We start from the raw sequence: 49,222 nt of genomic DNA, 5'->3' as shown, positions 1-49,222 counted from the left end.
TCTCATTTTTGAAAAGGCGAAATTACTTCGGGATAAGGTAGTCATTGACCGGGACAATGGAGAGAAGGGGTATATCGAATTCATCAACCAGGAGCAGTGGTGCAAGAATGAATACCAGGTTACGCATCAGATCACCATGGAAGGGACCTATAAAAACAGGTATGATGTTACCCTTTTGATTAATGGCCTGCCCCTGGTACAAATTGAGCTTAAAAGAAGAGGGCTGGAGCTCAAAGAGGCATTTAACCAGACCAACCGCTATCAGCGCCATTCCTTTGGAGCCTCCAACGGGCTCTTTCAATACTTGCAGTTGTTTGTAATTTCCAATGGCGTAAACACGAAATATTACGCCAATAATCCGGTGATCAAGCAAGACTTCAAGCAAACCTTTTTCTGGGCCGATAAAGACAATAAAAATATCACCCGTCTGGATGCTTTTGCTGATGCTTTTCTGGAGCCCTGTCAGTTATCAAAAATCATCACCCAGTACATCGTACTCAGTGAGGCCAAAATCCTGATGGTCCTGCGACCTTATCAGTATTTTGCCACGGAGGCGATTGTAAATCGGGTAAAAAAAGGAACGAAAAACGGTTATATCTGGCATACGACCGGCTCCGGTAAAACCCTGACGTCTTTCAAAGCCAGTCAGATATTGTGTAAGCTTCCGGAAGTGGCTAAGGTCCTTTTTGTCGTGGACCGCAAGGACCTGGACTTTCAAACCATACGGGAATTTAACCAATTCAAAAAGGATTCGGTAAACGGCACCAGTGACACCAAATCCTTGGTGGAGCAACTGGAAGGACAGGACAAACTGGTCGTTACCACCTTGCAGAAATTAAATAATGCCATCAGTAAAAATTACTGGGCCAAAAAACTTGCGCATCTACAGGATCAAAAGGTGGTCTTCATTTTTGATGAGTGCCACCGCTCTCAATTTGGAGACACTCACCAGCGAATAGTGGAGTTCTTCCCAAAGAACCAGATGTTCGGATTCACCGGAACGCCAATATTCGCAGAAAATGCCAGCAGACAGCGGGTAGCCGCCTCCAACCTGGGGGATCAAAAGCACTTGGGATCTGTACAGCGAACGACCAAGGACCTATTTAAAGAATGCCTGCACAAATATGTCATCACCGATGCGATCAAGGATGATAATGTGCTCCGTTTTGCGGTGGAATATGTGGGACGCTATCGCCGTAAAGAAAGCGCTTCTGAAATCGATATTGAAGTGGAAGATATCGATACCCAGGAGTTGATGAATGCTCCGAAGCGCCTGGAAAAAATTGTGGACTATATCATCGCGCATCACCCGAAGAAGACGCACCACGGCTTCTATACCGGCATGTTTTGCGTGAGCTCTATTCCGCAGCTGGTTCAATATTATGAGCTTTTCAAACAGCGAAAGGCGGAGGGAAAACATAAATTCAAAATCGCCACGATCTTCAGCTATGGGGCGAATGAAGATGATCAGGATGTGGCCGATGGTTATGAAAACCCCAAATTCGAAAGCGGCTATAATATGGAAGAGCAGCCGGTAGCCATGGCCGCTGAGCCAGTAGCGACCTACAAAACTTCCCATAGCAGGGACAAGCTGGAGGAATACATTCAGGACTATAATGCGGAGTTCAAGACTTCCTTCAGCACCAAAGACAGCCAGTCTTATTATAATTACTATAATGATATTTCGAAGCGTGTAAAAAATAAGCAGGTGGATATTTTACTGGTGGTCAATATGTTTCTGACCGGATTTGACAGTAAAACATTAAATACGCTCTATGTCGATAAAAACCTAAAATACCACGGTCTGATTCAGGCCTATTCCCGCACGAACCGCATCCTGAGCGAGAAGAAATCTCAGGGGAATATTGTCTGCTTCCGGAATTTGAAAAAGGCAACGGATGAAGCCATTGCCCTATTCTCCAATAAGGATGCCCAGGAGATCATCTTCGTGGAGCCTTACGAAAACTATGTGGCCGATTTCCAAAAGGCGCTGGACAAATTAAAAAGCATCGCTCCTACGGTCGAAAGTGTGGATGACCTCAGTACTGAAGAGCAAAAACTGGAATTTGTACTTGCCTTCAGGGACCTGATTCGCCTGAAAAATATCCTGACCACCTTCGCTGATTTTGACCATGATGAGATTGGCATGGATGAGCAGACTTTTGTGGACTATCAAAGCAAGTACCTGGATATTAAGGACAGTACCGCGGTAAAGGGGGAAAAGGAAAAAGAATCTATCCTACATGATGTGGATTTTGAGCTGGAGCTCATCACCACGGATATCATCAATGTGTCCTATATCATGAACCTGCTGATGGCGCTTCATGGGGATACGCCGGAAAAAAGAGAGGCCGAGCGCAAACGAATCGTGGATATGATGGCCGGAGATGTTACCCTGCGTTCGAAGAAAGAGCTGATTGATAAATTCATTCAGGAAAATCTTCCTTTGGTGGAAGACGCTCAGGATATCCCGGAAGTCTTCGAACAGTTTTGGGACAAGGAGAAAGTTGCTGCTTTCACCACCATCGCCTCTGAGGAAAAATTAGCGCCTGAAAAACTCGATGGCATGATCCAGCATTACCTCTATTCGGATAAAAAACCGCTTCGGGAGGATATCGTCGATGCCCTTTCTTTCAAACCCAAAATTCTAGAGCGTAAGAAGATCGTGGAACGGGTAACGAACAAGATGATGGGCTTGGTGGATACCTTTTTTAAGGGGATGAATTGATTGAGTCTCCGGGCTTTTAATCCGAATGATTCAAAGCCCGGAGGTTCTTCTCTGTATTTCCAATCTGTTAAACTGCTCTGATCAGTTCCAATAGACGGAACATTTCCGTTTTAGCCTGTGCCATCTCCTCAATATTGAATTCCCCTAATCCGCTCGCCCTTTCAATGGCAGCTACCTGCTCCGTTACTAATTTTTGGTATAAATTCTGTCGGCCCTGCTTATAGTATCGTTCACTTTTTTCGTAATCTTCCAAAGGGGTTCCTCTGAACTCCCGGATAAGGCTATTGTAATCTGAAAAATACCGGCTTGTATTTTTGTAATGCAACAAATACCAGAACTCCAGACAAGGCGTATTCACCAGCAAATGCACCCGGTCCATAGAACTAATTCGTTGAAAATAGCCCCTGAACTCTTCCACTGGTGAGGGTGAGCTTCGTCCTGACTTTCGTTCCCATTCCGCCTGCTCTTTCAATACCACATCCAGGTCTACCAGCCAAATGACTTTATCGTAAATCCGATCATTTTCAAGCACCAACTCAAACTGATCCGCCATTTTCTTTTTCTTAGGCAACTCGGGTTTGATATCAATATGGCGAAGCCCCTCATGCTGCTTCATCAGCTGCAAATACCAAATTTCTGTTTCACCATCCACAATAACAGAAAACTTGGGTTTCGCGGCCCTTCTATTGCGATTCGCTCTTCCTCTACTCATGCTCAAAATCTAAAAAGTAGTCATTCAGTTGAGGGGTTGCTCCAAGCTTCCCGATCTTATAGGCGTTGTAGACGGAGCTAGTATTCCGGATAGTCTCAGAGCCGAAATCATCCAGCGCATATAAATCCACCACCCCTGTATCTTCCGCCTTCTCGGTAAACCAAATGGTGTCATTGCGGAGCAAATCTTTCTCCAAAAACAGCTCCCGGTTATGCGTGGTCGCAATAAGCTGGGCGTCCTTACTATTGGTTAAAAAGGTGAGCAAAAAGAATTTCAATAAATCCGGATGCAGTGAGGAGGCTATTTCATCAATAGAAAAAATCGAGGAGGTCCGGATCATCATTTCCAAAACTCCGCTAAACTGATAGTAGCGCTGAGTTCCCCGTGACTCCTGTGCATACTCCAACGGAAAACTTTGTCCATTCACCTCATGCTCAAAAATCAGCCGGGTATTATTGATCTTCTGTTTTTGTTTCAGGTTTTCAAATTGCTGCTTAGTTGCCCTTTGCTCCAAAAAGTTGAGCAGATCATCTGTAACCTCAATTTCCTGCTTCTCAAAACGAATATTGGAAATATTGAAATCTGCCTTTTTAAGGATGGTCGTTAAACGGTCTTTCTGAATAATTCCTGCCTCAATTTTTTCAGAGATGTAAGTATATAAATCCGTGGACGGCAATACTATCGGCTTCAACGCATTTCTAAACCAGTCATGAACACTTTGTAATTCGGAAGAATCAAAATTAGTCTTCAAATAACCGCCCAAAACGGTATTATTCCAGAGCGTATTCGCCACCAGGCTGGTTTTATATTCCTTACTGACTTTGATTTTCGAACCAAAGCTTATTTCCGCCAATTGCTTTTCCGCATCCGTTGTTCTGGAGAAAACCTTCGCCTTATTGGGCGAAAAGAAGTGGAGTGACTCGCTCATCACCGCCTGAGGGCTTACTTCCAGCTCATACAGATAACGTACCTCTTCATAGACAAACTCCAGACTAAAGAAAGAGACGCCATTTCTGCTCTCCTCATCCAGCATAAAAGGGGTCAGCTGAATACGCTCATCCCGGGTGCTCAAAGGATATAGCACCAGATTTCGCACAAAATCCAATGCCTCCAAAACCGTGGTTTTACCGGAAGCATTCGCCCCGAAGATCAGGCCCATTTTAAGGATTCGCTTTCCGGCTTTTTCACTCACATAATAGTTCTCCAGTTCGTCGGATTTCCCCGCTTCAAAGGATAAACACACTTCATCCCGAACAGCCTTAAAGTTTGAAAACTTAAAATTTACGATCATTTTACCTTAATTTTTGTAAGTCGTTTACAAAATTAACGTAAAAAATGGTTTTAGGTAATTATCATTTAAATAAATAGACCGACTTCATGTTAAAAACCTATAGCTGATCTTGAAGCCTAACGGTCGTTTTGCTTCCGATATTGAGCATACACCTGCTCCATATTGCGCTGGTCGAGTTCCTCATTGGTGAATGTTTCCTGACTGTCCTCGCAATAATAATATTGATAGACCACCTCAAAAGACTTGTTACGATAACTCAAAAGGGTAAGCGACTGCTTCAATTGCATTGGCTTGCCGGTAAATGGACTGTTCATCATACTAAAGTTAATCGCTGTTCGGGCCTTAAACCGAAGTGAAACCCATAAAACAAAAAACCTCCCAAAGTGTGCTAGTCCGAAAACTAAGCCTGGGAGGTATATTCTTCTATCAAAAACCAGCGCCTGGCTGATTTTTGGGCTACTGCCAGATAAAATTTTATAGTGCAGCGTACAAGCTTAAGAAGCACGGGGCACTGTGTCACAAAAGTAGCAACATTATTTATAATTTGCTACGTCTTTTGGCTCGTATCTCTTTTAGTCGAACCACGGCCTGCTCCTTCAATTGCCCACGGTTGGCTTGCCGTTCTTTGACTTCCTGCTTCCATCGTTCGCCATCCGGATTCACGAGGCATTTAAATTTTTCTAAGTTATTCATTGAGATGCGTAATTTCCTCCCTCTTTTTCTTCCGAAAACTGAGCGACACCATGCATTATCGTAACTCCTGAGCCTGACTTACCTTCTTGATCGCAATATCAATATACCTATCATTGGCAAACATATTGCTCTTACGGGAACTCCATTCGTTTAGATGTCCTTTGATTTTTTCCTTGTCAAAGGTTTGATGTTCATTACACAAATAATCTACAGAGGACAAAAGCTCCAAAGAGAAATCCGAATAAAATCCTGCCAGATAATCGGTTGTTTTATGGGCTATTTTGGATAAATCCGGATCTGAAGAGATATATTGATTCACTTCAGGCAGAGCATCTGCGACCAAAGATAAGGCCTCAAAAGGTTTCTTGCTCATATCCGAATAGCCTGTGATATAACTTCCGTTAAGCGCATGCAGTATCCTTTTTATTTTCCCTGAATAGGGTCCGTAGAAATAAGGCTGAAAATCTAATTTGAAGTATTTTCCAGCACCAAATCGGCTTAGAAAATAACATACTTTCTCTGCGGAAAACTCCGAAACCATTCCCTCATTCCGAACTAAATCATACAAGCCATGCAACATCAAGGCCCGTGCTGGTGTAAGCTTTACTCGCTCTTTCTTCATCACTTCCCTTATCGCTGTATTAGGCTCAAATATGGTTACATCCAGGTCTGTTCCCTGCAACTTATTTTCAATAATCTCTTTCAACTGATGTAAATTTAATCCCCAGCGCCCCATTACCGCATTGCTATTATCAAAAATGGGATTCAGAAGGGATTATTTCTATCATAACCCCATGAATACAAGGCTGGAAAAACTTTTTTAATACATTTCAGTTCTAAAATAAGCAAAAGTAAACGTTTTTACTTACTTTTGCCCTTGAGTTCATCCTTCCAATCGGAGGAAAGAAATCGGAAAACGCCACGCCTTGAAGCATGGCGTTTTTTGCGTTTAATGGAGTTGGTTCAGCTTACGCTTCATCTTTTTTCTAATTTTATCTCTTTGAGCATCCTTCCCCTTAAGGTGATAGGCAGTCAGTAAATAATAAGCTGAACCATTTCTTTTAGGCTCTAAAATAATAACATAACGCTCATCGTGGTCATAAAGATAAGTTCTGATCCCTTCTGGCTCTTTAACCGAAAAAGAGTCTATTTTTGCTGGAATAGTCAACTCGATATGATGTTTTACCCAATGTAGTCTTTTGGATCTGTCTGGATCATAACGTCTATGTCTACTGCCCTTTTCCATTACCGTCGTCAGATGAGCAAATAGCGTATCCATTGTATCTTCTCCATCCTTTGGCGTTGGTTCTATAACCTTACTATTGAAGAGCAACTGTACATTCGCAAAATCCCTATCAAACACACCTCTCAACGAACGAACCCTCTCCCCTGCAGAAAAGGCATCTAAATCCAGCAGGTCGTTATATGTCTTAAGTAAATTTAATGGCATAGCTTATTTCAAGTCAATAAAAAATAAATTGACCTTCTCCTCTCCATAAGGTGAACTCCCATTAAGGTCATGATCACAATGTTTTTGAACCAGCTTTATCAAATCAGTTTTAGCCTTCACTTTCTTATCTGCATCATTATGATGGTAGGAAAGCAGTCCAGAGATAACATCAGCCAATTGAAGTAAGATACTTTCATGAGAACGGATATTTTGAACATTTCTAAAAACCCCGTACTTCGTATTCAAGATCTCTTTTAATTTATTGACCTTATAGGCACTGAGCGTATCTTTTATGTCAAGGTACACATTGTAAAAATAAGTCGAATTAATCTTATGATTCAGAAGCTGATAATACATCTTATAATAAAAATCATCATAAGACTGCCCGTAATCCTCATTCCGTATTTGATGTTTATTGACCATAACAGCCCTAAACTTCAAGTCGGTGTCAAAAAAATACTCTAATAGCTCTTTGTAAAATTCATATTGAGAGGAAGATACATTAGACCATTTTATCTCTGCATAAAAACGATGCTTCTTTTTTAGCTCCTTAATCCGCTCATGATGACGTTTCACCTGATTATAGGCAGAACTAACTGAACCCAATACCATAAACTGTTTATGGTCATTTTCGAGATGAGAACTTTCGTCACAGTAAATATTAAAAGTTTTTGACATTTTCTTATACTCTGATTTTACACAAACATCCCCTGCAAAAGCCCCTTCTTAAACGCCCTGCTCTGCGCCAACTGCTCTCCTACACCCGCAATCTTATCATCAATAGCCGATAGGAAGGATGCGATTTTTTGTTGTTCGGGGAGTGTAGGGAAAGGAAGTTTAATATTCTCAAAATCGGTTTTATTAATTAATGGCACTGCCTGTTCTCCCGCTAACTTCTTTATTTTAAGTGCATTTTTCTCCAGTAGAAAGAATAAATAATGCGGTGAACTATCAACATGAGAAATGACTGAGTTTATCTGTTGATTAGTAATACAATCTCTTGATGCCTGACCAACCTTACCTATCGTCGATCCAATACAAACAAACAGTACACTATCTTTGGGTATTATTCGCCCTTTGCTAAATCCTTGCTTAGTTAATGTAGTTTTAGTCTTGAGGATAAACCTTTTAGAACCAATATCAAAAGGAGATACAAAAAAATAATCACCGTTGTAATATTCTTGATTCTTGGTCGAAGGAGTATTTCCTGTAACAACCTTACCAACATCCTTTATTTTCTTCTCCTCCCAAGCCGGAAAATCATTTCCATCCTCATCCTTGAAGCGGATTTGCTGAGAGAAAAGCTGTTGCATGACGCCTTTTTTGTACTGCTCCAGCAAGCGCTTCTTTTCCTCCAGTGCGGAGATTTTCTCATCTACCTTTCCGAGGAAAGTGGCTATTTTTTGTTGTTCGGGGAGGGAGGGTATTTGAATTTTAATTCCATGAATATTGTTCCTATTTAACGTTGGTACAGATGTGGATGCATCATATTTTTTTAAGTCAAACCTCAAAAGAAATTGATAGACATATTTTAAAGAATTCGAATAATAATCTTTAACCCATAAAGTCGTATCATGAGGCCAAAAATCTCCTTCTGTATAAAAAACTTTACCAACGATTCCTTTTCTGCCCGTAACAATTCCTGGTCCTTCTACTTTGGCGATGTTATGCCAATATGCTATACCTGAAGAAGAAATAACGGGAACCTCCCCTTCCTTTCGATTTTTCTCAGTAAGATCAAATCCACGTTGAAAGAAACAAAAATCTTTAAATTTTATTGTTTCCCATTCATTCCCAAACTCCGGAAACCTCAACTTCGGTACCATCACTTTCTCCATCTTAAAAAGGGGTTTTGATGTTCAAATTCATTTTTTGCCGAATCACTGCCTTTTAAAAGCAGTCCTCCAAGTATTTTCATTCGGTTATTTTCTTCGATGGTTGTATTCATCATGATGGTTTGTTTTCAGGTTCAAAGGTAGGAACGGTTCGGCCGGCGGCGATGATCTCTCGTTCACAGAAAAGGGTCAATCCCCAAAACATTACACTAATGGTATTCCTGGTCTGCTGCTCCAGCTTTAGGTCTTTCAGCCGAAAATAGATAAAACTATTGAACAGCAATGGAAATTTATCATGCTTGAATCTGTCAATAAACTCAAACACCAACTCATCTGAAAAAATGGTCTCCCCAAAAGGAACGTTAAAAAACTCACGCACCTCAAAGAGTGTTCCCATCAACCTACTGGCAGGCAAATCGAGCCCTTTAAGTTCCTTTTTCAACAAATTCACATAGGCCGTCATTGCGGATGCACACTCTAATACAGCCGAAGGCTCATCGTTGAGCTCCTCCATGATGGATTTTGAGAAACTAACCAGGGCCTCCGATCGCAAAGTCAGCCATTGGCGGAGCAACAACCTTAAGCCCAAAAACTGATAGTTTTGATTCATTTTTTTTAATAAAGGCGCTAAGTAGGTCAAGTCCTCCTCATTTAATCCTCTTTCGTCCATAGCTAAAATGGGGTCTTTATCCCTAGTTCCTTACAGAAATCCGCAATATCGCTATCCAGTGTTGCCATCTTTTGATCGACCGCCTGCAACTGCTGACTTACCGCTTCCAGATCCACCGGTTCCTCTTCCTCAAAAGTATCCACATAGCGGGGAATATTCAGGTTATAGTCGTTCTCTCGAATCTCTTCCAGGCTCGCATGATAAGCGTATTTATCTACTGTCGTTCTTTGCTCATAAGTGCTGATGATGCGCTCAATGTCTTCCTCCCGTAGTTGGTTCTGGTTCTTCCCTTTTTCAAAATGCTGGCTGGCATCAATGAACAAAACGCTGTCATCAGCCTTACGACATTTTTTAAAGACCAAAATACAGGTCGGAATAGAGGTGCCATAGAAGATATTGGCCGGCAAGCCAATCACGGCATCCAGATAATTACAATCTTCAATCAAATACTGTCGGATATGTCCTTCCGCCGCTCCACGGAACAATACCCCATGCGGTAAGACCACGGCCATGGTCCCGTTCTCCGCCAGTTGGGAGATCATATGCTGTACAAAGGCATAATCCGCCTTGGTTTTAGGGGCCAGCTTGCCATAAGCCGAAAAGCGATCATCGGAAAGGTGAACGGCATTCGCAGACCAGTTGGCAGAAAATGGCGGATTGGCTACCACTGCTTCAAATTCCATCCCCCGGTGCTCCGGATGCTCCAGCGTATCTTCCTGCTTAATGTCAAAATCACGGAAATGAACATCATGCAGCGTCATGTTCATACGTGCAAGGTTGTAAGTGGTACGGTTCATCTCCTGCCCGTAGAAATGGTCCACCCGCGCCCCGTTTTTCTTCATCTCTCTGGCTACCCGCAACAGCAGGGAACCGGAACCACAGGTCGGATCATACACCGACTTCAACTGCGACTTACCGGAAGTGACCAAACGCGCCAAAATAGTGGATACTTGCTGTGGCGTATAGAACTCCCCGGCCTTCTTTCCGGCACCACTGGCAAACTGCCCGATCAGGTATTCATAGGCATCGCCCAGTACATCAATCTCGGTATCTTCCAGCTGGAAATCAATCTCCGCCAAATGCACCAACACCTGCACAATCAAATCATTCTTTTGCGCTTCGGTACGGCCCAGCTTACTGGAGGTCAAATCCAGATCCTCAAACAGTCCACCGAAATCATCCTCCGACTCCGTGCCCATGGTGCTCTGCTCAATGGCACGCAACACCTTGCCCAGATCTTCCAGTATGAATCCGCCTTCCGTCTGCTTGCCTCTGGCCACCATGGCCGCAAACAGCTCCTGTGGTTTCAGAAAATAACCCAATTGCGCCAGTGCCTCTTCCTTCACCGCTTCCAGATACTCCTTCCCCTCTTCGCTGTTTTCGTCCAGACTCGCATACTGAATACCGTCCTCCGCCAAAATCTGATTGGCGTACAGGTCCATCTTCTCCGAAAGGTATTTGTAAAAGATAAAACCCAATATATAATCACGGAATTCATCCGCATCCATCTTACCGCGTAAAGTATCGGCAATCTTCCAAAGCTGTGCTTCCAGCTGTTGTTTATGTGCTGCGCCCATCGGCTGTATTTCCTTTATCGTTATCAAAAAATCAGGGGATGAAGATAGGGAAAAAGGCAGGGAAAGGAAATGGTTATTGGAGCGATTGGTGGGGAATGGGAATAAAAAAGGCATCATGAGCGCATGATACCTTATTGGTGGGTTGATCTGATAAAGGGCTGGAACTATTTCCTTCTCGCTTCACGGATCTCCTGCTCAGAATAAGAGAGTAAACTCAAACACATGGCCAGGCAGTCCTCCATCTGTTTCTCTGACAAATACAAACGCTGTAATCGGGGCATAGTCATAGACACCAGAAATGTCAGTAAACCTTTGTTATGAATCTTATTGATCATTTTATCCATCTTCCGTCGGGATTTTTTATCATCTCCGGCACTTTCTGCTACTTTTATTTTAGTGGCATCCACCAAGTCAGAAAACGCCAAAGGATTGAATTTATCCTCCGGGAAATCTTCTTTCAAAAACAGATAGGTCAAATGAGCAAATTGCAATACGGCACTAAAGGCTTCCAGATTACTTTGCTCAAAGTTCAATTGGGCAAATTGACCCACAAATGTAAAGGCTCCGCGTGCGTTGCACATCTCATTGAGACTTTCCATATACTCCTTTTCAGGCATTCGGTCTATCGCTTCCTGAAGTTCTACTAAAGGCGTTACCATCGCCTTGTCCGTTGCTGTAATGTTAATCATGATGTTTTATCCTAATTTAGGGAAAGTCCTGCCAGCCTCCTGAATCCTTTTTTCACAAAATAACTGCAGAGCAATAAATAAATAGCCGATTTCAACCCTGACCTCTTCCGGCACCCCCATGCTTTCCAATTCAAAATCAATTAAGCCTACTAATGCAACAGGAAATTGTCGGTCATTAAAATTAGCCCAAAAATCATCCACCTTCCTCTGGCCTGATTTTTTATTTTTCGGTTGATTTTTCAGAACCTTCTCAGTTTCTAAAAATACCTGGTCATAGTCGGCTACTGGCAAGGAAATCCCCTTCAATTCCTTTTTAATTAAAGCATAATAAGTGGTCAGATGCTCCATGCAAGATACATATGCGTGCGGATTTCCCTTCAAATAGCCCTGCATCAACAACTCCAGCACAAATTTAAAAGCATCTCTTCGTCTCAATATTTGATAATGGATCCACGTCATTTTGGCTCTTGCAAGGCGACTATTTCGTCTCCTGAGGTTTAAAAAAGGGATTAATCGTTGTATCTCCTCGGCGGTAAAATTTTCCATTCCATAAATATAGTACAAGAAGGGGGGAATCCTGCAAAATTTTGGTAGTACCGCTAAACCAATACCGATAAACTGACTCCCTCAATGGAATAATTGATCCCATAAATTTTTACGAAATAAGGTGATGAAATCACCCTTAGTACAATTAGGCAACAAGCTGTTGCACAATTATAGATTTTCATAACTCCCTAAACCACAATTCCCCACTATAATCCACTCTTCCGTCCACCTCCCCCACTTCATCCCGTAAGATTCACCAAACCAAAACCCCAATCTTATGGTAAGGATGTCAGAACTTGCACGGGAGGTACTCTCCTGGGACGAAAAGAAAAAGCCACTGCGTAGCTCAGACCTGTTGGTCACTGAAATATTTGAGCTCAAAAACTTCATTTCCCCCTTGACGGAAGAAGAGCAAAACAACCTCTTCGAAAGTATCCAAAAAAATGGGATCAAGGATCCTTTGATCTTGTGGAAACGAGAAGATGATCACGTTATCATTGATGGCCACCACCGTTATGAAGCCTATCTCAAACTCAACTTAAAAGGCTTCCCTTTTATTGAAAAGCACTTCAATTCTCTGGAAGAAGCCAAAGACTGGATGATCTTAAATCAATTCAGCCGGCGGAACCTGAACGGAAAACAGCTGAAGTATTACAGGGGATTACTCTACAACCGAACCAAGGGAGATGTCTCAAAAAACCTCCTGAGAGGTCCTCAGCCCAAAGGGAAAAATTTTCCCCTCGGGAAAAGTACTGCAGAAATGATTGCCGAAGAGCAAGGGGTAAGCGGAAGGACGATTAAGAATGACGGCCTCTTCCAAATCGGATTAGACCTGCTCGATTCCCAAGAGCCAGGAACCAAACAAGCCGTCCTGAACGGTACGAAAAAAATATCGGACAGGCGGATTCAGGAATTGGCTTTAGGGAAAATAGAACTTTCCCTGACAGAGAGAAAGGTTCGTATTACTCCGAAAAAGCTAGAAGGGGCGATCGCACTGATTTTACAAGCGAAGGAGGAAGGCTTACTCAACGATGAGCAAAATCAACAGATGATGGGAATTTTGGGGATGGAATGATGTTCCCAGTCCCCTACTTATCGAGTGGTCAAAATGACCACTCCCTAAAATCCTGAAAAATTAAACTTATTATTCGATTCCTGCTCCTGTTGATGTTCTTTCAATTTCATCTCCATCCAGGGTTTAGGATTTGGAGAAAGGAAATATTGTTTTTCATAAGCGGTCCCTTGTTTTTGGATCATGAAAGTGCCAAACTTTATCCAGGCAGAGGAAGAAAGATTTCCATTATCTATTTGCTCCAGTATGCTTCTTTTATCTGTGGTGGATCCATGTTGAGCATACCAATCCCTAAACTCCATAATCAGCCCGGGACTTTCACCTGCCATTTTACAATAAGGAACCCGAACGTTTTTATACTCCTCTCCATAACGAACCTCCATTTGACGAATTAGCTCTTCCTGTAATTTAAGTCGGTTTTCCTGCTCTGCCTCCTGCTGCGCCCGGATATTTTCTTCCTGCTTTTGCTGATACTCCTTCTCCAGCGCCTCACTATTCATAAGCGTATTCTTATAAGCAGATGGATTTTTGATTTTATCCTTTTTCTGTTCCATCAACGCATCCACATACTTTTCCTTCCCGGAAACCTCTTCATAGGAAATATCTTTCGTTACTGAATCCGATCCTTCCTGAACCTCCTCCGCAAGTTCCGTTAAAGTCTCATCACCGGCAGAAGCATTCTTGCTGATCAGGAATTTGATCGCCACCACGGAAGTTCCTTTTTTGACCTTTTCATACTCAATGTGAATATCACTATGCTCATTGATTTCCTGCTGTGCTATCTCCAGTATACGCTTATTGAAATTATTGAAAAGCGCATACTTTGTTTTAATTCTTCCGCGGCTCAATAAGCTTTCCAGCTCCTCTTCGGTCTGCCCCTTATCTTCAAAATTCACTAACAAGCCCAATCGCTGACGCAGAAAAATAACCGAACAGGTCCGTGATCCCACCTTGAGGTATTGCTTGCACAACTCATAAATCTTGAAAGAGTAGGAGCTTTCAAACTTGGAAATCGAACGCACCAGGTATTTGGTAAAATTCCCTTTCAGGTTAAGCAAAAGGTCCCGTGCATCTTCTACGAATTTAATCTCAATGATCTTGGTCTTATCATCGCCCCGTGCTTGCAAAAAAGGAATGGAATGCCACTTGCCGTTTTCCAGCTGAATGAAAATGGACAAACTCCCCATATTCGCAATGGCAGACTTCACCAGCTTATACTGGCTTCCACCAATTTTGGAGCCCTCAGGAAACAGGTCAGCATAGCCAAAATTCATCCATTGAAATGCCTCCTGGTCTTTGGGAATTTTCGCCAAAGCCAAAGACATAATCCGTTGCTGGATTAGGGAAAAATGATTTTTACTCTCGATGAGTTTATTTGACTTAACGATCATCAGATCGAGATAATCCTCTTTCATAAAAATGAGATCAATGCATATACCTACATATTTGCCGGGGACAAAAATCAAATCAATACGAATTTGCCGACAAAAGCTTCCATTGCATACATATTTGCCGAGATTGAAGGTGCAAACAGGTACTAAAACAACAAAACCACAACTATATTAGGCAAATTTGTATGCATATCCTAGTAATGCATACACGTTTCGGCAAATTTGTATGCATATCTCGGCAAATATGTATGCACTGTTAGGCAAATTTGTATGCATTAGCTGGCAAATTTGTATGCATATCTCGGCAAATATGTATGCATTGTTAGGCAAATTTGTATGCATTTGGCCTTGTAAACTATTGTCTTTTAGAGGGTTTGGAGGGCCGAAAACATTAAAACAATTAAAACATTAAAAACAACAAAACAGGGGAGGAGGGTTGTCTTATAATTTTTATTAAAAAAAATAGCAAAAAAAGGAGTGGACAAAATGACCACTCCCTAAAAATGTTTATTCCGCCGGTTGAGCTAATTTGTCCAATTCCGATGAAGCCCATTGATGAAGCGCTTTTAGAAAAGCAAGTCGATCTTCTTGTTGATTCAATTTTTCGCCAAATTTGGCATAGCGTTTTTGAATAGCTTCGACTTCTTTTGAAATCAATTTTTCCGGATTGTTTGAACTCGAACGAGTCGGCGGTTTCAATTGCGCTGCAGCTTTGGCTATATCTTCAATGGAAGTGAGAGAGGTTGCGCTCAAATCCAATTTGGCCAAAGATTGCACATCTGCTTTGGATGGTTTTATTGCGCCCTTGAGAATGGCGTTTTTTAATTCCGGATTTTGCTTTCCGATATTTTCCAATCCTTCCGCATATTTCGCATCACGGCGAATGGTTTTTTCCCCTACACCGGTTTGCTCTGCAATTTTATCGGCCGTTTTTTGAGTCGAGTGGTCATTTTGACCACTCCCTTCCGAACTTGTTCCCGGCATTTGTCCACCATGGTTTTGCTTATAGCGATTATAAAGCAAACCGCGAAGGTATGAAGCTTGCTGAGCGGAAAGATTTCGGCGCCCCAACTGGTTATTGATCATCCAATCCTTCACTGCCTCCAGGTCCTTGAAATCTTTGACAGTGATCGGGAAGTCGATGCCCAGTTCACCGGAAATTCGGTAGCGGTTGTGCCCGTCAATGATAATATACTGGTCCTCCTTTTGCTTCCATAGCTGAATCGGTTCGCGAATACCTTCTTGCGCAATATTTTCTTTGAGTTGCTGGAATTCATCTTCCATCAGAGCCGGAATCAGGTCTTTCAGCTCCTCAATAATTGAAATATGCTGTTTAATACTCGCCTCCAATGCTTTTCCGGATGCGGTTGCTTTTGGAGCTTTATTTTTGAAAAGGTCTTTCTTAGCCATTAGTCAATAATTCTTCTGCCAAAGCCATATAATCTTGTGCGGCCTTATTTTTGGCAGAATGAGTAAAAATATCCGTTTCCATTGTGCCGGCTTCTGCCACGGCAATGGATTCATGAACGATGGTCTCAAAAATGTGAACATGATCATAATCCTCCCGAATTTCTTCTACATAGTGAGAATGCAGCGCCGTGCGATCTTTTACCCGGGTAAAGACAATACCTTCAACTTTGAGATTTTCATTCATGATGGCATTGTCTTCCATTAAGCGGAAAACACCGGCCAAACCTTTCACTGCACCTTTCTCCGGAACCACAGGAATCAAAACTGAATCCGCAGCCACCATTGCGTTGGAAACGATCATTCCACGTACCGATGGAGGGCAATCCAAAATGATGAAATCGTATTTTTCCCGAAGAGGGGAGAGGGCCTTGGAAAGCTGGCGGTAGCCAGGCAATCCCTGTGCTCGAAGCTTCTCGTCGGCATAGTCAAGATCCAGGTCAGAAGGCACCAGATCAAGATTTTCATCTATCGGGATCAGGGGCATTTCATTGCCTTCAAATACACTGTGCAAGGTCGCTTCAGGTTCATTTTGTCCCATGTTCTGGGATAAGTTGCCCTGTGCATCCATATCGATGAGTAGCACCTTTTGCTTTTTCATCGCCAGCGCTTTGCCTAAATTATGAGCCGTAGCGGTCTTTGCCACACCGCCTTTGTGATTGGCGATTGCAATTATTTTTCCTGGTTGTTGAGCCATAAAAATTAAGCCTTTGCTTTTTGCTCCAGCGTATCTAAATGTTCTAAAATTATTCGTTCCATGTAATTATTCCGGCTGCGCCCTTCCTTATCCGCAAGCTGAGAAAGCTTTTCCCAGATTTGCTCATGGAGGGCAATGCCTTTGGTAACACGAACCGTTTTCTCATTTTTCATACTGCAAGTTAAAATCTTATCAGGAATTGACAAGGATTGATAAGATTTAAGTCTCCTATCGAGAAGGAATAAAGGGAATATAGTGGTGAAAATCTGGGGAAAAATAATTAAAATACTAGTAATCAGCTATTTATAATTTTAAGATTTAACGTCATGAATTTGTTCCACTAATTCCTTATAAAGTCACGGAATTTCAGAAAACTATCCTAACCAATCATTTAACTGTGTAAATCAAAATCAAAAAAAGGCTCAGAGAGCCCATAAAGACCGATTTTGAGCCGTTTTTTTCGCTGAAAACAATTATAAATACTATAACACTTAACAAACAACAGGCTGTTGTTTCTTCTAGAATTTTTTGGTGGAGTCGAAAGTTGGAGCGATGAAGATTTTTAGAAGAAATTAGTTCAGTGGATTAGGGAAATAATCTACCACAAATGCATTATGTTAAATAATATAATTAAAATTATCCACTGTACGATGCGGAAGATTAAAAAAATAAATATGAGGAAAGGGAGAAGTTATTAACGCTCCATGAACAACTGGTAGTAGGCGCTGTTTTTCATCTCTGTAGCAAAGAATTTTTGATCATAATCCCCTCGCTCGCCATAGGTTTTAACTAACCAGCCTTTATAAGCGATTTTAGACTGCTCCGGGAGCGCATCAAACATCAACTGGCACTTCATCCACTCTTGGTAGTATCGGCGATTGTGGGGTAAATTACGGCCTTTCTGGAGGTGGCGGAGATAAACCTCTACCGTTTGACGATTATGATGCTGTTCAAAAAATTGCTGACGACAAGCATTGTTACGTTCACTGAACAGCTGATAGACGTGCGACTCCCATTCGGCTTCCTTTGCTGCAGCCTTTTGCAGGTCGATGGCATGCTGTTTTTTTGCTAATTCTGATACATGAGCCTTAAACTCTTTTTGGAAGTCTTCTCTGGGAAGCAGGCTGCGAAAATATCCCATCGGATTTTCAACATTATCCTTCTGCTCCACCACCTGAACGGCATACATCAAATAATCCTCCGGATACTCCTGTCTCAGCTTTTCCAGTGTTCTCGCATTCATCCAAGGCGGAAGACCAGGAATCGTATTGCATGCAGGCATGGGTGGTTTCGCGGAAGTAGGAGGGACGACCGCTTTCTTTACTTTTTTAACCGCACCCTTGATTTTAACCACCAACTTATCAATCTGCCGACCCAAAAATCTGATTTCCTGCTCCACATCCAATAGACCAAACTTCTTAATGTCCGAATAAGCCGGCTGTAAAACACGTCTGTCGAAATCTTTGAATCGGGGATAAGCCTTCGGTAAATAGCCCAGCATGGCTTTGATTTTCTTAAAATCAAAATGACGGTTCTTCAGCGTCAGATGTTGTCGAAGAAACAGATAGATCCGAATCCTCACGCCAGAACCCATCTTTTGAACATCCTCAAAGTCTACAGGCGTAAAATTTTGTTTGAGCCCCAAAAAAAACGGTTGCAGTGCTTTTGCAAATCGCAATCGAATATACCCCTTATACTTGGGGCATTCCACAAACTCCAGTACCTGATAAGTGCGCTTGCCAATTCGAAGCCGAAGCCCTTTCATAAACTTACAGGCTTCTCGACAATCTTCATACAAATTCCCAATGGCCTGCCCTTTTTTCAAGCCCACAAATTCCGACAAAGTAAAAGACTCCGTACGAAAATCTGTATCCTCTTGCCTGATACGTTCAGCAAGCCTGAAAATAATCATAAACTGCATTTTGGAAAGGCGGTATGTTCCATTTATAAAATCATTGGACAATACAATCATTCGGCTCAGGCTTAATAGGGTTATTGATTCAGTAAATATAATTATTATACTAATTAATTTAGTTCATCTACTAAATTTTTTCCGAATTTAACACCAAATACACGTCGTCTTTAACGACAAACTAAAATAATATACATCCATTTTTATACCTAATACATTCCTATAGCTTGGAATATCCGCTTCACTTCTCTTACTGATAACCGCCGGTGCTTAATTTCTATTCCATGCATTTTCATATAGGCCCGTAGCGTGTTAGGATGAATATTCATCATTTGGGCCACTTCCAGTCGTGTATACATTCCACTTAAGTTCTCAGTATCCATCTAAATTAATGTTGGTTTACTTTATTAAACCCAGATTGAGGAAAGTTATCTAAATTATAACCTACAAAAACGCACAATTTCCCACACTTATAGTAGTTTATCTATATAATTCACCAATAACTTACTATTCACTTTAGCAAAATAAGTTAGAGTGAATATGATTCAAGCTGGATTACTCATATCGGCAATTATTGGTGCAGGGATGATTTATAATCAGTTCACCGTCATTCAGGATCAGGTGAAACTGGATTTAAAAGCCGTTCGACTACATGCATTTGACTTAACCAAAGTCACCTTTAAGGTTGATCTTCAGGTTATTAATGTCTCCAATTTTGATGCGCGCGTGCAGGATGTTTTTGTAAAGCTTTTTCATCAAACGGCCCCTGGTGTTTTAAATCCGCTGGTAGAAGGTTATTCCATTCATCAGCAATTTAACATCAAGGCCGGAAGCACACAGCGCATCAATAACATTACGCTGGAGGTTCCTTATACCACCCTGCGTACCGTCCTGACTAATTTCAGTTTGAGTGGAGCCACCATCGTGGCCAAAGTCACCGGCAAGCTAAATGGCCAAATGTTATCTCACACCAAAACTTTTCAACTATGAGGGTGAGGTATCTCGATGGCTATGATCAGCTTGGCCTGGTGGCGGGTGGTAAACGAAGAATTCGTTCGGGACGGGAATATAATCAGTATTTCCCCAAGCCAGAACGAACCAATCCCTTGTTGACCCATTCTGGCGATAGTTTTGACACCCTAAAATTCATGGCGCAAATTATCAGTCAGACTTTGGGGGATACCAGGCAGATTGCCAGGGTTTTAAAAGGCAAAAATGATTACGAAACTGCCAAAAACATATGGAATTTCATTTATCACCACATCCAATACACCCCTGACGCCCGGCACGAAGAACAATTGCGCCGACCTGCGAGGTCATGGGCAGACCGGGCCGAAGGCGTAGATTGTGATTGTTATGCCATCATGGCCAGTTCCATCCTGCACAATTTGGGCATCGCCCATAAGCTCCGCAAAACCGCCTATAGTGGTCGGGAAGCTTACCAGCATGTATATGTGATTGTGCCTAATAAGGATGGCTCCATGCCCAAGCCACATGCCACCATTGATCCGGTGCTCAACCAATTCGATCAGGAAAAGCCATTCAGCAAAAACTACGACAAAAACATGTTACCCATTCGCTATCTCAACGGACTCAACGGTACGGAGCCACTTCCTTTTGAAGCAACAGCCGATCCGGTGCAGCTCTATTTCTCCGAAGAAATCCAGGGCATTTATGGGCCCGAGGATGAAATGCTTTTCTTCGATGGCACCACCTATTATGAAATGCAGCCACGGCAAATGTTAGGCCTGGAAGGACTTGGGCAATTAGGGCTATTATCCTTTTTGGCACCAGTGGCGAGCCTGGTGGGCAAGGGAGTCAAAGCCATTGGAAAAGGCATCAAAAAGATCCGGGAGAAGCGCAAGGCCAAAAAGTTGGCAAAGATCAATCCCCCAAAACCAGTGAGTGTTGCTCCTCTTCAACCAAAGGGTCTTTCGATCATGAATACTGCTCCGGCACTCCCGGGAATAGCACCCAAATCCTTGGTTCCTGCATCGGGTAGTAACTTTTTGAAAGACACCCTGGATACGGTAATGAACATTATCAAACCACAGCAAGGCAACGGAATGTCCGTGCATGAAAGTGCTTCCATTGCCAAAGCACAGGGGGAGGCGGCCGCCAATGCCGCAGCTTTTGAGATCATGAAAACACAACAAAACAATCAAATGAACCCGCAAACCATGATGATGATGGGAATGGGGGCTTTGGCGTTGATCGCCATTATGAAAAAATAATTTCCATGAAACAGTACTCAACTCAATTAAAAGAAATCGCCGGTGTAGCGGGAGGCATCACCATCGCATCCGTCATTGGCAATCGGCTCAACAATCCACTGGTAGAAGTGGGGATGTTGGTGGCCGGCACTGCAATCGCTTTGAAAGCCCCCAGGTTTTCTAGTGTAGGCGTCGGGATGGCCGTGAAAGGAGCTATTGGAGTCGCCGGCAAGGTGGCTGAAAAAGTCTCCATGTTGAAACCTTATGTTCCGACCGTTGGCGTTGGCATCAATGGTATGGGGGAGTTGATCCAGGATGAGGATGGCAACATCTACCAAATCAACGGATTGGGAAACCCATCATTAGTGCAGGATGAATACGGCAACACCTATATGCTCAATGGGGGCGAAGGTAGTGAGCTGGAAGATACCGTGGGAGCCTTGGATTACGATGACGAGCTCATTGGATTAGAAGACACAGTGGGGTAATGGCGGTCTGACGCCTAAAAAAAGAATATCAAATACTATCAAACCATGACACAACAATTCTCCCGTGCAATCCAGTTTTTGCACAAAAGAAAGGGTAAACTCCCTCGCCAGACGCAGGATGAGTTTGCCAAAAAATCCATTCGCATTACAGATGCCGATGTCGTTCACGCTTCGGATATCAGCAATGCCGGCTCCGTTCACCCCTTGTTGAGATCTACCAATCAAAAGGTGGTTGGTATCTCGGACTTCAATGAAAACACGCTCGATGTGGGGCAAAATGTAGCGGTGGACAAGATCAAATTAGGCTATGTTTTGAAGCCAACCGATTATTCCGGATCACCGGCCTCAGTGAAGTATTCCTCAGATTATGCCAATTTTCCGGCGGAATTGCTGAATGCCAAATTCCTGATCAAGCAGGATGGGAAAACCTTATTATCCCTTCCGGTGGAGCGCTTCACGCATTCCGCCAAATCCACCAAAGTACAAGGAGAGGAAGACACCTATCACCTGGATACGCCGGTGCTTTTGATTGAAAAGAAAATCATTGAAATGATCATCGAATTCAATCCGGATCAAGCCATGGATGAATCTGCTGGTAAGCACTTCTTCCAGGTACGGTTGATGGGGGCTCAGACCATGCCAAAGTAATGGCTCAATGTAGGTTAATGTTCGAGGGAAGGGACCATTCCTTCCCCATTTTTAAACCTAACTACCAATGAAAAAAGAAACCTTTCTACAAACCAAAACCATTGAAATTCCCGGCGCTACTGCCGCTACTGTAATCCGTTCTGAGGTGAAGTTGAACTCTTCTTACGAACGATGCACGGGCGTGGCCATTTACCCCATCAAGCAAGGGGGAGTAGATGCCTTCCGAGTGGGACTGGATGATAACGGAGGAGCGCTTTTACAAGTGACCCATCAGGATGCTCTGACTGCTGATAAGTCCCTTCCGTTCTCGGATCGCTTTCAGGAAATCAATGTGCCTGCCAATGGTCATACGGTGAAAATCAACACCCAATTTGACCAGCAGACGACCGAGGCATTGAAATACGATTTTGTCTTCCGATTGGAAAGAACCACCAAACTGTAAACCATGGGACTGTACTTAATGAAGTTGACCTCTGACAGCCTGCTGCAGGATGGTGATACCTTCTCTCTGGACGCCTGTGCCGGTTTCACCATCATAAATGCCGGTGATACCGATGCCAAGATAGGCTATGTAGGCGAGGCCTTGGACATTGACATTCCGGCGGGTGAACAATATTCTTTTCCGGCCAGCTCGGGCTATGCTTTCGAAGGACAAATGGAGGTCCGATTCTCCATCACCGGAAGAGGACTGATCAAGGTATTCAAGTACGTCGCCAAGCTTAACGAACAAATCTTATGATGCTCAAAATTTTATTGCTCTTACAAATGTTCTCATTTGGACCCTATCAATCACTCAACAACAAAGTCAACCAAAAGGCGGAAGCTCCTCAGGTGGTGACCATCAGCGATGGCTCCCTGGATTATCCGGCAGGCATGGCAGAATATGGAAATAAAATTCCCGAAAACACCTTGCTACTGGATTGTAAAAACCTGGAGTACAGCGAATTTGAGGTAGTGGCCGATGAAGATTTTTTAATACAAATCCACCGGGCCAATCATGGCGGCCGGTATAAATTATTTGTTCATCGCACGCAGGATAATGAAATCAAAGCCAGCTGGTTAGACCCCACCGTGGGACGAACCTATACCATCGTTGGAAAGCCGGAACATGTGGAGATCATCGAGGTAGAATTTATCCGGGAAAGAGCACGCGTAGAACAAAAAGTCCGGACCTACGGGCAGTTCACTGATGCGGAATACTGGAAAATTCTGGAGCTGATCAATCCTTTTAATCCTCCGGTTGCCCCGATCATCAAACTGTCCGCCGACAGTCCCCTGGAGGTAGAGGTTGGAACTACTTTAGACACCACCTTCTATATCGAATACCATCAAAATGACGGAGGGATTTGGCTACCCGGCACAGCTAATATATTCTTGAATAACCAGGTCTTACACAGCGGCAATTTAAACTATCAGCACCAATGGGTCATCCCTTTGGGCAAAAGTAGATTCACGGCTGAACTGGGGTATGATAAAGGACCGGAATGGTATGATCTTGAAGGCAATCTACATCAAATTCCATCCGGGATCGCATTTACCAGCCTAAGCTATAATGCCTATCTTAAAGTATTTTATGGCTTAGGGCTTCCGATAAATGAACTGGAAATACGAAGTGCCACGCATGCACTTTTAAATGGAGACTTCAATGGCGTCTTAAACATTCCCAAAGGGGAAAAACAATTCTTCATCGCCATTCCGGAAGGGAAATCACTGAAGGTTTTGTTTCGGGAGTCTTCGAATGCCGATGTCACCAACAGCTTTTCCAAACAAAATATGATGGTCCCTGATGCCGGTGGCAATCCTTGGCCTTACGAGCTGTTCACATCCACTCTGGCCGGTGCCGGCTATTCTCAGGATGCGCATTATGATTTTCAAATAGCATAAACATGTCAAAATTTAACCTGCCCTTTGGGCTTAATATTGCGGCGGCGGATCCTACCGACAGCCGTCAACAAGTGGCTGATGCCGCTGACCGTCAAGCATTAATCACGGATGGACTGGCCTTCGATGGGATGGTCGTTTTCCAAAATGATACCCGTGAGATTTACGCTTTGCGCAACAAAACCACCAATGACTGGGTACTTTTGGCCGGTTCGGATGGAGGATCCGGTGGATCTATTATTGTGGATTCTTTAAGTGAACGAAATCAGCTTTTGGATGACGGAAAAGTCAGCGAGGGGGCCACGGTCTATGTAAAAGATGTGGATCAGTATTTCGGTTTGAAAGGTGCCACCAATGCTGACTGGGTAGAAATTGGTCCGGTGGATCAACAGGAATATCTGGACATTCTGGCCCGACTGGATGAGATTGAAAATCCGACCGTGGGCGCTTCTTATGAAGCACCGACACTTTCCTTATCCGTGATTCCATCTTCCAATGTGGAACAGGGCACAACGATCACACCGGCTTTGAGTCTGGCTTTTAATCAAAGAGATGGCGGGGCGGATGATCTGGCCTCAGCAGAGATCAAACGTAATGGAGCGGTGATTGCGTCGGGGACAATGACGCATAATGATTCCTTCAAAATTGGGATTGAGACCGTTACCTATTCCGGTAATATTGACTATGCTCAGGGCCCCATCAAACAGAATAATAAAGGCGAAGACGATCCGGCCGGACAAATTGCTGCAGGTACCGCAACGGCCTCGAATAAAACAGTAAATGGCTATGCCGCTGTTTTTGCCGGAGTCGGAACAGTGACTGACGGGGATTCCGTTCGGACGCTACAAAGCAAATTGAAAATCGGATCTACGGCGATGAGTATCACCATTCCGGCGGGTGAAAAGAATCTGGCTTTTGCCGTACCCACAGGTGCGAATGTGGTAGTGCTTTTCCGGGAATCCTCGAATGCAGATGTGACCGGCTCTTTTGTAAAATCCGGAGCCATCACCCAGATACCCGATGCCGGAGGCGATCTGCAGGATTATGATGTATACGAATCCACCCTTGCAGGAAGTGGCTATGGGACTACGGCACATTATGACTTAACCATCAACTAAAGACATCATGGCTAAATTCAATTTACCTTTTGGTATTCATATCGCCGGATCAGACCCTATTGATGACCGCGTCATTGTTGCTGATCAGGCAGCACGGGAGGCATTGGTCACCGATGGACTGGCCCATGAGGGCATGGTGGTCTATCAGGCAGACAGCAAACAGTATTTCGCCCTTAAAGGCAGCACAAATGCCGATTGGGGGCAATTGATTCCGGACAATATCGTGGCAGATATTGAGGAATTGAAAAACCCCACTATTGGAGCTACTTATCAGGAACCGGAGTTATTTATCTCCCTGACCAATAGTGCCTCCGTAGAGAAAGGAAGTAGAATCACGGAGACTTTAATTCTTGCTTTCATCCAAAATGATGCAGGAGTAGAAGAGGTGAGTTCGGCGGAAATATTTCGCAATGGTCAATCGATTTCAACCGGAAGCATGACCGCTGTTGAAGGCTATATCATCGGGGATGAAGTCGTAGAATATACGGCACAAATCAATCATGCCCAGGGCCCCATCAAACAGAATTCAAAGGGAGAGGAAGAGCCGGAAGGACAAATTCAGGCGGGCACTATCAGTTCTTCTTTTCCTACTTATATCAGTGGGTATCAACGGCTATTTTACGGCACAGGAAAGCCACAGTCAGGTCCTCAGGTTCGATCATTTTCTGATGCAAATCCAGTGCAACTCTTAGCAGGAAATGAATCCGTTTTTCAATTCAATCTACCCAAAGGAGAAAAGCAATTATACATTGCCGTGCCTACGGGAAGGTCAGTCAAGATGGCCTTTGCCGAAGTCTCTGATCTGGATGTATCCGCTTCCTTTTCATTGATCGGGCAAATTGATGTACCGGATGCCAATGACGATAGGGATTTCTATGACTTGTACCAATCAGAGTTGGCAGGACAAGGCTATACCACTGATATGATTTATCAATTTGAAGTGCAGTAAAGATGAGCAGATTAAGATTACCATTCGGACTATATATCGGCTCCGGCTCTTCCACCGACAGCCGTCAGATTGTAGCCAACCTTCGCGAGCGATTAGCGCTGGTGGACAATAATCGTGCGTTCAAAGGCATGATCGTCTATCAGGAGGATACCGACAAACACTATACTTTGAAAGGCACCACCAATGATAGGTGGGTGGAGATTCCATTAAAGTATGATAGCTCTGGGCGGATCAATTCGGCTACAGATTCAGAAGTGGATGCCGGTAACATTGACTATAAATACCTCTCACCAAAAGGGCTGAAATCCTGGTGGGAAAAGGTGAAAAGCTCCCTTGGCGGTAACAGTCAGATTCCTTTTGAGCTCGCCCTGCTAAATCTTCGTGTGGATCGATGGGTAAGTGGTGGCACCAATGATAGTTTCCAGGTACGCTTATGCCGGCCTTATTACAATGATATTTGGGATCAAATTCCTGATGCCCTGGTCTTTCGGGTGCTCCGGTATTCGGACCGGATAGAATGCGCGGGTTACAGTTTTCAGACGGATACCGATACGGCTTTGTACAAAACACCGACCAATACTGGTCAGGCATCAGCGGCTTCATTTGTGATCTATGATAAGGTGAATCAAGTCGCTTATCTGAATCCCCACTCTTATCAAAGTATGGATGATCTGCACTTTGATGGTCTGGCGCAAAATTTCAAAATCATCAAAGATGAAGCGAGTCGATTAGTGGTGATGGATGCTGATTATAACGGGGAATTTATCAGTTATAAGGCCGCTATTAATTCCTGGCTTGCTTCTTACGCTTTACCGACCATTCCATAAAATGTCCAAACTCAACCTTCCATATGGCCTTAATATCGCAAGCTCCGACCCTTTCGACAGCCGGCTGATTTGTGCAAATGAAGCCAGTCGATTCGCTTTGGTTGACAGCGGTTTGGCCTATATGGGAATGGTGGTGTTTCAACTGGACAGCAAGCAGTTTTTCAAACTGACCGGCAACAGTAATCAGGATTGGCAGCATTTCGAAATTACGCTTTCCGATAGTGTGGCGACTGATTCAAGTACTGTAGCGGCCTCGGCTAAAGCGGTGAAAAAATCATTTGATGAAGCCCTGAAAAAGGAGCCCAAAATCTCCAAGAATTCAGGATTCAACCTGCCAAAGTCCAGTGATGAAAAAATCTATGATACCGGCAAGCTGGCCACCATTGCGGCTGTAAACAAGGTCCATCAGTACCTGAAACAGCTGGAGTCCAGAATAAACGCACTGGAGCAAAGTCTATGAAAAGGTTTATACATAATTTTCTCGATAAAAGCGGTTTCGCTGCCTTAAGCCTGACCGCCTATAATCGCTGTCTGGATTTCTTCGGAATAGTGGAATGGCACCATATCAACAAAACCTTTTTCCTGGTGAATTCCTCTCTGGGCACCATTTGGTTGATCTTCAAAATCCATAGCGAATACCGTGATTATAAGAATTCAAAAAAAATAAAATGATGGAACGATCCCTTTCTCAACAATTTGCTGCCGGAGTCGCCAATGCTTTTGGTGTGGATGTGGACCGTCCAGCAGCTAAGGTCATTCCTTCCAGTACGCTCAAAAAGCTACCCAACAGTTCAACCGTGGTGCCCTCTATCAAACGGATTCCGACGGTTAAAACCGGGCAGAATACCAATCCTGTGGCGAAGCAAATGCAAGCCCAAAAGCAGGCTAAACTTCGCCGAAGTCGGGAAGAAAGAAAACGACAATTCGCAGTCCAAAAAAGGAAGGACCGAGCGCAAAGAAGAAAGCGCCTGGAAGCGCAAAAACAACAGGAACTCCTTCAGCAAAACAGCCGATTGAAAAAGGAATTGGCGGTATGCAGTCAGTCAAAATCGGTACTTCAAAAACCAGCTTACTTTGGTAGAAAGAGCAGCATTGCACCAGTGAAGTCCAGGCCTTCAGTATTGACCAAAAGGCGAAGCTCCTCCCGTTCAGGGGTCAGAAGTCTGATGGCTAAGGTGCGCGCATTGAAAAAAAAAGGCTCCCCTGGCAGATCATCTATGAGCATTAAGCGGAGGCCTCCTTCGATGAGATCGCAATCAAGACGATCTGTCTCGGCCCCGAAAAAACCGGTAGTGAAACAGACCAGAAAGAAACGATCCCTCTTCAAAAAAGTGATCCGTCATCATCCGGTGGCTATCGCCGGAAGAGGACTCAAACGATTATTCCGAAGACGTAAACGCAAGCGATAAAACCCAACCCACATGAATAAATTATTAAGCATTGCCAAGCACGTGTCCCGCTTTGAGGCCGTAGATATCAGTTATTTCAAAGACGATGAGGAGCATCTGATTTATGAAAATCAAAGCACTTCGGATCAGCAGGAACTGGTGAATATCCTGGAAGAAATCAAATACACTTATGCTCCGGATAAAATCATCCTCACCACTAAAAAGAAACAAGGGGATGACTTTGTTGCCGGCGCGAAGCAGACGGTAGATACTGTTGAGCCGGCCAATCCCTCTTCTTTGGAAGGAATGCCGCAAGATCAGTTGAATGACGTCAAAGCCTATATGATCAAGCAGCTCGAAAAAGACCTGCAGAAGATGGAGAAGAAATCCGAATGGCTGGAATCACAGAATGAAAGGCTGAAGGAAGAAAATTTTAAACTCCAGAAAGAGAATCAGCTCAAGGATGAAGTCCATGCGATTGAGGATCGAAAGAAGGAGATCGAGCAAAGCAATGGATTAGCAGGAGTAATGGAAAAGGTCGGCGAGAATCCGGTGCTGGCCAACCTGGCCGCTGTGGCCGTAAGCCGATTGATGGGCGTGGATATGTCTGCCGGTCAATTGCCATCGGCCAATGCGAATGTTTCCTTCGACGGATCGGATAATGAGGTGATTGCTGAAACCGAAAAATGGTTGCTGTCCAAGGATGATCAGTACCAAAAGGAATTCTTTATCCTGGTGCAATTACTCGCTCAAAATGAGGAGCTTTTAGGGCAGTTGTTGAGCAATTTCCGCAAGCCAACAGATCAGGAGGTGGACTATGAGTAAAGCGAATCTGACAATTTCTGTGAATGTAAAATCTGCTGCGGAAGGAAGGAAAATGGCCCGTTGCATCCAGACGATTGTCAATCAACTGACGGTGGAAAGTCTGGAGATTCTGGCGAAAAAAAGTAAGAAGCCCGGCATCAATATGCTGATTAAGAACTATCAAAATATCCTTTAAAATGAATCCGGCAATAACAACAGCAACCAAAGCGATTACCAGCGATACCGGCCTGAAGGTGATGAAATACGTCCTTTTAGCCGGTGTCGGCATTGCGGTTTATTATGTGGTGGACCGGCAGTTCAAAAAGTCTAAAGCGGTGCAGGCCGCCAATCAGTTCGGGGTGCAATCCGATAAGGGAATGAGCACGTCTTATGCCAGCAGGTTGTTTGCGGCCATGTACCCATCTTCCTTCACCTGGTTTTGGGATGGAACGGATGAAGCGGAAATCTTCCGGGTAATGCATGATATGAAAAAGAACAACATCTCAATGGCCTCGGTGAACAACGCTTACCGGGCGCTCTACCAAAGAAATGTGGTGCAGGACCTGACCGAAGAACTCAGCGGTGCCGACCTGATGAAACTCAATCAAATTCTGGCAGCATGAATACCGAAGATCTCTATATCATGATTGGCCTTGGAGCCGCAGTGATCGGAACACAATATTTGCAACCGAAAATAGCGGACCTTGCTCCGGCAAATACTGCAGAGTCACAGAGTCAGCAGCCAATGCAAAGCCCGCTTTATGCCTTGGTAGCCATGGATAAAACCGGTATTTATACTTCCACCAAATCCAATCCTTCCTTTCCCGACGGCAATGGATCCGGCCTGATTACGACATTGTATGAGGATAATATGGCCGGTAAACTAACGGGCAAAAAGGAAAACGGAATGCTGGAAATCTCCACGCAAATCGGCGGGCAGCACTACAAGTATTTCATTCATGAAAATGCTGTTCGTCTGTTGACGCTGGATGAATATCAGGACTATCCGGTGCTCGCCAAAACGGACCTTCAATTAATCGCCATCAGAAATAAAGCCCTATGACATTCAATAAAATACTCGATCAAAGCCTGAAACATGAAGGTTTTTATGCCCATGTGCCCGGCGACAGTGGCGGGGAGACTTATCAAGGCATTGCCCGTAATCATCACCCCAACTGGGTAGGGTGGTATCATGTGGATATGGCCAAAGGACAGGCCGGAGGGAGACTGCCATGGAATCACCGGATTGAATCTACAGAACTCGATCATCTGGTCCGGGAATTTTACTTTGAAAAATTCTGGAAAAGAGCCCGGCTGGATTATATCCAGGATACTGCCTTGCAGGCGCAAATCTTTGACTTCTATATCAATGCAGGAGGTAATGCCATCAAGGTCCTTCAACGGGTATTGAATCAACATTTCGGTATGAAATTGCAGGTGGACGGAGCTATTGGTCCTGCCACCATCAGCGGAGTAAACTCGGTCGATGCACAAGCCCTCTTTAACCGCTTCAAGCTTGCCAGAGTGGAATATTATGAAGCATTGGCCGATAGCAACGCGGGTTTGAGGAAGTTTCTGAAAGGCTGGAAAAAACGGGCAACGGACTTTGTGTATGCCGAATGGCAACCCTTTGGCTTGGGCGTTATAGCATTGGTGCTTATTGGGGGATATTTATTCTATCACTATGGGAAATTTTCTATCTAGAATCATCAATAGTAGTGCCTCTAAGGTGATTGCCAGTTCTGCCAAAATAGTGGATCAGGTCGTTACCTCAGACAGTGAGCGACTACGGCTCAAAAATCAATTAGGGGAAATCCTAATGAAGGAACTCACCGAAATGGCAGAGGTCCAGAGCCGTGTGATCCTAGCGGAAGCACAAGGAGGAATCCTGCAACGAAACTGGCGACCAGTGGTCATGCTCAGCTTTGCTGTTATTGTGATCATCTCCGCCTTTTATCCGGTAGAGCTGCACCGCATTCCGGAACCTTTCTGGAACCTGCTCACCGTAGGTATTGGTGGTTATGTGGCAGGACGAACGATTGAAAAAGTCGCCGGACAATTCTCGGCCAATGTGGATTTGTCCATGATCAGGAAGAAACACCGACATGAAAATATCAACAAATAAAGCAGTAGAAAAAACGATTTATATGGGCGCTTGTGGGTTGGTGGCCTATTGGATTGCCAGGCGTCTTAAATCCAAAGACGCCTCGGCTTTCCTGTTTGTGGGCGGGTTACTGGGCGAAATTTTAGCAGAATAAACAATACCATCATGATACTTTCAACCATGGCCGCCGCCTCTTTAGCCTGGTGGCTATTTTCCGATGATCAATCGAAGAGCTCCGCCGGACTCTATGGCATTCCTACCTATTCCGAAGCCGAAATCATGGCCCTGAACGGGGACCTTGGCGAAGCTTTGGAGGGCGAAGGGCTGGAGGGAAAATCGGTCAATCAGATCATTACCGATATGGTGCTGGAGCGGATGAAGGAGGAAGATCTGCCCTGGCGAAAATCATGGAAAAAGGTGAAAATCAAAACCAAAGACGGTGTAACGGTGCCGGTAACTCCAACCAATTTCGCCACTAAAAATGCCTATCGGGGAACCAATAATTTCCTGTTAGGTATGGTCGCGTTAAAGGAAGAATTGATTCCCTATTTCATGACTTATAAGCAAGCCACAGAGAAAGGTGGTAAAATTGAAAAGGGAACAGCGCAGTATCCGGTGATCTATTACCTGGAAAACTACTACGATGAGGCCGGCAACAAACTCACCAAACAGGAAGCGATAGCGAATCAGAATGCAGGTCGTGAGGTGGAAGTGAAAATAGGCCTTCGATACTATAAGGTGTTCAACCTGGTGGATATACAAGGACTGAAAGGTGTGGAAATCATGAAGTTCAATGAGGCAGATTTGATACATTTCGAAATGATTCCGCAGGCACAAGAGATCATTGAAAAAATGCCCAACCGACCAGATAATTTCTGGAATCGCAACAGTGCGTTTTACAGTCCATCAGATGATATCATCCAGTTGCCATATGTTGATCTGTTTATTAGTAGCGAGCGGTTTTATTCCACTTGCTTTCATGAACTTTCCCATTCGACCATGCACAAAAGCCGGATGGATAATGAGCAGGACCGCATGGGACGAAAATTCGGGGATAATAAATATGCCGAGGAAGAGCTGGTAGCTGAACTTTCGGCCATGTATTTATGTGGTCAGGCTGGGATTTTCCATCATGTTATTGATCGCGGTGCTTCTTACATGAAGGGGTGGCAATCGGCCATAAGTGCAGCGATGAAGGAAGATGATAATTGGATTATTCGTACCACAGCGCTGTCACAAAAAGTAGCGGATTATATTTTATCCGGGGAGAAAAGTATCCCATTTGAACTGAAATTTCTAAAGGATCTTAATAAGTCCACCTCCGAAAAGAAGGAGTCTAAACAGCCTGAGAAGACCGAAGCCAAACCAGAGCCGAAACCCAAAGCTCCGTCAAAACCAAAGACTCCGAAGGCTCCAAAGAAAACCACCAAGACCGTAAGTCAACCAAAAAGCAATATTGAAGTGGAGTTGGTCCGCAATGTAAAGGTTAAACGCTTGCAGTTGAAATTCACCCGCAAACCAAGTGAAGTGGATCGTGCGATTTTGAAGGATAATGGTTTCTCCTGGGCACCGAGGCAGAAGGTGTGGCAAATCCCCATTTCTTCTGAAAATGGGGAAAAAGCAAAGCAGGCAGTTGATCAAATAAGCTGCATTCTAAAAAAAAAATCTGAGGGGAAGTCCAGCGGAAAGGTAAGGGGTAATACGCCAAAGACACCCAAAAGGGCCACAAAAAAGCCAACTGGTTCTAAAAAGGCCAACGTCCAAATGATGAATTTATCCATCATTACCACAGACGAAAAGCGATTCCAGAACCGACAAAATGCCTTTTCAGAAGAGTCAGCCAACCGGATTGTCAAAGCTTATGAGGAAGGAAAATTCAACTGGGCGGCCTTCGATCCGATTGTGGTTTGGCGGGAAAAATCAACGCATCATTATAAGGTGTTGTCCGGCCACAGTCGTTTTGCTGCTTTCAAAAAGCTCAGTAAAAAGGATGTTCAGTTCCAGCAGATTCCAGTCAAGATCTTTTCTGGGACAGAAGCTGAGGCCATTGATTTTGCCCTGAATTCCAACACCCTTTCCACCAAGGAAACGGACCTGGAACGTGCAGCCTACTATCAAAATAAGCGCATCAATTGTGGTTTGTCCGGTTCATCCTGCGCAAAACAGATTGAAGAAGAAATTCGGGAGAAAGAAGGGAAAAACGCCTCGACCATTCATAATCTGTCTTATCTCAATCCGAAGGGCTGGATTGCACAGCAAATATTACAATTTGACGGCAAGGATAAGACCAGCTCGAATAATTTAAACACCATTGCCACATGGACAGGAGAGGCCCGCCGAAAGTTCCCCAAGCTAACAGATCAGCATGAAAATCAGATCGCAAAGTGGTTATTTGAAAAGGGCTATGGAAATAAGTCGGGGCAGTTCAGCGCCAAATCAAAGTTCTTCCAGTACCTCGACCGATTCTCTGATATGGGAAAATTTAATACAGTGATTAATCTGGATCGACAGGTGAGTAAGAGTCCCGCCGAGCAAGAATGGGAAGAACAAAAAAGGGAGATGGAAAAGATCCTCAAAGCGGCAGAAAAGGAATATCAGGAGAAATCTACCCGCTTCTATGCTGCGGTAAACAGCGATGATCCCACACGAAAAATCTCCAAAGCTAAGGCCGATGAACTCTCCAGACCCTATTTCGACAAGGTGGGGACAATCAAACAAAAACTGGCGAAGCACCAAATGAAAAAAGCGGAAGCCAAACAAGCGGGAAGAAAGCAAACCGCCCTGTTCGGCACCAAAAAGAAAGCCTCATGAGTATTCCCAAAAAGTATATCAAAGCCCTGCAAAACGCCAAAGACGAAACGGAGCGAATGATCATTATCGCATCCATGGAAGAACATCTGGTAACATCACAGATAGAAGGTATTCCGGAGCACTCTGTCGCCTGTGAAAATACCACAGGACCAAAATGCGAATGTCAGTGTGGTGGGAAATTTCATGGCTCCGAACTGGGCGATGCGGTGAGTTGTATCTGTGGTTGCGAATGCGAAAAGCATCAGGGGCATTCGATCAAGCCGGAGCAGTACCGACAACTCACGGGAGCCACAACACCAAAGACGCAAACCGGCTTTGCTGGCTTCGGAAGTCTGGAAAGGGCAGAAGATCCTACACCCAAAATCAAATTGCCCGGGGAGATTGGAGAATGGCTGGGGGAATTTGCCCCTCATGAATCGGCCATTGTCATCCGCGGAGACAAAGGAGCCGGCAAAACCCGATTGGCTTTCCAATTGATGAACGGACTGGCCAGCCTTGGAAAGTCAGTCGGATTTTTTACCCTGGAGATGGACCCGGCGCATCCGGTGATTCGGAACTATACCAACAGCTATATTGATCCGGAAAACCGCCCGAAAATTCAGTCCGCAGCAGAGGCCTCCAAAGGCGTTACTTCCCTACATGAAGCCGCCCGGCACTTTGATGTGATCGTGGTAGATTCCTGGAACAAAATCCCAAACGCCAAACAGCAGGACCTGAATGACCTCCGCAAACAGCACAAGAAAACCATCTTCATCATGATCTTTCAGTCCACCACCGGACGCCAAACCCGGGGCGGAAATATGGTGGAATTCGACTCGGATATGGTCATCCATGTCCATGAAGGTGGCAGGGCAATGTTTGAGAAGAACCGGTATTCGAATACCCATCAGGTGTTTAATGTCTTTGAGGAGGGGATTGAGGGGGAGGATGTTGAGGTGGTGGTGAGGTAAGCAAGTCGCCGTTTTGCCTAGTTAAAATTTCAAGCCTAGCTTCTAATTTTAGGTGCGAGTTTTTTGGTATAAAAAACCATTAAGCCCTGATAATTTTCAAACCTGTCAGTTTACCAAGTTTCTTAGCAATTGATTTCGACTTGCGATTTAATTCTGCTACGGATTTATCACTATTTGCTTGTGCTGAAGGCATAGGCAGGATAGATATCTCTTTACCATTCCTCATTAAAAATAAAATCTCACCGGTTTTATAATCAGGCCCCTGGATGAATTTGCTTACAGTTGAACCTCTCAATGTGGTTGAATCAATAATGATCCCTTTAACCTCTGAAGCGGGAATGTTTTTTTGGGAATAAACCTTATCCAGCACAAAGACATTTTCTGATTTTACAATGATCAGGGTCCTATAGTTTACTAACCAGAACTGAACCATGAATAAAACAAGTCCCACTCCTAATACTCCAAATAAAAAAGAAAAAATTTTCGTCTGAATGTCCGTTTCGGAAGTGATACCTAAAACACTCAGGTACACGCATGCTATACCTATGAAGACCAAAAAATAATCAGTAGAGTTAAACTTATAATTGAACTTCACCTCGGTCCTACCTGCTGTACTTTTTATAAGTAAATCTTTCAAAAAAAATAGTCATTTGACTCCAGTAAAATAATTAGCAAGAGTCAGTGTATCAAAAAAACAAATCCTTAGTTCTCCTCTAAAAGCACTAATTCTTAACAAAGATAAAAAATATTCCTGGACCTTCAGATTGTTCCTAACAGATTAAAAAACTGGACTGGTTTTGCAGCATAAAACCGGATTGAAAACCTGGGGGAAGAAATATGGTGGAATTTGACTCTGATATGGTGATCCATGTGCATGAGGGAGGAAGAGCGGTCTTTGAGAAAAACTGGTATTCGAATACGAATCAGATGTTTAATGTTTTTGAGGGGGGATTGAGGGTGAAGATGTTGAGGTGGTGGTGAGGTGAGTAATTCTAAAGGGGACAACAATTATTGTAACGATCATATAAATATACCACATAAATCATAAATCAACATGATCCTACCCACTATCGAATTGAAAAGCCTTTCTCACTTGGGGATTTTGTGTTTATACGCCTATTTTTATTCACTTGAATTATTCGCACACTTACAATTACCCTATTGACATTATGATTAAGAAACTGTTTATAGTAGTTTTTCTAACAATAACTTCATTAACCGCTACTGCACAAGACATTACATTTGAGGATTTAACTAAAATTAATTGGAATGAATACCCATTCTCTGCAGGTGAATTATTAACTGAAAAGGGGTACCTATATAATGATAAAGCATTGCTACAAAGCGCACTAACTCCCAACGAAGGACCTAGAGACTCTTTTTATCAATTGATATATACAAAACTTAGCGAGGTCGACGAAATGGCAGCCTATCTTGTTGTTGACGAAATAGCAAAAGGCAATTTACCATTACAAATGCCTGTGATTAAACTTGTTTATATGAATAAAAATAAGGACAAATTTATTAAGCTTAGTAATGAGATAAAAGAAGCTTGTGGAGATCCAGAATTGGAGTTTTACTTCGGACCCAATTCGTTGGCTTTTGTTATCGAAAAACAGTTGATGGAAGGTACCCCTATTTATTCAGTTTTAGCTTATAGAATGTCCAAAAAGGATTTTGATAATATGCAGAATCAATTACAAGAAGCTTTTAAGAAGTTTTCAGAAGAGTAGTAATACTGATTAGGTTCCAATTTGCATCTGAGTATCGAACCACAAACTAAAATCTTTAATATAATTTGTTTCATTAAATAATTACTTCAGTCGAATAAAATTCATTTAAAACAGTTTGCTCCCGTTTCAAGAACTACGCAACATATATTTAACTGTAATTTAAGTGCTTCATGTATGTTTGACACAATATTAATTCAAACGTCCATTTTAAAAAAACATTTCGATATATTGCAACTGATAATGGGAAAGGTGCTAAAATTTGGCAAAAAAAAGCTTACTTATGGTAATTAAACCAGTTGTAATGGGCTATTTTTAACTCGAACCTCTTGGATTTATTAAACAAAATCCTCTTTTAGAAATATGGTCATATTAGGAATTTCAGCGTTGTATCATGATTCTGCTGCTGCAATAATTATTGATGGAAAGGTCAAAGTTGCAATGCATGAAGAGCGTTTTTCTAGAGTTAAACACGATAAGTCATTCCCATTGAATGCGATAAGGGCTTGCTTAGAAGATTGTTCGTTGACGATCGCGAATGTTGATATAGTAACCTACTATGAAAAGCCATTATTAAAATTTGAGCGCTTACTCGACACTTTTCACCAACATGCTCCAAAAGGGTTAAATACGTTCTTAAAATCAATGCCTAAATGGGGTAAGGAGAGCCTTTTTATTAAAAAAATAATACGGAAAGAACTTGGAAAGTTGGGGATAATTAAGGAGAAAACGAAAATATTATTCTCAGAGCACCATTTATCTCATGCATCTCAATCGTATTTTGGTTCAGGTTATAATAATGCGGCAATATTAGTTATTGATGGTGTAGGAGAATGGGTAACATCTACAATCGGATATGGGCATGGGAATAAGATAAAAATTTTAGAGGAGCAACATTACCCACATTCCTTGGGTTTATTGTACTCTTCATTTACTTACTTTCTCGGTTTTAAGGTTAATTCAGGAGAGTATAAATTAATGGGGCTAGCACCATTTGGAGATGATAATTCAAATGAATATCAAAAATACAAACGACTAATATTAGATAATTTACTTACCGTAAAAAAAAATGGATCAATTACAATAAATCAATCATTTTTTGATTATTCTATTGGATCTAAAATGATAAAAACAAATAAATGGGAGAAACTATTTGGGATTAAAAAAAGAGAGCCCGAATCTAAATTAAATCTATCCCATTGCAACTTAGCCTTGGCTATTCAGCACCTCGTAGAGGATATCTCCTTAAGGATAGTCAAATATGTGAAGAAATTAACAAACTCGAATAACCTTTGCCTTTCAGGGGGGTTCTTCTTAAATGGTGCTGTAAATGGGAAGATTGTTGAATCAAATATATTTGAAAATGTACATGTTCCATTTGCACCAGGGGATGCCGGAGGAGCTATAGGAGCATGTTTAGCTATTTGGAATATTTATCTTGAAAAAAAGACCCATAATAATACCATAAACAACGTGTATTTAGGTCGAAAATATGAAGATAAACTAATAAAAAATGAATTATTAAAGAAGAATGCATTTTTCGTAAAGTATTCTAAATTCGATGCTTTAATTAGTGATGTTACTACTCTTTTGTCTGAGGGAAAAATTATAGGATGGTATCAAGGTCGTTCTGAATTTGGACCCAGAGCGTTAGGAAACAGAAGTATTTTAGCAGATCCAAGACTGGTAAATGCTCAGAATGTAATAAACAATGACGTAAAGTTTCGAGAATCATTTAGACCATTTGCTCCAGCCATACTTCAGTCACATGCTAATCAATATTTCAATATTGTAAGCTCACCACATATGCAATTTGTGAAAGAGATTAGACAGGAATACCAATTCATAATAAAAGATAAACATTCACGAACAATAGTTGAGCAACTACAGCTACCCCGATCTCCCTTTCCGAGTATAACCCATGTTGATTTCACTTCCAGAGTACAAACGGTTAATAGGAAGGATAATGAACGATTTTGGCAATTACTAACCCATTTTCATAATTCAACAGGATGTCCTATGCTATTAAACACAAGCTTTAACATTAGGGGAGAACCGATTGTTGAAACTCCCTACGATGCATTAAACTGTTTTTACTCATCCGGAATTGACTATTTAGTGATTAATAATTTTTTACTAAAAAAGAGAATATGGAATCGTTAATTGATTTATTTAAATTTATAATTGAAAGAAAAAAATACTATTTAATACCTATTGTGATCTTTGTGGTCATTGTAGGCATTTTGGCCGTGGCTACTGAAAACCCATACCTATCACCTTTTATTTATTCTCTTTTTTAATAATGAAATATAGAGCGACAGTTGGAATCAGTGTATGGTGCATGATTTTGTTCCTACACACACCCATTTCCATATTGATTTTTTTATTTCCAATAATAATATTCACCGTATCCTTAGTTTTTAGTCGGGTACGCAAAAGAGTTAATTATATTTGGGATCGTATTTCTAATTTTGTGAGATCAATTTTGACTTCAATATTATTGGCAATAGCCTACTTTATTTTAGTCACTCCAATTGGGTTTATAAGACGACATTTGACCTCAAAATCATATAATGGTTTTTCTCAACGTAATTATACTTATTCAAAAAATGATTTTCACAAACCTTGGTAACTAATTTCCCACTTTATCATACCATTTAAATATTAGCTAATAACAAACTATCAAAATGATGCATCATCTATCGATATATTATATAGTTTTCACCAAACTAAGTGCAAATAAGCCATGATATTTAATCTTTTAAAATCATATCATATTTTTCATTTTTAATACCAACTTTTAGATCATTTAATTAAAATTCATTTTCACAAATGAAAAGCAGACTGAGCAAATTAGTAAAAAACACTATTATGGGCGCTCTGACCTATCTTACGACATCTGGAAATGTTAATGGAGTAACGTCCAATGAAAATCTAGAGGAAGATAAACTATTTGATAGTGAAGGGGAGATTTTATCTTTAACCCCAAATTTTAACTTAAAACCTAAATTATTATTGAGGCAAAACAGCATGGGTGAGTTCGACTTTAAGATGCACAGATCACATAGGTCACATCAATCTCACAGGTCACATTATTCCAGTAACTCTGGACATGCCTCACACTTTTCTCACTATTCTTCAAGTACAACAACTACACCTTCAACAACTTACCCATCTACTTCAACCTATTCAAACGGAAATGGCGGTAGTACTTTCACCAAACCGCCAGTTAAGAAGACTCATGACAGGATTAAGTTTAAGAACTTATGTGGAGAAACTATACATGTTCTATTAAGATATAAGGATATTTCAACGGGCCTATGGACTACAAAAGGTTGGTGGAAAGTTGCCCCTGATGAAACAGCATATGTTGTTAATGTAAACAACTCAAATTTATACTTTTATGCTGAATCTAACTCCTACAAATGGGAAGGGCAAGATAATTTCAAATCCTTTGAGGGGGAAACATATGGAATGAGGGAAGTATCAGTAAATGGTGATTCCTTAGGAGATTGTATATTCAAAATAACATGCGAGAAATGATGGTCAAAATAAATAGAATTTCAGAGACGAAATTAGCCGTTACGGTCAGTGATAATGAATATAAGGAGGCTGTTGTACTTAAATGTTTCTATTGGTATAGTAAGGAGTGTGTGGTTGACTTCTCAAAGAAAGAAGGAGAACAGTACGAAGTGGTGTTGACAAAAAAAGAGGGGGAGATTTCTGATGGATTATTTGCCTATTTATCCAACAAGATTAAGCAGGACTTATACGATTATAAGTTACGTGATCTTGTCCAAGATGAGACCAGTCTTATTCGAGAATTGCTAATAGCTAAGGCTTTTGCTAACTCAGATGATTTTGATAATCCTCCTCCAGGAGAGGTTTCAGACCCTGTTGGTTATACCCCTAAGTATTAAAAGTAGTTGAACGAAAAGCATGAGTAGGAAATTTAAGCCATATACAGCATTTTCTCCAAATAGTAGCGAACCGTATTTTTTACTGCCCTTTAAATTTCATAGAATATCAGAGAACCGAGAAGTGTTGGTAAATGAGGTTGGTGATTTCTTGATTTGTGACAAGGGAACGGTACAGCAAGTTGTTGAAAGAACCCTAGATAGTGAGAGCGAACTATATCAGGACCTTATAGCAAGGTTCTTTATTTCAGAGAAGCAGGTGCCGGACCTGATAGATGTCTATGCAACCCGCTACCGCACCAAAAAGGCATTTCTCGACCACTTTACAGGTTTGCACATATTTGTGATTACGCTTCGTTGTAATCATTCTTGCCATTATTGTCAGGTTTCCCGAAAAACGGAAACTCAGGGAGCATTTGATATGTGCTATAGCGATATTGACCGATCAATAGACCTGATGCTGATGTCTCCTTCTCCAGATATTACCATGGAGTTTCAGGGAGGAGAGCCGTTACTAGCATTTGATAAGGTGAAATACGCTATTGAGCGTACTATCGAGTTAAATGAGCAGTGCCAGAAGAATATCAACTTCGTAATCTGTACTAACCTTACACCGATTACTGAAGAAATGTTGGAATACTGTAAAGAGAGAAATGTGCTACTGTCTATGTCACTAGATGGCCCTGCATTTATTCATGACAGTAACCGCCCCAAAACAGGTACCCCTAGCTATGATATGGTTGTAGATGGTTTAAGAAGAAGTAGAGAAGTTGTTCCTGAGGATAATATATCTGCTTTGATGACTACCACCCACTTAAGTCTGGAGCATCCTAGGGCAATTATAGACAACTATTTGGAAAATGGTTTCAACCATATTTTTCTTAGAGCAATCAGTCCTTATGGGTTTGCTTTAAAGAATGCCAAGAAAAATATCTATGAGGCTGAGAAGTATCTTGAGTTCTATAAGGAAGGACTTGATTATATTTTAGAGCTCAATAGGCAGGGGACTTTCTTTATTGAAGACTATGCTTCTATTGTATTGAAGAAGATTCTGACACCCTTTACACCAGGCTTTGTTGACTTGCAGTCTCCGGCAGGGATTATCAATGGCGTGGTAGTGTATAACTATGACGGTTACGTGTATGCCAGTGATGAATCTAGAATGCTGGCAGAAAATAAGGATTTCACCTTCAGGCTTGGTAAGATAACAGACTCTTATCAAGACATCTTCTACGGAGAAAAAGCGCAGTGGATTGCCGAGTCATGGGCAGTGGAGTCTTTGGCGGGTTGTTCTGACTGTGGACTGCAGGCTTATTGTGGAGCAGATCCTGTACGTAACTACGCCACGCAGAGAGATATAGAGGGTCACCGACCAACTTCTACCCATTGTATCAAGAACAAGGGGATTATTGAGCACTTATTGAAGCTTATTGATGACAAAGAAGCCGGAAATGAGGCCATTTTTAGGTCTTGGATCAATAACAATCCTTACAACTAATCGCTATGACGTTATTAAGAACCAGAGGAAAGGCCATAGGGGTAGAGCATATCCTAGTTGGTCGTGTAGAGCACTCAGATGAGGGAATATACCTGAGAAATGAGCAACAGTCTGCTGATCCCGTGGCATTTTTAAGCGAGGCATCTGAAAAAGAAGTGGCCATGCCGGCTATTATTGGAGTGAGGAACCTAAATCATTTGGATGAGGGAGATATCGTTTTGGTAGATGGCAGGGGAAGTGTGCAGTCTTTGTTCAGAGGCAATTCATTTCACAACTCCTTATTTATAACAGACAGGTGTAATAGCAACTGCCTGATGTGCTCCCAACCTCCAAAAGACAAGGAGGACCTTGACCACTACTACGGCATTAATAATCAGGTGATAGACCTTATGCCTCAAACGGTTCAAGAGTTAGGCATTACAGGGGGAGAGCCTACCTTGTTGGGAGAGCGTTTCCCTATGCTACTCAATAAGCTGAAGGTGCAGTTGCCCGAAACAGACGTGCATGTCCTGACCAATGGCAGATCCTTCGCTTGGAAGAATGTGGTGGATGGCATCAGTCAGATAGAGCACTATAAGACGGTTTATGGAGTGCCGCTGTATTCAGACTATGCACCTCTTCATGATTATATCGTACAAGCAAAGGATGCTTTTAACCAGACGGTGATAGGCCTGCATAATGCTGCTCGCTATGGCCTACGTTTGGAGGTAAGGGTTGTGTTGCACAAGCAAACCTATAAGAGGTTGCCTGCATTGGCAAGGTTTATCTACCAGAACTTGCCGTTTGTAGAGCATATTGCATTCATGGGTTTAGAGTATACAGGATACACGCCCTATAACACAGAAAAGCTCTTTATCAATCCAGATGAGTATGCCAACGAGCTTGCTGAGGCAGTAGAGTATCTTTCCTCATTTGGTATGCATGTGTCCATATACAACCTACAGCACTGCTTGTTGCCGGAACGTCTGTGGAAGTTTACCAGAAACTCTATATCCGACTGGAAGAGGGGGTATTTGGACGAGTGTGCGAATTGTAGCCAACTAGAGTCTTGTGGAGGCGTATTTACCACCTCAAAGCAGCATAGTGCAAATATAAAAGCGATTGCTTCGGTATGAGTAATTTGAAGAGGAAGGCGAACGCATTAACCAACATAGTGTATGTATTACTAGGGGGTGTTTTTTTCAACCCTTTTGTCATATATGCGGTTACTAACAGTTTGCTATTGTCGTTAGGGAGCTGTCTGGGCTTAATTGTGGTGTTGGTTATAGGTAAGTTGCTTTTTAAAACCAATGCGCTAAATGTTTATGTGGTTAACTTTGCGGCCATTATTTCCGTTTTTCTGCATGCGGAGCTCGTGTTCAACAATAACTTTATTGAGTATAATATTGAAGACCTCTATAATATTAAGGAGGGTTATTATTTTAATAAACCATACCTGAACCAGAGAATCAATGACAAGGAGTATTCGGTAGACTATATAACGAATAGCCAAGGCTTCAGAATTTCTAGAAACTCCTTGAGTGACAAGGAGGTCAGCAAGGCAGATTGGCTGTTTATTGGTGACTCCTATACTCAGGGGGCTCAGGTAGAATTTGAAGAGTTGTACACAAGCCTTTTATACCGTGACAATCCGGATAAGATAATTGTTAATGCGGGGATTAGTGGCTTTGGCATTCCTCAGGAATATGCCTACTACAAATATGAAGGCCACAAACTTAATGCCTCTAAAGTCTTTCTGCAGTTGTGTAACTTCAATGATTTTATGCAAGTGGAGGAGCGGAACTTTGGCTGGACTGATTACCTGATGCAGCATAGCAATTTTATCCGATATCTGCTTTATGACTTTAAGTATGCCAATCCCGCTGAATTACCCCTAGGACGCTGGACAGAGCCATTTTATCCTTCAAGAAAGGAGAATGAGCTGTTTAATATCTTCTACAAGGAAAGCTCTAAGCAAAAAGAGGCAGACATTACCAATGTCAGGCACTATATCGAACTTTTGAATGAGGAATGTATACGCAATAACGCAGAGCTGGTAATTTTGCTGATCCCAACCAAGGAACAAGTCTCTGACAGGTTCTTGGCAGAGGTACTGCAGTCTTATGATATAGCAGAAGAAGACTTGGATATGGAAAGGCCCAACAGACTGGTTTCTGAAATAGGAAAAGACTTGGGTATTGAGGTAATCGACACCTACAACAGCTTTAAGCGACAGGGTCCATTCCCTTTCTTTGACTATGACGAACACCTTAACAGGTATGGGCACCAGTTATTGGCAAATGCTGTTAACAGGCGGTACTTATCGACTGAGGTAAAAATGCTCAGCACATCTTCTGTGGGAGACCGTTATCCTACTTTTAGTCCGGATGGCTCACAAATCCTGTACCAGTCATTTAAAGACAGGAATACGGAGATTTTTGTAGGAGATAGCTTAATGCATAACGTTTCTAGGCTAACCTTTAATGACATAGATGAGATTCATCCCCATTACTGTCAGGTAAATGATAAGCTCGTTTTTACAGAAGGAGATCAGGCTACCTTGCAAACCAATGTAGTGATGATGAATCCTGACCAGTCCGAAAGGATAGTAATTACCTCATCGCCAACAGAATTTGGAGCAATACCTTATTTTTCGCCAGATGGTGGCAAGCTAACTTACCCTGAGTGGACAGTGGATGAGGAAGGGGGGTTTACCAATCCTCAAATCGTCATTTTGGATTTGAAGAATGAAGAAAAGCAATATATAACCACTGATGCCTATGAAAGCTGGCGTCCAGTATTCTCGCCTGATGGGTCTTCTGTGGCGTACATTTCTAAACAAGTTGAAGAGCAATTTGACGTATTCCTGTATGATCTAGAAAAGGAAGAGGTAATGAAAATTACCGAAACACCATATGACGAGTGGGACCCCTCGTTTTCTTGGGACGGAAAGAAAGTAGCATACGCAGGGTTTTACAGTGATAATTGGGACCTTTTTGTCTATTCTATCGAGGAGGGGTACAGTGAGCGTATTACAACAACAAAGGGGGATGAATGGGACCCAGCTTTCCACCCAGACAACAAACGGATAATCTATGCTGGTGAGTATGGGTTAAACAATGGTATTTATATCAAAACAATTGAGCAGGGGCCCAAGATGCCTGTTGCTAGACCTCGGTAATTTATGTCCTTTACATCCTCAGAGTTCTTGATTGTTGTCTTTCTTTCTATGGTATTTACCTTTTTGATAAAGCCACTCAAAGTAAGGCAACTGCTTCTCTTAAGTTTGAGCTACTTCTTCTATGCAGCGATGGATAGCTTATTTGTATGGTTACTATTACTTATAACAGTGGTTTTTTATCTTTTGGGTAAGTGGATCGAGGAGAATCCAGAGAAGCCGAAAAAGCAGATAAAGCTACTTGGGGTTGGAGTGATATTAGTGATTGCCATCCTGTCAATTTTTAAGCTACAATACCTATTCTCCTTGAATGGAGGGGCTTGGTTGCTTCCTGTTGGGGTGTCTTTCTATTCATTTCAGGCGATTAGCTACCTTGTAGATATTTACAAAAACCGTATTAAAGCTGAGAAAGAAATGATCAGTTTTGCTCTTTACTTATCCTTCTATCCTCAGATTTTATCGGGTCCAATAGAGAGGGCACAAAATTTACTTAGCCAACTAAAAAAATTACAGAAACCCTCTCCACAATTATTTATCGAAGGAGGTAGAAGAATAGTATTCGGATACTTCTGCAAGCTAATTATAGCGAATAAGGTCTTCGATATTGTATCCCCTATTATGGATAGTTATGAGAGACAAAATACTACAACGCTTTTGTTTAGTTGCTTTTTATATTATATGTATATATTCTTTGATTTTAGCGGATATACAAATATCGCTATTGGCGTAGCTAATACAATGGGAATTAGACTCTCGGAAAACTTCAATAAACCGTTCTTGGCGATTTCTTTGAAAGACTTTTGGCATAGATGGCACATTACTCTATCAACGTGGTTTCGGGATTATTTATTTATCCCTCTAGGAGGTAGCAAAAGCAAATACAAATATGTTATTGTCATTTTTGTTTTTATGGTTAGTGGTCTTTGGCACGGGCCAACATATAACTTTATTCTTTGGGGAGTATATCATGGCTTACTTTACGTAGTTGAACAGTTGGTTAAAAAGTATATTCCCTTTACAAAATATTTAGATAAAGCAATTGTATTTCGCCAAATAGTTACAACATCAATAATATCATTAGGCTGGATATGTTTTTACTTCCCTGATTATAGTACTATAATTAATGTTTACAAACATATGATAATAATTCCACTGGATTTCAACTTTAGTACGATTTATCAATTATTATCAAGGCATAATATCCTTTTATTCATCCTACTATTATTTTCCATATTTATTGACACACATAGAATAAAATATTTTTCATATCCATATAATAAACTACATTCAAAACACAATCTAATAAACTTAATGATACTAGACATCCAAATTATTTCGATATTTCTATTAGGTGATATAGGACAAAGAGAATTTGTTTATTTTCAATTTTAACTCTAAATGTCATTATGATTAATGTTAACCCATAGGCTACCCCTATCCAAAATCAGAATACCATAACTTGCTGGTATTCTGATTTTTTTTGATCTTTACCGAATATCACTACCCTACCCGTTCAAATTTTTTCAAAATGAAAGCAATTTACATCCGAGTATCCACCGAAGGTCAGAACATCGCCATCCAAAAAGGAGAAGGCAAAGAGTTCATCGATAAGTGCTCCGGCACCATCCCGTTTTTTGAGCGGCCGGCCGTTAAGAAATTAACCCGCGCCATTGAAGCGGGTAAGATCTCGGAGTTGGAGGTAACCCGTCTGGACCGTTTTGGTCGGAAAGCAGAGGATGTAAAGCAGGCGATCAATTGGTTTGGTCGCAGGAAGGTCCAGGTGATTATTAAGAATCAAGGCTTGGTTTGTTTCAATGACCGCTGGTCTTTAACACCTGCTACCCGGATGATCATCGGGGTACTGGCTGAGTTTGCGGAATTCGAGCGGGAGGTGATTAAAGAAAAGACCCTTGCAGGTATTGCCCTGGCGAAGGTGGAAGGAAAGTTTAAAGGCCGGAAGCCTGGCTCGAAAAATATCCGGAAGCACCACCAATACGATAGCGTGATGGCCCATTTGGAATCCGGAAAGTCGGTGACACAAATTCATCGGTTGACTGGCGTAAGTCGGGTGAGTATTGCGAAATGGAGGGATCAGGGAAAATCTTCCTAATCTCTACTCAAAACACAGCGTGTCGAAAAAAAATGAAAATTTCGACACTCTTTTTAGCTATGATGAAAAAAATTGATTTTTTCGACATACATTTAACCTATGTCGAAAAAAAGAAAATTTTTCGACACTCCTTGTTTTAATGACGGAAATATCGAAAAAATTCAACATGGCCAATACAGCACCTTTTTCCCTCTCAGAACTACCATATGCGCTTTCTAACTTTGAATCCATTGGTATTTACAAACAACTCACGAAATCAAGTCGTGCCTTAGCTGAGCTAAAAGGTGTTGTGAAGAGCATCCCCAATGAAGAAATTTTACTGAATACTTTAGCACTTCAGGAGGCTAAAGACAGTTCCGAGGTAGAAAATATCGTGACGACCCATGATGAACTTTTCCGTAATCAACTGGATCAAAACTTCGATTCCATTGCCACAAAAGAAGTTCAAAATTACACGGAAGCATTAAAAAGAGGATGGGCATTAGTGCAGGGAAAAGGGCTATTATTGAATAAGCACATCCTTGAAATTCAGGAAACCCTTGAGAAGAATAAAGCAGGCTTTCGCGCTGTTCCGGGAACCTCTCTTAAAAATCAAAAGGGAGAAGTAATTTATACCCCACCACAGCATCCGGAAGATATTATAAATCTGATGTCAAATTTAGAGGCCTACATCAACAATACCGAAATGCAGGATCTCGACCCTTTAATCAAAATGGCGATTATTCATTTCCAGTTTGAAAGTATACATCCGTTTTATGATGGCAATGGACGAACCGGCCGAATTATCAATGTATTGTTTCTGACCGTGACTGGCCTATTAGACCTACCCGTACTCTACCTTAGCCGATTTATTAATCAAAATAAAGCCGACTATTATCACAAAATACAAAATGTCAGGGATGAAAATGCCTGGGAAGATTGGGTGTTATTCATGCTGAAAACCGTAGAAGAAACCGCCAATGAAACCATCCGACTGATCCGGATAATTCAGAAGCAAATGCATACCTATAAAAAGGTAATGCGGGAACAAACGAAATTTTATAGCAAAGATCTGTTAGAACATCTCTTCCGACATCCCTATACCAAAGTACAGTTTTTACAAAAAGAATTGGGTAAGCACCGTCAGACTGTCTCTACTTATCTGGATAAACTGTGTGAACTGAACCTGCTGAAAAAAGAAACTCATGGAAATACCAATTATTATATCAACCGCTCTTTATTTGAATTATTGAAAAATGGTATGCAGGAGGTTTAACTCCTACTCTGCCCAAAAAAATGAGCTCTTGAAAACAGTTTGTTTTAATGATCGGTGGTCCCTGACTCCCTCTACCAGGATGATCATTGGGGTGTTGGCCGGGTTTGTAGAATTCGAGCGGGAGATCATCAAAGAAAAACCTTAGCTGGAATCGCTGTGGCAAAAATGGAAGGCAAGTTCAAAGGCAGAAAACCAAGCAGTAAGAATATCCGGAAACATCATCAATACGATAGTATGATGGCTCATTTAGCTTCGGGGAAGTCTGTTTCGGATATTTATCGAATGATGGGCGTTAGTGGGGTGATTATTGCGAAATGGCGGGATGAGAGCCAATAGAAGTCTTCCTATCCTAATATAGCTAACGGCAAAATTTGCCTATAGCTTCCCTCTTATATTTCCCCTTTCTAAAAATCCTATTAAATTGCTCTCTGATAGATTTTTTGATATAGAATGACTACACAATCCGAGCAAGCTTTAGAGAATAACTTAATTGCCCAACTTCAAAAAATGGGCTATGAGAAAGTGGACATCCCTGATGAGAATGCCCTTTTGGCGAATTTGAGGGCGACTTTGGCAAAGCATAATAACGCCACTTTTTCCGATGTAGAATTCAAACAGGTAATGAATTACCTGAACAAGAGCAG

At 42.1% G+C, this 49,222-nt stretch carries 57 protein-coding genes; 38 read left to right on the top strand and 19 right to left on the bottom strand.

Going from position 1 to position 49,222, the window contains the following annotated elements; translation table 11 throughout:
• The coding region (locus tag AAA970_RS26975) for a type I restriction endonuclease subunit R (RefSeq protein ID WP_338240065.1) at window positions 1-2,728 on the top strand (2,728 nt) is incomplete at its 5' end.
• A 67-nt stretch (window positions 2,729-2,795) separates the two neighbouring features.
• On the opposite strand, the gene AAA970_RS26970 is transcribed toward AAA970_RS26975, so the two are convergent.
• The 12 genes from AAA970_RS26970 to AAA970_RS26915 all read right to left on the bottom strand — a co-directional run bounded on the left by AAA970_RS26970 (window position 2,796) and on the right by AAA970_RS26915 (window position 12,191).
• On the bottom strand, window positions 2,796-3,440 hold the full coding sequence (locus tag AAA970_RS26970; RefSeq protein WP_338240064.1) for an RloB family protein: 645 nt from the start codon (window positions 3,438-3,440) through the stop codon (window positions 2,796-2,798).
• A complete protein-coding gene (locus AAA970_RS26965) occupies window positions 3,433-4,731 on the bottom strand; it encodes an AAA family ATPase (protein ID WP_338240063.1) in 1,299 nt (432 codons plus the stop codon). The genes AAA970_RS26970 and AAA970_RS26965 overlap by 8 nt, the downstream gene beginning before the upstream one ends.
• 116 nt (window positions 4,732-4,847) lie before the next feature.
• On the bottom strand, window positions 4,848-5,048 hold the full coding sequence (locus AAA970_RS26960; protein WP_338240061.1) for a hypothetical protein: 201 nt from the start codon (window positions 5,046-5,048) through the stop codon (window positions 4,848-4,850).
• A 220-nt stretch (window positions 5,049-5,268) separates the two neighbouring features.
• Window positions 5,269-5,424: a hypothetical protein gene (locus tag AAA970_RS26955; RefSeq protein WP_338240060.1), complete on the bottom strand. Its 156-nt coding sequence runs from the start codon at window positions 5,422-5,424 to the stop codon at window positions 5,269-5,271.
• A gap of 55 nt (window positions 5,425-5,479) precedes the next feature.
• Entirely contained in the window at window positions 5,480-6,130 is a 651-nt protein-coding gene (locus tag AAA970_RS26950) for a hypothetical protein (protein WP_338240059.1), read from the bottom strand.
• Between the two features lie 243 nt (window positions 6,131-6,373).
• On the bottom strand, window positions 6,374-6,874 hold the full coding sequence (locus AAA970_RS26945; RefSeq protein ID WP_338240058.1) for a hypothetical protein: 501 nt from the start codon (window positions 6,872-6,874) through the stop codon (window positions 6,374-6,376).
• Window positions 6,875-6,877: 3 nt separating this feature from the next.
• The gene (locus AAA970_RS26940) at window positions 6,878-7,552 is read right to left on the bottom strand and encodes a DUF3800 domain-containing protein (RefSeq protein WP_338240057.1); all 675 of its coding nucleotides are present in this window, start codon (window positions 7,550-7,552) and stop codon (window positions 6,878-6,880) included.
• 17 nt (window positions 7,553-7,569) lie between these two features.
• Entirely contained in the window at window positions 7,570-8,712 is a 1,143-nt protein-coding gene (locus tag AAA970_RS26935) for a restriction endonuclease subunit S (RefSeq protein WP_338240056.1), read from the bottom strand.
• Window positions 8,713-8,821: 109 nt separating this feature from the next.
• The gene (locus tag AAA970_RS26930; RefSeq protein ID WP_338240055.1) at window positions 8,822-9,379 is read right to left on the bottom strand and encodes a hypothetical protein; all 558 of its coding nucleotides are present in this window, start codon (window positions 9,377-9,379) and stop codon (window positions 8,822-8,824) included.
• Window positions 9,380-9,381: 2 nt separating this feature from the next.
• Entirely contained in the window at window positions 9,382-10,956 is a 1,575-nt protein-coding gene (locus AAA970_RS26925) for a type I restriction-modification system subunit M (RefSeq protein WP_338240066.1), read from the bottom strand.
• A gap of 164 nt (window positions 10,957-11,120) precedes the next feature.
• On the bottom strand, window positions 11,121-11,645 hold the full coding sequence (locus AAA970_RS26920; RefSeq protein ID WP_338240054.1) for a hypothetical protein: 525 nt from the start codon (window positions 11,643-11,645) through the stop codon (window positions 11,121-11,123).
• Between the two features lie 6 nt (window positions 11,646-11,651).
• Window positions 11,652-12,191: a hypothetical protein gene (locus tag AAA970_RS26915; RefSeq protein ID WP_338240053.1), complete on the bottom strand. Its 540-nt coding sequence runs from the start codon at window positions 12,189-12,191 to the stop codon at window positions 11,652-11,654.
• A 286-nt stretch (window positions 12,192-12,477) separates the two neighbouring features.
• On the opposite strand from AAA970_RS26915, the gene AAA970_RS26910 reads away from it, so the two are divergent.
• The gene (locus tag AAA970_RS26910) at window positions 12,478-13,266 is read left to right on the top strand and encodes a ParB N-terminal domain-containing protein (protein WP_338240052.1); all 789 of its coding nucleotides are present in this window, start codon (window positions 12,478-12,480) and stop codon (window positions 13,264-13,266) included.
• A 44-nt stretch (window positions 13,267-13,310) separates the two neighbouring features.
• On the opposite strand, the gene AAA970_RS26905 is transcribed toward AAA970_RS26910, so the two are convergent.
• The 6 genes from AAA970_RS26905 to AAA970_RS26880 form a co-directional block, all read right to left on the bottom strand.
• On the bottom strand, window positions 13,311-14,678 hold the full coding sequence (locus AAA970_RS26905; protein WP_338240051.1) for a replication initiation protein: 1,368 nt from the start codon (window positions 14,676-14,678) through the stop codon (window positions 13,311-13,313).
• A 483-nt stretch (window positions 14,679-15,161) separates the two neighbouring features.
• The gene (locus AAA970_RS26900) at window positions 15,162-16,064 is read right to left on the bottom strand and encodes a ParB/RepB/Spo0J family partition protein (RefSeq protein WP_338240050.1); all 903 of its coding nucleotides are present in this window, start codon (window positions 16,062-16,064) and stop codon (window positions 15,162-15,164) included.
• Complete coding sequence (locus AAA970_RS26895) at window positions 16,057-16,818, bottom strand: ParA family protein (protein WP_338240049.1); 762 nt, start codon at window positions 16,816-16,818, stop codon at window positions 16,057-16,059. The genes AAA970_RS26900 and AAA970_RS26895 overlap by 8 nt, the downstream gene beginning before the upstream one ends.
• A gap of 5 nt (window positions 16,819-16,823) precedes the next feature.
• A complete protein-coding gene (locus AAA970_RS26890; RefSeq protein ID WP_338240048.1) occupies window positions 16,824-16,991 on the bottom strand; it encodes a ribbon-helix-helix protein, CopG family in 168 nt (55 codons plus the stop codon).
• A 521-nt stretch (window positions 16,992-17,512) separates the two neighbouring features.
• Entirely contained in the window at window positions 17,513-18,790 is a 1,278-nt protein-coding gene (locus AAA970_RS26885; protein ID WP_338240047.1) for a replication initiation protein, read from the bottom strand.
• 149 nt (window positions 18,791-18,939) lie between these two features.
• On the bottom strand, window positions 18,940-19,113 hold the full coding sequence (locus AAA970_RS26880) for a hypothetical protein (RefSeq protein WP_338240046.1): 174 nt from the start codon (window positions 19,111-19,113) through the stop codon (window positions 18,940-18,942).
• A gap of 157 nt (window positions 19,114-19,270) precedes the next feature.
• Between AAA970_RS26880 and AAA970_RS26875 the strand changes: the two genes are divergently transcribed.
• From AAA970_RS26875 to AAA970_RS26770, 22 genes are all read left to right on the top strand, one after another.
• Window positions 19,271-19,720, top strand: a complete 450-nt coding sequence (locus AAA970_RS26875; RefSeq protein ID WP_338240045.1) for a hypothetical protein — start codon at window positions 19,271-19,273, stop codon at window positions 19,718-19,720.
• A complete protein-coding gene (locus AAA970_RS26870; RefSeq protein WP_338240044.1) occupies window positions 19,717-20,964 on the top strand; it encodes a transglutaminase-like domain-containing protein in 1,248 nt (415 codons plus the stop codon). The genes AAA970_RS26875 and AAA970_RS26870 overlap by 4 nt, the downstream gene beginning before the upstream one ends.
• A 5-nt stretch (window positions 20,965-20,969) precedes the next feature.
• Window positions 20,970-21,431: a hypothetical protein gene (locus AAA970_RS26865; RefSeq protein WP_338240043.1), complete on the top strand. Its 462-nt coding sequence runs from the start codon at window positions 20,970-20,972 to the stop codon at window positions 21,429-21,431.
• A 45-nt stretch (window positions 21,432-21,476) separates the two neighbouring features.
• Window positions 21,477-22,079 (top strand): hypothetical protein, encoded by a 603-nt coding sequence (locus tag AAA970_RS26860; RefSeq protein WP_338240042.1) that lies wholly within the window; start codon window positions 21,477-21,479, stop codon window positions 22,077-22,079.
• Between the two features lie 67 nt (window positions 22,080-22,146).
• Window positions 22,147-22,521: a hypothetical protein gene (locus AAA970_RS26855; RefSeq protein WP_338240041.1), complete on the top strand. Its 375-nt coding sequence runs from the start codon at window positions 22,147-22,149 to the stop codon at window positions 22,519-22,521.
• Between the two features lie 3 nt (window positions 22,522-22,524).
• Window positions 22,525-22,818 (top strand): hypothetical protein, encoded by a 294-nt coding sequence (locus AAA970_RS26850; RefSeq protein WP_338240040.1) that lies wholly within the window; start codon window positions 22,525-22,527, stop codon window positions 22,816-22,818.
• The gene (locus AAA970_RS26845; protein WP_338240039.1) at window positions 22,815-23,963 is read left to right on the top strand and encodes a hypothetical protein; all 1,149 of its coding nucleotides are present in this window, start codon (window positions 22,815-22,817) and stop codon (window positions 23,961-23,963) included. Before AAA970_RS26850 ends, AAA970_RS26845 begins: the two co-directional genes overlap by 4 nt.
• Window positions 23,964-23,965: 2 nt before the next feature.
• Window positions 23,966-25,078 carry a hypothetical protein gene (locus tag AAA970_RS26840; protein ID WP_338240038.1) on the top strand — a complete coding sequence of 371 codons (1,113 nt, stop codon included), beginning with the start codon at window positions 23,966-23,968 and terminating at the stop codon, window positions 25,076-25,078.
• Window positions 25,079-25,085: 7 nt separating this feature from the next.
• Complete coding sequence (locus AAA970_RS26835) at window positions 25,086-26,027, top strand: hypothetical protein (protein ID WP_338240037.1); 942 nt, start codon at window positions 25,086-25,088, stop codon at window positions 26,025-26,027.
• 2 nt (window positions 26,028-26,029) lie between these two features.
• Complete coding sequence (locus AAA970_RS26830; protein ID WP_338240036.1) at window positions 26,030-26,854, top strand: hypothetical protein; 825 nt, start codon at window positions 26,030-26,032, stop codon at window positions 26,852-26,854.
• Between the two features lies 1 nt (window position 26,855).
• On the top strand, window positions 26,856-27,314 hold the full coding sequence (locus tag AAA970_RS26825) for a hypothetical protein (protein WP_338240035.1): 459 nt from the start codon (window positions 26,856-26,858) through the stop codon (window positions 27,312-27,314).
• On the top strand, window positions 27,311-27,526 hold the full coding sequence (locus AAA970_RS26820) for a hypothetical protein (protein WP_338240034.1): 216 nt from the start codon (window positions 27,311-27,313) through the stop codon (window positions 27,524-27,526). Before AAA970_RS26825 ends, AAA970_RS26820 begins: the two co-directional genes overlap by 4 nt.
• Window positions 27,523-28,263, top strand: a complete 741-nt coding sequence (locus AAA970_RS26815; protein WP_338240033.1) for a hypothetical protein — start codon at window positions 27,523-27,525, stop codon at window positions 28,261-28,263. Before AAA970_RS26820 ends, AAA970_RS26815 begins: the two co-directional genes overlap by 4 nt.
• Window positions 28,264-28,275: 12 nt before the next feature.
• A complete protein-coding gene (locus AAA970_RS26810) occupies window positions 28,276-29,067 on the top strand; it encodes a hypothetical protein (protein ID WP_338240032.1) in 792 nt (263 codons plus the stop codon).
• On the top strand, window positions 29,060-29,242 hold the full coding sequence (locus tag AAA970_RS26805) for a hypothetical protein (protein WP_338240031.1): 183 nt from the start codon (window positions 29,060-29,062) through the stop codon (window positions 29,240-29,242). Before AAA970_RS26810 ends, AAA970_RS26805 begins: the two co-directional genes overlap by 8 nt.
• A gap of 1 nt (window position 29,243) precedes the next feature.
• Entirely contained in the window at window positions 29,244-29,669 is a 426-nt protein-coding gene (locus AAA970_RS26800) for a hypothetical protein (protein WP_338240030.1), read from the top strand.
• A complete protein-coding gene (locus AAA970_RS26795) occupies window positions 29,666-30,109 on the top strand; it encodes a hypothetical protein (RefSeq protein WP_338240029.1) in 444 nt (147 codons plus the stop codon). The genes AAA970_RS26800 and AAA970_RS26795 overlap by 4 nt, the downstream gene beginning before the upstream one ends.
• Window positions 30,106-30,750, top strand: coding sequence for a glycoside hydrolase family 108 protein (locus AAA970_RS26790; RefSeq protein WP_338240028.1), 645 nt, complete (start codon window positions 30,106-30,108; stop codon window positions 30,748-30,750). Before AAA970_RS26795 ends, AAA970_RS26790 begins: the two co-directional genes overlap by 4 nt.
• On the top strand, window positions 30,731-31,171 hold the full coding sequence (locus AAA970_RS26785; protein WP_338240027.1) for a 3TM-type holin: 441 nt from the start codon (window positions 30,731-30,733) through the stop codon (window positions 31,169-31,171). The genes AAA970_RS26790 and AAA970_RS26785 overlap by 20 nt, the downstream gene beginning before the upstream one ends.
• Window positions 31,152-31,304 carry a hypothetical protein gene (locus AAA970_RS26780; RefSeq protein WP_338240026.1) on the top strand — a complete coding sequence of 51 codons (153 nt, stop codon included), beginning with the start codon at window positions 31,152-31,154 and terminating at the stop codon, window positions 31,302-31,304. Before AAA970_RS26785 ends, AAA970_RS26780 begins: the two co-directional genes overlap by 20 nt.
• 11 nt (window positions 31,305-31,315) lie before the next feature.
• Entirely contained in the window at window positions 31,316-33,961 is a 2,646-nt protein-coding gene (locus tag AAA970_RS26775) for a zincin-like metallopeptidase domain-containing protein (RefSeq protein WP_338240025.1), read from the top strand.
• Window positions 33,958-34,911, top strand: a complete 954-nt coding sequence (locus AAA970_RS26770) for an RAD55 family ATPase (protein WP_338240024.1) — start codon at window positions 33,958-33,960, stop codon at window positions 34,909-34,911. Before AAA970_RS26775 ends, AAA970_RS26770 begins: the two co-directional genes overlap by 4 nt.
• Window positions 34,912-34,990: 79 nt before the next feature.
• On the opposite strand, the gene AAA970_RS26765 is transcribed toward AAA970_RS26770, so the two are convergent.
• On the bottom strand, window positions 34,991-35,548 hold the full coding sequence (locus tag AAA970_RS26765; RefSeq protein ID WP_338240023.1) for a hypothetical protein: 558 nt from the start codon (window positions 35,546-35,548) through the stop codon (window positions 34,991-34,993).
• A 200-nt stretch (window positions 35,549-35,748) separates the two neighbouring features.
• Between AAA970_RS26765 and AAA970_RS26760 the strand changes: the two genes are divergently transcribed.
• The 14 genes from AAA970_RS26760 to AAA970_RS26700 form a co-directional block, all read left to right on the top strand.
• Window positions 35,749-35,892, top strand: coding sequence for a hypothetical protein (locus AAA970_RS26760; protein ID WP_338240022.1), 144 nt, complete (start codon window positions 35,749-35,751; stop codon window positions 35,890-35,892).
• Between the two features lie 188 nt (window positions 35,893-36,080).
• Complete coding sequence (locus AAA970_RS26755; RefSeq protein ID WP_338240021.1) at window positions 36,081-36,644, top strand: hypothetical protein; 564 nt, start codon at window positions 36,081-36,083, stop codon at window positions 36,642-36,644.
• A gap of 360 nt (window positions 36,645-37,004) precedes the next feature.
• Window positions 37,005-38,804, top strand: coding sequence for a carbamoyltransferase family protein (locus AAA970_RS26750; protein WP_338240019.1), 1,800 nt, complete (start codon window positions 37,005-37,007; stop codon window positions 38,802-38,804).
• The gene (locus AAA970_RS27905; RefSeq protein WP_420916759.1) at window positions 38,792-38,941 is read left to right on the top strand and encodes a DUF5989 family protein; all 150 of its coding nucleotides are present in this window, start codon (window positions 38,792-38,794) and stop codon (window positions 38,939-38,941) included. Before AAA970_RS26750 ends, AAA970_RS27905 begins: the two co-directional genes overlap by 13 nt.
• A 532-nt stretch (window positions 38,942-39,473) precedes the next feature.
• Window positions 39,474-40,184 (top strand): DUF1036 domain-containing protein, encoded by a 711-nt coding sequence (locus AAA970_RS26745; protein ID WP_338240017.1) that lies wholly within the window; start codon window positions 39,474-39,476, stop codon window positions 40,182-40,184.
• Window positions 40,181-40,561: a His-Xaa-Ser system protein HxsD gene (gene hxsD / locus AAA970_RS26740; protein WP_338240015.1), complete on the top strand. Its 381-nt coding sequence runs from the start codon at window positions 40,181-40,183 to the stop codon at window positions 40,559-40,561. Before AAA970_RS26745 ends, hxsD begins: the two co-directional genes overlap by 4 nt.
• A gap of 19 nt (window positions 40,562-40,580) precedes the next feature.
• Entirely contained in the window at window positions 40,581-42,056 is a 1,476-nt protein-coding gene (hxsB, locus tag AAA970_RS26735) for a His-Xaa-Ser system radical SAM maturase HxsB (protein ID WP_338240013.1), read from the top strand.
• A 5-nt stretch (window positions 42,057-42,061) separates the two neighbouring features.
• On the top strand, window positions 42,062-43,171 hold the full coding sequence (gene hxsC / locus AAA970_RS26730; protein ID WP_338240011.1) for a His-Xaa-Ser system radical SAM maturase HxsC: 1,110 nt from the start codon (window positions 42,062-42,064) through the stop codon (window positions 43,169-43,171).
• Window positions 43,168-45,216 carry a hypothetical protein gene (locus tag AAA970_RS26725; RefSeq protein ID WP_338240009.1) on the top strand — a complete coding sequence of 683 codons (2,049 nt, stop codon included), beginning with the start codon at window positions 43,168-43,170 and terminating at the stop codon, window positions 45,214-45,216. The genes hxsC and AAA970_RS26725 overlap by 4 nt, the downstream gene beginning before the upstream one ends.
• A 3-nt stretch (window positions 45,217-45,219) precedes the next feature.
• Complete coding sequence (locus tag AAA970_RS26720) at window positions 45,220-46,605, top strand: MBOAT family O-acyltransferase (RefSeq protein ID WP_338240007.1); 1,386 nt, start codon at window positions 45,220-45,222, stop codon at window positions 46,603-46,605.
• 136 nt (window positions 46,606-46,741) lie between these two features.
• Window positions 46,742-47,323, top strand: coding sequence for a recombinase family protein (locus AAA970_RS26715; protein ID WP_060688889.1), 582 nt, complete (start codon window positions 46,742-46,744; stop codon window positions 47,321-47,323).
• 166 nt (window positions 47,324-47,489) lie between these two features.
• Complete coding sequence (locus tag AAA970_RS26710) at window positions 47,490-48,578, top strand: Fic family protein (RefSeq protein ID WP_338240006.1); 1,089 nt, start codon at window positions 47,490-47,492, stop codon at window positions 48,576-48,578.
• Window positions 48,579-48,743: 165 nt separating this feature from the next.
• A complete protein-coding gene (locus AAA970_RS26705) occupies window positions 48,744-48,914 on the top strand; it encodes a hypothetical protein (RefSeq protein ID WP_338240004.1) in 171 nt (56 codons plus the stop codon).
• Between the two features lie 114 nt (window positions 48,915-49,028).
• The coding region (locus tag AAA970_RS26700; RefSeq protein ID WP_338240003.1) for a hypothetical protein at window positions 49,029-49,222 on the top strand (194 nt) is incomplete at its 3' end.

This window comes from Persicobacter diffluens (assembly GCF_036244895.1).
Classification (GTDB): Bacteria; Bacteroidota; Bacteroidia; order Cytophagales; family Cyclobacteriaceae; genus Persicobacter; species Persicobacter diffluens.
Note: the sequence above shows the minus strand (reverse complement) of the source record. Positions and strands in the feature narration are given on the sequence as shown.

Excerpts from the sequence above, each read along its gene's own strand:
- AAA970_RS26800 (WP_338240030.1), top strand. The coding sequence starts at position 29,244 with ATGAATCCGGCAATAACAACAGCAACCAAAGCGATTACCAGCGATACC.
- AAA970_RS26795 (WP_338240029.1), top strand. The coding sequence starts at position 29,666 with ATGAATACCGAAGATCTCTATATCATGATTGGCCTTGGAGCCGCAGTG.
- AAA970_RS26865 (WP_338240043.1), top strand. The coding sequence starts at position 20,970 with ATGAAACAGTACTCAACTCAATTAAAAGAAATCGCCGGTGTAGCGGGA.
- AAA970_RS26790 (WP_338240028.1), top strand. The coding sequence starts at position 30,106 with ATGACATTCAATAAAATACTCGATCAAAGCCTGAAACATGAAGGTTTT.
- hxsC (WP_338240011.1), top strand. The coding sequence starts at position 42,062 with ATGACGTTATTAAGAACCAGAGGAAAGGCCATAGGGGTAGAGCATATC.
- AAA970_RS26935 (WP_338240056.1), bottom strand. The coding sequence starts at position 8,712 with ATGGAGAAAGTGATGGTACCGAAGTTGAGGTTTCCGGAGTTTGGGAAT.
- hxsD (WP_338240015.1), top strand. The coding sequence starts at position 40,181 with ATGATGGTCAAAATAAATAGAATTTCAGAGACGAAATTAGCCGTTACG.
- AAA970_RS26820 (WP_338240034.1), top strand. The coding sequence starts at position 27,311 with ATGAAAAGGTTTATACATAATTTTCTCGATAAAAGCGGTTTCGCTGCC.
- AAA970_RS26860 (WP_338240042.1), top strand. The coding sequence starts at position 21,477 with ATGACACAACAATTCTCCCGTGCAATCCAGTTTTTGCACAAAAGAAAG.
- AAA970_RS26770 (WP_338240024.1), top strand. The coding sequence starts at position 33,958 with ATGAGTATTCCCAAAAAGTATATCAAAGCCCTGCAAAACGCCAAAGAC.
- AAA970_RS26835 (WP_338240037.1), top strand. The coding sequence starts at position 25,086 with ATGGCTAAATTCAATTTACCTTTTGGTATTCATATCGCCGGATCAGAC.
- AAA970_RS26905 (WP_338240051.1), bottom strand. The coding sequence starts at position 14,678 with ATGAAAGAGGATTATCTCGATCTGATGATCGTTAAGTCAAATAAACTC.
- AAA970_RS26845 (WP_338240039.1), top strand. The coding sequence starts at position 22,815 with ATGATGCTCAAAATTTTATTGCTCTTACAAATGTTCTCATTTGGACCC.
- AAA970_RS26855 (WP_338240041.1), top strand. The coding sequence starts at position 22,147 with ATGAAAAAAGAAACCTTTCTACAAACCAAAACCATTGAAATTCCCGGC.
- AAA970_RS26780 (WP_338240026.1), top strand. The coding sequence starts at position 31,152 with ATGAAAATATCAACAAATAAAGCAGTAGAAAAAACGATTTATATGGGC.
- AAA970_RS26955 (WP_338240060.1), bottom strand. The coding sequence starts at position 5,424 with ATGAATAACTTAGAAAAATTTAAATGCCTCGTGAATCCGGATGGCGAA.
- AAA970_RS26720 (WP_338240007.1), top strand. The coding sequence starts at position 45,220 with ATGTCCTTTACATCCTCAGAGTTCTTGATTGTTGTCTTTCTTTCTATG.
- AAA970_RS26925 (WP_338240066.1), bottom strand. The coding sequence starts at position 10,956 with ATGGGCGCAGCACATAAACAACAGCTGGAAGCACAGCTTTGGAAGATT.
- AAA970_RS26920 (WP_338240054.1), bottom strand. The coding sequence starts at position 11,645 with ATGATTAACATTACAGCAACGGACAAGGCGATGGTAACGCCTTTAGTA.
- AAA970_RS26805 (WP_338240031.1), top strand. The coding sequence starts at position 29,060 with ATGAGTAAAGCGAATCTGACAATTTCTGTGAATGTAAAATCTGCTGCG.
- AAA970_RS26750 (WP_338240019.1), top strand. The coding sequence starts at position 37,005 with ATGGTCATATTAGGAATTTCAGCGTTGTATCATGATTCTGCTGCTGCA.
- AAA970_RS26785 (WP_338240027.1), top strand. The coding sequence starts at position 30,731 with ATGGGAAATTTTCTATCTAGAATCATCAATAGTAGTGCCTCTAAGGTG.
- AAA970_RS26875 (WP_338240045.1), top strand. The coding sequence starts at position 19,271 with ATGATTCAAGCTGGATTACTCATATCGGCAATTATTGGTGCAGGGATG.
- AAA970_RS26960 (WP_338240061.1), bottom strand. The coding sequence starts at position 5,048 with ATGATGAACAGTCCATTTACCGGCAAGCCAATGCAATTGAAGCAGTCG.
- AAA970_RS26810 (WP_338240032.1), top strand. The coding sequence starts at position 28,276 with ATGAATAAATTATTAAGCATTGCCAAGCACGTGTCCCGCTTTGAGGCC.
- AAA970_RS26930 (WP_338240055.1), bottom strand. The coding sequence starts at position 9,379 with ATGGACGAAAGAGGATTAAATGAGGAGGACTTGACCTACTTAGCGCCT.
- hxsB (WP_338240013.1), top strand. The coding sequence starts at position 40,581 with ATGAGTAGGAAATTTAAGCCATATACAGCATTTTCTCCAAATAGTAGC.
- AAA970_RS26755 (WP_338240021.1), top strand. The coding sequence starts at position 36,081 with ATGATTAAGAAACTGTTTATAGTAGTTTTTCTAACAATAACTTCATTA.
- AAA970_RS26815 (WP_338240033.1), top strand. The coding sequence starts at position 27,523 with ATGATGGAACGATCCCTTTCTCAACAATTTGCTGCCGGAGTCGCCAAT.
- AAA970_RS26715 (WP_060688889.1), top strand. The coding sequence starts at position 46,742 with ATGAAAGCAATTTACATCCGAGTATCCACCGAAGGTCAGAACATCGCC.
- AAA970_RS26890 (WP_338240048.1), bottom strand. The coding sequence starts at position 16,991 with ATGAAAAATGAGAAAACGGTTCGTGTTACCAAAGGCATTGCCCTCCAT.
- AAA970_RS26850 (WP_338240040.1), top strand. The coding sequence starts at position 22,525 with ATGGGACTGTACTTAATGAAGTTGACCTCTGACAGCCTGCTGCAGGAT.
- AAA970_RS26840 (WP_338240038.1), top strand. The coding sequence starts at position 23,966 with ATGTCAAAATTTAACCTGCCCTTTGGGCTTAATATTGCGGCGGCGGAT.
- AAA970_RS26895 (WP_338240049.1), bottom strand. The coding sequence starts at position 16,818 with ATGGCTCAACAACCAGGAAAAATAATTGCAATCGCCAATCACAAAGGC.
- AAA970_RS26830 (WP_338240036.1), top strand. The coding sequence starts at position 26,030 with ATGAGCAGATTAAGATTACCATTCGGACTATATATCGGCTCCGGCTCT.
- AAA970_RS26745 (WP_338240017.1), top strand. The coding sequence starts at position 39,474 with ATGAAAAGCAGACTGAGCAAATTAGTAAAAAACACTATTATGGGCGCT.
- AAA970_RS26915 (WP_338240053.1), bottom strand. The coding sequence starts at position 12,191 with ATGGAAAATTTTACCGCCGAGGAGATACAACGATTAATCCCTTTTTTA.
- AAA970_RS26945 (WP_338240058.1), bottom strand. The coding sequence starts at position 6,874 with ATGCCATTAAATTTACTTAAGACATATAACGACCTGCTGGATTTAGAT.
- AAA970_RS26885 (WP_338240047.1), bottom strand. The coding sequence starts at position 18,790 with ATGATTGTATTGTCCAATGATTTTATAAATGGAACATACCGCCTTTCC.
- AAA970_RS26965 (WP_338240063.1), bottom strand. The coding sequence starts at position 4,731 with ATGATCGTAAATTTTAAGTTTTCAAACTTTAAGGCTGTTCGGGATGAA.
- AAA970_RS26710 (WP_338240006.1), top strand. The coding sequence starts at position 47,490 with ATGGCCAATACAGCACCTTTTTCCCTCTCAGAACTACCATATGCGCTT.
- AAA970_RS26970 (WP_338240064.1), bottom strand. The coding sequence starts at position 3,440 with ATGAGTAGAGGAAGAGCGAATCGCAATAGAAGGGCCGCGAAACCCAAG.
- AAA970_RS26910 (WP_338240052.1), top strand. The coding sequence starts at position 12,478 with ATGTCAGAACTTGCACGGGAGGTACTCTCCTGGGACGAAAAGAAAAAG.
- AAA970_RS26705 (WP_338240004.1), top strand. The coding sequence starts at position 48,744 with ATGGAAGGCAAGTTCAAAGGCAGAAAACCAAGCAGTAAGAATATCCGG.
- AAA970_RS26880 (WP_338240046.1), bottom strand. The coding sequence starts at position 19,113 with ATGGATACTGAGAACTTAAGTGGAATGTATACACGACTGGAAGTGGCC.
- AAA970_RS26725 (WP_338240009.1), top strand. The coding sequence starts at position 43,168 with ATGAGTAATTTGAAGAGGAAGGCGAACGCATTAACCAACATAGTGTAT.
- AAA970_RS26870 (WP_338240044.1), top strand. The coding sequence starts at position 19,717 with ATGAGGGTGAGGTATCTCGATGGCTATGATCAGCTTGGCCTGGTGGCG.
- AAA970_RS26760 (WP_338240022.1), top strand. The coding sequence starts at position 35,749 with ATGGTGGAATTTGACTCTGATATGGTGATCCATGTGCATGAGGGAGGA.
- AAA970_RS26940 (WP_338240057.1), bottom strand. The coding sequence starts at position 7,552 with ATGTCAAAAACTTTTAATATTTACTGTGACGAAAGTTCTCATCTCGAA.
- AAA970_RS26775 (WP_338240025.1), top strand. The coding sequence starts at position 31,316 with ATGATACTTTCAACCATGGCCGCCGCCTCTTTAGCCTGGTGGCTATTT.
- AAA970_RS27905 (WP_420916759.1), top strand. The coding sequence starts at position 38,792 with ATGGAATCGTTAATTGATTTATTTAAATTTATAATTGAAAGAAAAAAA.
- AAA970_RS26825 (WP_338240035.1), top strand. The coding sequence starts at position 26,856 with ATGTCCAAACTCAACCTTCCATATGGCCTTAATATCGCAAGCTCCGAC.
- AAA970_RS26900 (WP_338240050.1), bottom strand. The coding sequence starts at position 16,064 with ATGGCTAAGAAAGACCTTTTCAAAAATAAAGCTCCAAAAGCAACCGCA.